At 64.8% G+C, this 50,867-nt stretch carries 46 protein-coding genes and 1 pseudogene (1 of these 47 running past the window's edge); 31 read left to right on the plus strand and 16 right to left on the minus strand.

What is annotated here, in order from left to right:
- The 6 genes and pseudogenes from GEV06_15700 to GEV06_15725 all read left to right on the plus strand — a co-directional run.
- A pseudogene (locus GEV06_15700) lies at window positions 1–1,085 on the plus strand (FAD-binding protein); it begins 37 nt to the left of the window's first position.
- A gap of 22 nt (window positions 1,086–1,107) precedes the next feature.
- Complete coding sequence (locus GEV06_15705) at window positions 1,108–2,382, plus strand: 4Fe-4S dicluster domain-containing protein (protein ID MPZ19339.1); 1,275 nt, start codon at window positions 1,108–1,110, stop codon at window positions 2,380–2,382.
- An 87-nt stretch (window positions 2,383–2,469) separates the two neighbouring features.
- Window positions 2,470–3,483, plus strand: coding sequence for an ADP-glyceromanno-heptose 6-epimerase (rfaD, locus tag GEV06_15710; GenBank protein ID MPZ19340.1), 1,014 nt, complete (start codon window positions 2,470–2,472; stop codon window positions 3,481–3,483).
- A 145-nt stretch (window positions 3,484–3,628) separates the two neighbouring features.
- Window positions 3,629–4,489 (plus strand): rhomboid family intramembrane serine protease, encoded by an 861-nt coding sequence (locus tag GEV06_15715; protein MPZ19341.1) that lies wholly within the window; start codon window positions 3,629–3,631, stop codon window positions 4,487–4,489.
- Window positions 4,467–4,664: a hypothetical protein gene (locus GEV06_15720; GenBank protein ID MPZ19342.1), complete on the plus strand. Its 198-nt coding sequence runs from the start codon at window positions 4,467–4,469 to the stop codon at window positions 4,662–4,664. Before GEV06_15715 ends, GEV06_15720 begins: the two co-directional genes overlap by 23 nt.
- 266 nt (window positions 4,665–4,930) lie before the next feature.
- Complete coding sequence (locus GEV06_15725) at window positions 4,931–6,397, plus strand: hypothetical protein (protein MPZ19343.1); 1,467 nt, start codon at window positions 4,931–4,933, stop codon at window positions 6,395–6,397.
- Between the two features lie 55 nt (window positions 6,398–6,452).
- Here GEV06_15725 and GEV06_15730 read toward each other — a convergent pair whose 3' ends face one another.
- Window positions 6,453–8,162 (minus strand): amidase, encoded by a 1,710-nt coding sequence (locus tag GEV06_15730; protein MPZ19344.1) that lies wholly within the window; start codon window positions 8,160–8,162, stop codon window positions 6,453–6,455.
- A gap of 89 nt (window positions 8,163–8,251) precedes the next feature.
- Between GEV06_15730 and GEV06_15735 the strand changes: the two genes are divergently transcribed.
- Together GEV06_15735 and GEV06_15740 are read left to right on the plus strand one after the other, a co-directional pair.
- Complete coding sequence (locus tag GEV06_15735) at window positions 8,252–9,967, plus strand: amidohydrolase family protein (GenBank protein ID MPZ19345.1); 1,716 nt, start codon at window positions 8,252–8,254, stop codon at window positions 9,965–9,967.
- Between the two features lie 88 nt (window positions 9,968–10,055).
- Window positions 10,056–11,537, plus strand: coding sequence for a M48 family metalloprotease (locus GEV06_15740; protein MPZ19346.1), 1,482 nt, complete (start codon window positions 10,056–10,058; stop codon window positions 11,535–11,537).
- Window positions 11,538–11,543: 6 nt separating this feature from the next.
- Here the strand turns inward: GEV06_15740 and GEV06_15745 are convergent, their stop codons facing one another.
- Both GEV06_15745 and GEV06_15750 read right to left on the minus strand, forming a co-directional pair.
- Window positions 11,544–12,950 carry a hypothetical protein gene (locus GEV06_15745; protein ID MPZ19347.1) on the minus strand — a complete coding sequence of 469 codons (1,407 nt, stop codon included), beginning with the start codon at window positions 12,948–12,950 and terminating at the stop codon, window positions 11,544–11,546.
- A 234-nt stretch (window positions 12,951–13,184) separates the two neighbouring features.
- Window positions 13,185–14,570: a SpoIIE family protein phosphatase gene (locus GEV06_15750; protein ID MPZ19348.1), complete on the minus strand. Its 1,386-nt coding sequence runs from the start codon at window positions 14,568–14,570 to the stop codon at window positions 13,185–13,187.
- A 256-nt stretch (window positions 14,571–14,826) separates the two neighbouring features.
- Between GEV06_15750 and GEV06_15755 the strand changes: the two genes are divergently transcribed.
- The 3 genes from GEV06_15755 to GEV06_15765 all read left to right on the plus strand — a co-directional run bounded on the left by GEV06_15755 (window position 14,827) and on the right by GEV06_15765 (window position 20,167).
- Entirely contained in the window at window positions 14,827–15,741 is a 915-nt protein-coding gene (locus GEV06_15755) for a glycerophosphodiester phosphodiesterase (protein ID MPZ19349.1), read from the plus strand.
- A 284-nt stretch (window positions 15,742–16,025) separates the two neighbouring features.
- Window positions 16,026–18,971, plus strand: a complete 2,946-nt coding sequence (locus GEV06_15760) for a TonB-dependent receptor plug domain-containing protein (protein MPZ19350.1) — start codon at window positions 16,026–16,028, stop codon at window positions 18,969–18,971.
- 329 nt (window positions 18,972–19,300) lie between these two features.
- Entirely contained in the window at window positions 19,301–20,167 is an 867-nt protein-coding gene (locus GEV06_15765; GenBank protein MPZ19351.1) for a hypothetical protein, read from the plus strand.
- 6 nt (window positions 20,168–20,173) lie between these two features.
- Here GEV06_15765 and GEV06_15770 read toward each other — a convergent pair whose 3' ends face one another.
- On the minus strand, window positions 20,174–20,689 hold the full coding sequence (locus GEV06_15770; protein MPZ19352.1) for a hypothetical protein: 516 nt from the start codon (window positions 20,687–20,689) through the stop codon (window positions 20,174–20,176).
- A 162-nt stretch (window positions 20,690–20,851) separates the two neighbouring features.
- Between GEV06_15770 and GEV06_15775 the strand changes: the two genes are divergently transcribed.
- The 4 genes from GEV06_15775 (at window position 20,852) to GEV06_15790 (ending at window position 26,819) form a co-directional block, all read left to right on the plus strand.
- Window positions 20,852–21,385: an HNH endonuclease gene (locus GEV06_15775; protein ID MPZ19353.1), complete on the plus strand. Its 534-nt coding sequence runs from the start codon at window positions 20,852–20,854 to the stop codon at window positions 21,383–21,385.
- Entirely contained in the window at window positions 21,382–22,380 is a 999-nt protein-coding gene (locus tag GEV06_15780) for a gluconolaconase (protein MPZ19354.1), read from the plus strand. Before GEV06_15775 ends, GEV06_15780 begins: the two co-directional genes overlap by 4 nt.
- A gap of 180 nt (window positions 22,381–22,560) precedes the next feature.
- A complete protein-coding gene (locus GEV06_15785; protein ID MPZ19355.1) occupies window positions 22,561–25,626 on the plus strand; it encodes an excinuclease ABC subunit UvrA in 3,066 nt (1,021 codons plus the stop codon).
- A 266-nt stretch (window positions 25,627–25,892) separates the two neighbouring features.
- Window positions 25,893–26,819 carry a UDP-3-O-acyl-N-acetylglucosamine deacetylase gene (locus GEV06_15790; protein MPZ19356.1) on the plus strand — a complete coding sequence of 309 codons (927 nt, stop codon included), beginning with the start codon at window positions 25,893–25,895 and terminating at the stop codon, window positions 26,817–26,819.
- Window positions 26,820–26,918: 99 nt separating this feature from the next.
- On the opposite strand, the gene GEV06_15795 is transcribed toward GEV06_15790, so the two are convergent.
- The 3 genes from GEV06_15795 to GEV06_15805 are packed head-to-tail and all read right to left on the minus strand — an operon-like array spanning window position 26,919 to window position 28,184.
- The gene (locus tag GEV06_15795; GenBank protein MPZ19357.1) at window positions 26,919–27,206 is read right to left on the minus strand and encodes a hypothetical protein; all 288 of its coding nucleotides are present in this window, start codon (window positions 27,204–27,206) and stop codon (window positions 26,919–26,921) included.
- Window positions 27,193–27,549, minus strand: coding sequence for an anti-sigma factor antagonist (locus tag GEV06_15800; GenBank protein ID MPZ19358.1), 357 nt, complete (start codon window positions 27,547–27,549; stop codon window positions 27,193–27,195). Before GEV06_15800 ends, GEV06_15795 begins: the two co-directional genes overlap by 14 nt.
- Window positions 27,546–28,184, minus strand: coding sequence for a sigma-70 family RNA polymerase sigma factor (locus tag GEV06_15805; GenBank protein ID MPZ19359.1), 639 nt, complete (start codon window positions 28,182–28,184; stop codon window positions 27,546–27,548). Before GEV06_15805 ends, GEV06_15800 begins: the two co-directional genes overlap by 4 nt.
- Before the next feature lie 158 nt (window positions 28,185–28,342).
- Here GEV06_15805 and lysA point away from each other — a divergent pair, with 158 nt between their 5' ends.
- Both lysA and tmk read left to right on the plus strand, forming a co-directional pair.
- Complete coding sequence (gene lysA / locus GEV06_15810) at window positions 28,343–29,626, plus strand: diaminopimelate decarboxylase (GenBank protein ID MPZ19360.1); 1,284 nt, start codon at window positions 28,343–28,345, stop codon at window positions 29,624–29,626.
- A gap of 75 nt (window positions 29,627–29,701) precedes the next feature.
- On the plus strand, window positions 29,702–30,367 hold the full coding sequence (gene tmk / locus GEV06_15815) for a dTMP kinase (GenBank protein ID MPZ19361.1): 666 nt from the start codon (window positions 29,702–29,704) through the stop codon (window positions 30,365–30,367).
- A gap of 20 nt (window positions 30,368–30,387) precedes the next feature.
- Here tmk and GEV06_15820 read toward each other — a convergent pair whose 3' ends face one another.
- Complete coding sequence (locus GEV06_15820; GenBank protein MPZ19362.1) at window positions 30,388–32,244, minus strand: sulfatase-like hydrolase/transferase; 1,857 nt, start codon at window positions 32,242–32,244, stop codon at window positions 30,388–30,390.
- Between the two features lie 41 nt (window positions 32,245–32,285).
- Here GEV06_15820 and GEV06_15825 point away from each other — a divergent pair, with 41 nt between their 5' ends.
- Window positions 32,286–33,248, plus strand: coding sequence for a family 43 glycosylhydrolase (locus GEV06_15825; GenBank protein ID MPZ19363.1), 963 nt, complete (start codon window positions 32,286–32,288; stop codon window positions 33,246–33,248).
- Between the two features lie 157 nt (window positions 33,249–33,405).
- Here the strand turns inward: GEV06_15825 and GEV06_15830 are convergent, their stop codons facing one another.
- The 8 genes from GEV06_15830 to GEV06_15865 all read right to left on the minus strand — a co-directional run bounded on the left by GEV06_15830 (window position 33,406) and on the right by GEV06_15865 (window position 38,388).
- Window positions 33,406–34,314 (minus strand): ComF family protein, encoded by a 909-nt coding sequence (locus tag GEV06_15830; GenBank protein MPZ19364.1) that lies wholly within the window; start codon window positions 34,312–34,314, stop codon window positions 33,406–33,408.
- Window positions 34,181–34,618, minus strand: a complete 438-nt coding sequence (gene rsfS, locus GEV06_15835; GenBank protein MPZ19365.1) for a ribosome silencing factor — start codon at window positions 34,616–34,618, stop codon at window positions 34,181–34,183. The genes GEV06_15830 and rsfS overlap by 134 nt, the downstream gene beginning before the upstream one ends.
- A complete protein-coding gene (gene nadD, locus GEV06_15840; protein ID MPZ19366.1) occupies window positions 34,605–35,291 on the minus strand; it encodes a nicotinate-nucleotide adenylyltransferase in 687 nt (228 codons plus the stop codon). The genes rsfS and nadD overlap by 14 nt, the downstream gene beginning before the upstream one ends.
- Before the next feature lie 19 nt (window positions 35,292–35,310).
- Window positions 35,311–36,381, minus strand: a complete 1,071-nt coding sequence (gene obgE, locus GEV06_15845; protein MPZ19367.1) for a GTPase ObgE — start codon at window positions 36,379–36,381, stop codon at window positions 35,311–35,313.
- Window positions 36,371–36,664: a 50S ribosomal protein L27 gene (gene rpmA / locus GEV06_15850; protein ID MPZ19368.1), complete on the minus strand. Its 294-nt coding sequence runs from the start codon at window positions 36,662–36,664 to the stop codon at window positions 36,371–36,373. Before rpmA ends, obgE begins: the two co-directional genes overlap by 11 nt.
- 33 nt (window positions 36,665–36,697) lie before the next feature.
- Window positions 36,698–37,030: a 50S ribosomal protein L21 gene (gene rplU, locus GEV06_15855; GenBank protein MPZ19369.1), complete on the minus strand. Its 333-nt coding sequence runs from the start codon at window positions 37,028–37,030 to the stop codon at window positions 36,698–36,700.
- A 172-nt stretch (window positions 37,031–37,202) separates the two neighbouring features.
- Complete coding sequence (locus GEV06_15860) at window positions 37,203–37,976, minus strand: hypothetical protein (protein ID MPZ19370.1); 774 nt, start codon at window positions 37,974–37,976, stop codon at window positions 37,203–37,205.
- Between the two features lie 52 nt (window positions 37,977–38,028).
- Window positions 38,029–38,388 carry a tetratricopeptide repeat protein gene (locus tag GEV06_15865; protein ID MPZ19371.1) on the minus strand — a complete coding sequence of 120 codons (360 nt, stop codon included), beginning with the start codon at window positions 38,386–38,388 and terminating at the stop codon, window positions 38,029–38,031.
- 89 nt (window positions 38,389–38,477) lie between these two features.
- On the opposite strand from GEV06_15865, the gene dprA reads away from it, so the two are divergent.
- The 13 genes from dprA (at window position 38,478) to GEV06_15930 (ending at window position 50,428) form a co-directional block, all read left to right on the plus strand.
- Entirely contained in the window at window positions 38,478–39,809 is a 1,332-nt protein-coding gene (dprA, locus tag GEV06_15870) for a DNA-protecting protein DprA (protein ID MPZ19372.1), read from the plus strand.
- Window positions 39,810–39,974: 165 nt separating this feature from the next.
- Window positions 39,975–42,641: a type I DNA topoisomerase gene (gene topA / locus GEV06_15875; protein ID MPZ19373.1), complete on the plus strand. Its 2,667-nt coding sequence runs from the start codon at window positions 39,975–39,977 to the stop codon at window positions 42,639–42,641.
- 171 nt (window positions 42,642–42,812) lie between these two features.
- Complete coding sequence (locus GEV06_15880; protein MPZ19374.1) at window positions 42,813–44,246, plus strand: methylenetetrahydrofolate--tRNA-(uracil(54)-C(5))-methyltransferase (FADH(2)-oxidizing) TrmFO; 1,434 nt, start codon at window positions 42,813–42,815, stop codon at window positions 44,244–44,246.
- A gap of 73 nt (window positions 44,247–44,319) precedes the next feature.
- Window positions 44,320–45,372 (plus strand): tyrosine recombinase, encoded by a 1,053-nt coding sequence (locus tag GEV06_15885; GenBank protein MPZ19375.1) that lies wholly within the window; start codon window positions 44,320–44,322, stop codon window positions 45,370–45,372.
- 45 nt (window positions 45,373–45,417) lie between these two features.
- Window positions 45,418–45,690: a type II toxin-antitoxin system prevent-host-death family antitoxin gene (locus tag GEV06_15890; GenBank protein ID MPZ19376.1), complete on the plus strand. Its 273-nt coding sequence runs from the start codon at window positions 45,418–45,420 to the stop codon at window positions 45,688–45,690.
- Between the two features lie 29 nt (window positions 45,691–45,719).
- Complete coding sequence (locus GEV06_15895; GenBank protein ID MPZ19377.1) at window positions 45,720–46,124, plus strand: PIN domain-containing protein; 405 nt, start codon at window positions 45,720–45,722, stop codon at window positions 46,122–46,124.
- A gap of 97 nt (window positions 46,125–46,221) precedes the next feature.
- A complete protein-coding gene (locus GEV06_15900; GenBank protein ID MPZ19378.1) occupies window positions 46,222–46,659 on the plus strand; it encodes an MOSC domain-containing protein in 438 nt (145 codons plus the stop codon).
- 281 nt (window positions 46,660–46,940) lie between these two features.
- Complete coding sequence (locus tag GEV06_15905; GenBank protein ID MPZ19379.1) at window positions 46,941–47,195, plus strand: hypothetical protein; 255 nt, start codon at window positions 46,941–46,943, stop codon at window positions 47,193–47,195.
- 205 nt (window positions 47,196–47,400) lie between these two features.
- On the plus strand, window positions 47,401–47,748 hold the full coding sequence (locus GEV06_15910) for a PadR family transcriptional regulator (protein ID MPZ19380.1): 348 nt from the start codon (window positions 47,401–47,403) through the stop codon (window positions 47,746–47,748).
- Window positions 47,749–47,767: 19 nt separating this feature from the next.
- Window positions 47,768–48,073, plus strand: a complete 306-nt coding sequence (locus GEV06_15915) for a hypothetical protein (protein ID MPZ19381.1) — start codon at window positions 47,768–47,770, stop codon at window positions 48,071–48,073.
- Window positions 47,983–49,122, plus strand: coding sequence for an FtsX-like permease family protein (locus tag GEV06_15920; protein ID MPZ19382.1), 1,140 nt, complete (start codon window positions 47,983–47,985; stop codon window positions 49,120–49,122). Before GEV06_15915 ends, GEV06_15920 begins: the two co-directional genes overlap by 91 nt.
- Before the next feature lie 71 nt (window positions 49,123–49,193).
- A complete protein-coding gene (locus tag GEV06_15925; protein ID MPZ19383.1) occupies window positions 49,194–49,937 on the plus strand; it encodes a TIGR04255 family protein in 744 nt (247 codons plus the stop codon).
- Window positions 49,938–50,071: 134 nt separating this feature from the next.
- Entirely contained in the window at window positions 50,072–50,428 is a 357-nt protein-coding gene (locus GEV06_15930; GenBank protein MPZ19384.1) for a hypothetical protein, read from the plus strand.
- Window positions 50,429–50,867: the final 439 nt, after the last annotated feature.

Genomic DNA, 50,867 nt, shown 5'->3' on the forward strand with positions numbered 1-50,867 from the left:
CGCTCTCGACGCCAGACGGCCAGACGGCAAGCGTCGACGTCTCGGCGCTGGCGGGCGTGCTCGAGTACCAGCCGCAGGAATGCACGTTCACCGCGGGTGCTGCCACGCCCGTCTCTGAGATCGAGGCGCTCCTCGCCCAGCATGGACAGTACATGCCGTTCGATCCGCCCTTCGGCAGGCGCGGCGCCACGTTGGGTGGGACGGTTGCGTCCGGCCTCAGTGGGCCGCTCCGCTATCGGTACGGTGGGGTCCGAGACTTTCTGCTCGGCGCGCGCTTTGTCGATGGCGAAGGGCAGATCGTCCGCAGTGGGGGCAAGGTGGTCAAGAACGCCGCCGGCTTCTACTTGCACCATCTCTTGATTGGCACCTGTGGCGTGCTCGGCATCCTGGTCGATCTCACGTTCAAGGTCTTCCCGGGACCGGAGGCATACGGCACGGTTGTGGCCTCCTACTCGACGTTGGCAGATGGCTTGATGGCTCTGGATGGACTTCGCCGCTCCCCGTTCGAGCCGGCGGCCGTCGAGCTCGTTCCATTGGGTGACGGCGGCAGCTCTTTGTACATTCGGCTCGCTGGCGCCGCCGAGGCGCTGCCTGCCCGCGCCGACCAGTTGGAGCGGCAGGTCAAGGGGGCCACAGAGCGATTGCACGGGGTCGTCGAGGAGAGCTTCTGGCGCGATGCCCGCGATCTCTCCTGGGTGGCGGCCGGCGTCGCACTCGTCAAGGTCCCGGTCACGCCCGGATGCATTGCGAGCCTTGATGAGACGCTGGCGAAGCACGACGCCGGGCGACGCTACGGCGCCGGTGGGGACGTTGCATGGATCGGATGGCCAGGCTCGCTGACCACGCTGCATACCGTGCTCGAGGCGTCCCGATTGTCCGGGCTCGTCATCGCGGATCGGACTGACGCGCGAGAGCCGCGAGGTGACGTGCTGCTCGGCATACGGTCGGGCGAGCCGTTCCTCGCGCGGGCGCGCCAAGCGTTGGATCCCAATGGACGCTTCACTGCTCGGCCCGGCCTTGCGCGCGGCACCGACGGACCCGGCGATAACGCTCCGCGGTCAGTCGAGTTGGATGCTGGGTCCTGACTTCGGATAACCTGGTCCGATTGTGCTGCACCGTATCGATGTAAGCCAGCTCGGTCCGCAGGGAGACGCCATGGCGCGCGCCGTGGCCACATGCGTCCACTGCGGGTTTTGTCTTCCAGCGTGCCCGACGTATCGCGTGCTCGGCGAGGAGATGGACTCGCCGCGCGGTCGCATCTTCCTGATGAAAGGCGTCCTCGAGGGCGATGTCGCGCTCAGCGAGGTCGTGCCGCACGTCGATCGCTGTCTGGGGTGCCTGGCCTGCGTGCCCGCCTGCCCATCGGGCGTCGCCTATGGAGACTTGCTGACGCCGTTTCGCGCGCACGTCGAGCCCGAGCGCGCGCGAAGCGTCAACGAGCGGCTTCGCCGGGCGCTCGTCCTGGGGACGCTCCCGTACGCGTGGCGCTTTCGGCAGGCCATGCGGCTGGGCCGGTTTGCTGGTTGGCTGCGCGCGATCGTGCCTCGTGGTCTGCGGCCGATGCTCGACATGGTCCCGGAACGGCTTCCACCCGCACAGCCGCTGCCGTCGATGCATCCAGCGCAGGGCACTCGCCGGGCGAGAGTGGCTCTGCTGGCGGGCTGTGCACAGCAGGTGCTGGCGCCCGAGATCGGGTGGGCGGCACTGCGCGTTCTGGCGCGGGCAGGCGTGGAGGTGGTCGTGCCGCCGAAGCAAGGCTGCTGCGGCGCGCTCGCCATGCACGTGGGAGAGGCGGACCAGGCGCGGCGCCTGGCACGGCGGAACTTGCGTGCGTTTCCGACCGACGTCGACGCGATCATCACCACCGCGGCGGGCTGCGGTTCAGGGATGCACGAGTACAGTCTCTTGTTCAAAGGCCTCGCCGAGGAGAGCGACGCCGAGCGGCTGGCCTCCCAGGTCACCGATGTGACAGTCTTCCTGGAACAGCTTGACCTTGGCGACCTTCCCCCGCTGCCCGCGCCTCTGCGGGTCGCCTATCATGATGCCTGCCATCTCGTGAACGCACAGGGCGTCAGCGCCGCTCCCCGCGCGCTGCTGGGCCGCATCCCCAATCTCACGCTGGTCAAGATGCCGGAGCCCGGTATGTGTTGTGGCTCGGCAGGGACGTACAACATCGACCAACCCGAGATCGCTCATGAGCTTGGTCAGCGCAAGGCAAAGGGGGCTCTCGCGGCGGATGCGCAAGCGGTCGCGACCGGCAATATCGGCTGCGTGATGCAGCTTCGCACGCATCTGGCCGCGCTGGGCGCGCGCCTGCCTGTCTATCACACAATCGAGATCGTGGATCGAGCTCTCACACAGGGGGTCAGGGGTCAGGATTAGTAAGGGCGGGGATCGGGGCAGGCATTCGGCCCAGGGCACGGGGCACGGGGCACGGGGCACGGAGCAAAGGGGAAGGCGAGAGAGGGCATGGTGATCGTGACCGGAGCTGCCGGGTTCATCGGCAGCAACCTTGTCAAGGCGCTGAACGCGCGGGGCGAGACCGACATCATCGCCGTCGATGATCCGGCTCGTGGACCAGCGCCAGTGAACCTGGCGGGCTGTCGGATCAGCGATTATCTCGACAAGGCGGAGTTCGTCGATCGCTTTGTCCGTGGTCGCGTCGCTGGTGTGCGGGTCCTGTTTCACGAAGGCGCATGCTCGGACACGATGGAGACCGACCGGCGCTATGTCATGGACAACAACCTGGGCTATAGTCGCCGGTTGCTCGAGGCATGCACGACTCAACGTATCCCGCTGATCTATGCTTCGTCTGCTGCCGTTTACGGCCGCTCCGACACGTTTGTCGAATCAGTGGAGCACGAGCGTCCGCTCAACCTGTACGGTGAGTCGAAGCACCTGTTCGATCAAGTGATCCGCGACGTATTGCGGGAGGCATCGGGAAGGCCTGCCAGCCAGATCGTCGGGCTGCGCTACTTCAACGTGTACGGACCTCGTGAAGCACACAAGGGCCGGATGGCATCCGTGGCGTTTCACAGCTTCAACCAGTTCCGGGCGGAGGGAAGGGTCAAGCTGTTTGCAGCCTACGGGGGATTCGGTCCTGGCCAACAGATGCGCGATTTCGTCTCGGTCGACGATGTGGTTGCCGTCAATCTGTATTTCCTGGATCGTCCAGGGCTGTCCGGCATCTTCAATGTGGGCACTGGTGTGGCGCGACCGTTCAACGACGTCGCGGCGACGGTGGTGAACGCGCTGCGACGCGCAGAGGGCGATCCGCCCATGTCACTCGACGCACTGGTACGGGATGGGCTGATTGAATACATTTCGTTTCCAGACGGCTTGCGCGGGACGTACCAGTGCTTCACGCAGGCAGACATCGGCAGGCTACGTGCGGCCGGATATACGGCGCCTTTCGCGGACGTCAAGCAGGGCGTAGGACGTTATTGCGAATGGCTCCTCCAGACGACAATGCATCCGGCGTGACACTGTGCGCCTTCCGCGCGCCCGACCTGAAGGTCGGGCCTACAAGGTCTGCGAATGTATGCCCGACAGATGTAAGCCCGACCTTTAGGTCGGGCAACGAGGGCACTCGCTCCGATATACTCGACACCGACACTGACCACTCCTCATGTTCAAGCGCCAAACTGCCGGATCGGTCGTCTGCATTTCCTGCGGCTCGCTCGTCGGCGTGAACGACGCCCGTTGCTATACCTGCGGTCAGAGAAATCCGGGGCTCTGGGGCTACGCACCGCTCGTCCGAAATCTCGGCCGCGACGTGGGCTTCACGTCGCTGGTGATTGGGGCTTCAGTCGCGCTCTACGTGATCAGCTTGCTGTTGTCGGGCCCGAACATCCGCATGGGCGGCATGATGTCGTTTCTCGCGCCGAGCCTCGAGGCGCTCTTCTTGCTTGGCGCGAGCGGTGCCATGCCGGTCGTGTATGGCGGCGCGTGGTGGACGGTGCTGAGCGCAGGCTGGCTGCACGGCGGCTTGATACACATCTTGTTCAACGTGCTGTGGATACGGCAGCTCGCGCCGGCCACGGGCGAAGCCTTCGGCCCTGGACGGATGATCATCATCTACGTGGTGGCTGGTGCCTGCGGGTTCTTCTTGAGCAGCATGGCAGGCTATTACCTGGCGGCCATGCCGCTGTTCTTGGCTGGATCGCAGTTCACGGTGGGCGCCTCCGCTTCCATCTTCGGTCTCCTCGGTGCGCTGATGTGCTACGGGCGCCGCACGGGCAGCTCGATGATTCACCGTGAGGCCAAGCTGTATGCCGTCATGCTGTTCATCTTCGGCTTGATCATGCCGGGTGTGGACAACTACGCACACGCCGGCGGCTTCGTCGGGGGCTACGTCATAGCCGAGATGCTGAAGCCGCTCGAACCGGAGCGGGTGACGCACGTGCTGGTCGCGCTTGGGCTGCTGGTGACCACCCTCCTCGCAATCCTCGCCTCGGTGATCACCGGTGTGCAGGTTCTCGGCAGGTAGGGCGCGTTCGGCGAACGCCCTGGATGTGATCAAGACGGCCGACCATGTCATCGACCTGGGGCCAGACGGTGGGCACGGCGGCGGCGAGGTCGTCGCGACCGGCACGCCGGAGGAGATCGCCGCCTGCCCCGCATCGCACACCGGGGCATTCCTGAAGGCGCACCTCGCCAGATAGCCCCCTGGCGACGCGGGTGGGCGCTCAGACAACGGATCCCAGGGCGGCCTTCATCACAGCCGCCGCCTGAGAAAAGGGACCGAGGACCATTTCGGCAGTGAAAGGTACCCGGCTCGGGAGCTTTTTTCGGCGCTCTTGTGCGCCCGCCCCCCAATGCTCTAGTATTACGGTCGTGGCCGTATACGGTCGTGGCCGTATACGGTCGTGGCCATATACGGTCGTGACCGTATACGGTCGTGACCGTAATAGTAGGGGAGGGTGCCCTCGTGGCCCAGCTCGACGGCCCAATCATGGACCGGGAGGAAGAGGTCCAGCGGCTTCGTGCGCTGCTCACCAGAAAAGAACCGCAGCTCGTGCTGATGTACGGCCGGCGTCGGGTGGGGAAGACGTACCTTCTGAGTCGAGCCTGGAATGGTGAGAGAATCTCGACTTTCTATTTCACGGCTTCCGAGACTACGCCCGCACAGAACCGCCAGGCCTTGCTCGACGCGTTCGCCAGTTGGTCTGGTGAGAACGTTCATGCAGAGGACTATCCAACGTGGCGGAGCGTATTCCGGCTCCTGCTCGATCATCGCGCTCGCGAACGTCTCGTCATCACTATCGACGAGTTCCAGTACCTGGGGGAGAGCTCGAGAGACCTCAAGGCGGTGGCCTCCGAGCTCAATGCGGCCTGGGAGATGCGGCGCCCGGCTCGACCGATGTTATTCATCATTGCGGGATCCGCGGTCAGGACGCTCGAGAGCCTGAACGCTGGCGGATCGCCGCTCTACGGTCGCGTTGCCTGGCAAGCGCGGCTTCGCCCCTTCAACTATTGGTACGCCGGGCAGCTCTCTGGCTTCACGGACCTCCGCGATCGGGCATGCGCATACGGCATCTTCGGCGGTGTCCCCCGCTATCTGGCCCCCGTCGATCCAAGCCGCTCGTTGGCGAAGAACGTGACGGACCTCGTGCTCGCGCCGTCGGGCGAGGTGCGCGAACTGGTCCAGACGGCACTCCTTCAGGAACAGGGCCTCCGTGAAATCCCGAAGTACGCCGCCATCCTTCGCGCGATCGGTGCCGGACGCACCGACTTCAACGAGATTGCCCAGGGTACCGGTCTCGCCGCAGACTCCTCGCTCCGCGAGAAGATAGACCGTCTCATCGCGCTCGACTACGTCCGGTCGGGCCGCAATCTTGGGGCTGGGCCCAGGGAGCCGTATCGCTATCGTGTCTCTGATCCTGCGATGCGCTTCTACTACGATCTCGTTGCGCCATTCGAGAGCATGCTCGCCACCCAGAGCCCGGCCGCCGTCTGGCGGCAGCGTATCGTCCGAACGCTGGACACATATATGGGACTGATCTTCGAAGCCATCGCGGAAGAAGCGTTCTACCGCCTCGCCGAGCCCCTTGGCCTTCCCCTCGTGCGGGAATGGGGACGCTGGGAGGGGCGTGACCGCGAGCGACAACCGCTGGAGGTGGACATCGCCAGCTCCCTTCTGGATGGGCGGGTCATGACCGGAGCGGTGAAGTGGAATCGGAAGCCCCTGGATGTGGAGGTGCACACGAAGCATCTCAACATGCTCGATCGTCTCGCGGAAGCGGGGATTGGTTGGGCGCGTGATGCGCGTAAACCGACTGCTCCTCTCTTGTACGTTGCTGCTGGTGGGTTCACGGACCGCTTCCGCCGTGCAGCCCAGGCCACGAGGGATGAAGTCTATCTCTGGACGCTCGACGACCTGTACCAGACTGCGTAGGGAGAAAAAGGAACCGGGTACCTTTTTGGGACGGAAAAGGTACCCGGTTCCTTTTCTAGGCTGGCGGCCGGCGACGCTTCGTGGCCTGCTCGAACGCGTAGGCGATCTCGATCAGCTGCGGCTCGCTGCAAGCCATGCCGGTGAAGCTCACACCAAACGGCGAGGGCTTGGCGTCGAAGCCGGTAGGAAACGATGGCGTGGGAGCGTTGGGCACCATGCCAAACGGGACGATGACCGTCGGATAGCCAGGCTTGGCGGCGATTGCGGCGCCACGCGATGCAGGAAAGAGCAGCGCGTCGAGGCGATGCGCTTTCATTGCCGCGTCGATACCGCGCGTACCCGTGAGCGCGAGGTCCTTGGCTCGATCCGATTCATAGCGTGCGCGGTCCTTCTCGACGTCCATCTCATCGGAGATGTCGAGCTGCGCCTGGCCGTATTTGATCGCCGCCCGTGACGAGTGCTCGAGGTTGAAGATCCGAAGCTCCGTAAGTGTCTTCACGGGCGCGTCGGTGCCGAGCGTTGCGAGCCACTTGTTAAAGTCGCGCTTCATGCCGTACTTGAAGACGGAGGAGCAGTTGGCGTCGTTCCCCTTGCGATCATCACCTGAGCACGTTCCCCACCTCAAGAAATTGCGCTTCGGATCCGGATCCACGATGCTCGGGATGTCGGTGGGATCGACGATGAGCGCGCCCTCACGCTTCAGCACCTCAATGGCGTCGGCCATCACTGCGGCTTGCTCCCGATTGAGCCCACCCCGGGCCTCCTTCGCGCCAGGCGGCGTGACCTCGTCATAGTAGAAGGCGCGCGGGATCCCGATCCGCGCGCCCTCGAGCCCTTCCCGCTTCAGATATGGCGTGTAGTCGCGGCCTGGTGGCGGACTGCAGCGCTTCGTGGCCGGATCGTTGGGATCGGGCGCCGCGCCCTCGAGCACGCCGAGTAGGACGGCGGCGTCGGTGACGGTCTTGGCCATCGGTCCTGCGGTGTCCTGGTCTGCCGTGATGGGGATGATGCCGTAGCGGCTGATGCGCCCAACGGTGGGCTTGATTCCCACGAGCATGGTTTGGTTCGACGGGCTCAAGATGGAGCCGGATGTCTCGGTGCCGACGTTGGCCGCCCAGAAGTTCGCGGCGGTGCCGATACCGGAGCTCGATCCTCCCGTGGAGAGCGCAGGGCGTCCGTCGCCGCTCTCCTCTCGTGGGTCACGGCGCGGGTCGTAGGGGTTCAGGCCGTAGCCGGCCAGCGCGCTATAGTTGGCAGGCATCCCGCTGGCCACCCAATTGGCGAGCTCCGTCAGCACAGTCTTCGCGATGATGATGGCGCCCGCATCCTCGAGATGTTTCGCGAGCGTGGCGTCGTAGGGCGGTGTGAAGCGTTCGAAGGCAACCGCGCCGCCGGTTGTGGGCATGCTTGTCGTGTGGATGATGTCTTTGAGCGCGATGGGAATGCCGTGCAGCGGGCCACGCACCTTCCCTTGGGCGCGCTCGCGATCCACCAGCTCCGCCTGCTCGAGGGCCTTGGGGTTCACCGCGATCGTGGCGTTCAGCGTGTCGTTGTAGAGCGCGATGCGCGTGAGGTACTGAATCACGAGCGCTTGCGCCGTCACACGGCCATCCTCCATCGCCTGACGCATCTCGGGGATGGTGGCTTCGACGACGCTGAACGGTTTCGCGTCGGCGGCGCCACTACGCTCCGTTTCTGACGCCGGTGAGCATGCGCCGATCGTCACGGCCACGAGTACTCCAAACAGGGTAGCTCGGAATCGCATCACTGATAGGCTCCACAGGGGCAGGGTGGGCGCAGTATACTCGGTCCCGCCCGGAGAAGCTCGACCAGGGGCACCCACGTGAGAAGAACATGTCCCACACACGGCTCCTAGGGCTCGTTGCGGCGTTGCTTGCGTCAGGATGCAGCGCCGCCTCGTCGAGCGCCGAAGCAGACCTGGTCCTCCGCAACGGCCGGATTGAAACGATGGACCCGGCAAGGCCAGAGGTGCAGGCGGTTGCGACGGCGGCAGACAAGATCGTCGCGGTCGGAACGAACGAGGAGGTCGCACGCTTTGTGGGCCCCGACACCGAGGTCGTCGACCTCGGGGGCCGATTGGCGATCCCGGGCTTCATCGAGAGCCATGGGCATTTCATGGGTCTCGGTCAGGCAAGAATGACCCTCGATCTCACGAAGGCGCGCACATGGAGCGACATCGTCACAATGGTGGCAGCAGCGGCGAGAGAGGCTTCGCCGGGTGAATGGATCACCGGGCGCGGCTGGCATCAGGAACGCTGGCGCGATGTTCCCGAGCCGAACGTCGATGGCGTGCCGCTGCACGGTGAGCTGTCGCGCGTGAGTCCCAACAACCCGGTCTTGTTGGGGCACGCCAGCGGGCACGCCGCGTTCGCCAATGCGATGGCGCTCCGGCTGGCGGGCATTACCGCGCGCACGAAGAATCCGCCAGGTGGAGAGATCGTGCGAGACCGTGATGGTCAGCCAACCGGACTCCTGCGCGAGACGGCGCAGCGCCCTGTGCGCGCGACCATGGCGAAGGTACAGGCGGCCCGCGATCGTTCCGTCATCGACGCGGAGCAGCGACGTCAGGTCGCGCTTGCCGGGGAGGAAGCGCTCGCCAAGGGCGTGACGTCGTTCCATGACGCAGGGGCCTCGTTCGACACCATCGACTTCTTCAAGAAGCTTGCAGACGAGGGCAAGCTGCCGGTCCGGCTCTACGTCATGGTCCGCCATGAGACCAACGACAGCATGGCGGAGAAGCTGCCGCGTTATCGCGTGATTGGCTACGGCAATCAGATGCTCACGGTCAGAGCCATCAAGCGGCAGATCGACGGCGCGTTGGGGCCGCACGGCGCATGGCTCCTCGAGCCGTACCTCGATATGCCAGACAGCACCGGGCTGACACTCGAGGATCCTGCCGACATTCGGCGCACGGCATCTCTCGCGGTCCAGCACGGATATCAGCTCAACACGCATGCGATTGGCGACAGAGCCAACCGCGAGGTCCTCAACATCTACGAAGAGGCGTTCCAGGCAAATCCAGAGAAGAAGGACTTGCGCTGGCGTATCGAGCACGCGCAGCACCTGGATCCTGCCGACATCCCGCGCTTCGCGCAGTTGGACGTCATCGCCGCCATGCAAGGTATCCATGCGACCTCCGACGGGCCCTGGGTGCTCGAACGTCTGGGACCGGAGCGCGCTCGATCAGGCGCCTATCAGTGGCGTGCGCTCCTCGATTCCGGCGTGGTCATTGCCAACGGCACGGACGTGCCCGTTGAGGACATCGATCCGATTGCCAGCGTCTACGCGTCGGTGACCCGTGAGTTGGAGGACGGCACGGCGTTCTATCCGGGACAGCGCATGACGCGCGAGGAGGCGCTTCGCTCCTACACGCTGCACGCCGCCCACGCCGCGTACGAGGAGGACATCAAGGGCTCGATCACCACCGGAAAGCTCGCCGACATCGTCGTGCTCTCCAAGGACATCATGCGCGTCCCGGCCGACGAGATCCGTTCCGCGCAGGTCGACCTGACGATTCTCGGCGGACGTGTTCGCTGGCGGAGAGAGTAAAAAGGAACCGGGTACCTTTTCGGGAGCGAAAAGGTACCCGGTTCCTTTTTCCGCTTACACTGGTTTCGAGGGGTATCCCGGAGGACGCATGTCTCCGATGCGAACAGTGCAGCACCAGATCAGAGAACGCGTATCGGTGCTCGTGGCGACTGCGATGCTGGCCTTGCTCGTGGCGTGCGCGACGAACCCGGTCACCGGTGAGCGCGAGTTCAACCTGATGAGCGAGGCCCAAGAGATCCAGATTGGCCAAGAGATGGACCCACAGGTCCAGCGCGAGTTCGGCATCTACGACGATGAGAGTCTGCAGAAGTACGTCGAGTCCATTGGCTTGCGCATGGCAAAGGCGTCGGAGCGACCGGATCTGCCGTGGCACTTCACGGTCGTGGACTCGCCCGCGATCAATGCGTTCGCCCTCCCTGGCGGCTACATCTACATCACCCGCGGCATCCTGGCCTACTTGAACGACGAGGCGGAGCTGGCCGGCGTGCTGGGGCACGAGATCGGCCACGTCACAGCGCGTCATGCCGCGCAGCAGTACACGCGGGCTACGGGCGCAGGCGCGGGCCTGACGCTCGCGAGCATCTTTCTGCCGGAGGTGCGCCCCTTTGGCCAGGCCGCGGAGGCCAGCCTTGGCCTGCTTTTCCTGAGACATGGCCGAGACGACGAGTTGCAGGCAGATCAACTCGGGGCGACGTACGCGTCACATGAAGGATGGGATCCGCAGGGCGTGCCTGGCATGCTGAACACGCTCGGCCGCGTTTCAGAGGAACAGGGCAAGGATGGCACACCCAACTGGCTCCTGACGCATCCTCAGCCGGAGGACCGCGTAGCAAGGATCCAGGACACGGTTCAGAAGCTCGGTGCCGAGGGTGGGGGACGCTGGACGACGGATCGCCAGGGCTTCCTGAAGCGCGTGGACGGCGTGATCTATGGTGACAATCCGCGCGAGGGCGTGGTGCGAGGAACGCAGTTCCTTCATCCTTCGCTGAGATTTCGCGTCACCTTCCCTGAAGGTTGGACCGTGCAGAACAGCCCGACACTGGTCGTGGCGCAGCCAAAGGGCGGGAACGCTGCGATGCAGCTCGATGTCATGGAGAAGGTGGCCGGACGCAACCTCGAGGAAGCCGTCGTGCAGGATATGCGCCGTGCAGGCTTCAAGCCGGTTGCTGGCGGATCCACCACGATCAACGGTCTATCCGCGGCACAGGGCACATTCCAGGGCCGGCTGCAGAACGTCGGGGACGCGGGTGTGCTGGCGACGTATATCCGCCACGCGAGCCGCGTATTCCGCGTGCTGGGCGTCGCACCGGCAAGCGCCTTCGAAACCGTGGGCGAGACGTTTCGCAAGACTGCGCGGTCCTTCGAGCCAATGAGCGAGGCCGACGCGGAGCGCATCCGTCCGAACGTCGTGCGTCTCCATACCGTGCGTTCCGGTGACACCTGGGAATCGATTGCCAAGGGGCCAGGCCATGGCATCGTCAACGCATCCACGCTCGCCGTCATGAACGGCACCAGTGCGAGCGAGGGGCCCCGAGCCGGCGAGGTCGTCAAGATTGTTGAAGAAGGATGAGCGGTATCACCACACGATCTCTGGCTTCGCGGTCTCGCTGCTCATGTGCATGGGCAACCGCCAGACGTGCGTGGCGTCACGGTCCGTGAAGTAGAGCGCGGACTCCGACGGCTCGAGAGGGTTGCCATCGGCCCACAACGCCCAGAACTGCGGGTGCGCGCGAAGCGGCCTGCGGGCGTAGGAGTGGTTCCGCTTGCCGTGAGTGAGGCGCTTGATCCGAGACCATGTGGCGCCTCGATCGCGCGACTCCCACAGCACGAGGTCGCCACCTGTTCCCCCCGGGTAGGCGCCTGGATCAGTTGGGGCCAAGAGCCGCCAGCGCCCACCCGGCTCGATGTACAACGACCCATGATCGTAGTTGTGATCGGAGGTCGTCACAGGCTGGATCTGCCAGGTCGCCGCCCGCCGATCCCACCGTGCCGTCTGCCACTCCCGCGGACCGCCAACCGGCCCGGGCCGATGATCGCGCGCGAGCAGGAATAAGATCACGGGCGAGCCATCCTGGTCCCCTTCCTGGTCCCATGTCACATCCTTCAAGTACACGAGCCGCTGTTCCGCCTGGTAGTCGTGCACCAGCGCGGGATTGTGCGCCGATCGCAACGGCAGATCGAGCGCCGCGCCGGCCGCCGTTCGCCAGGTCGAGCCCTCGTCTGCGGTCTCGGCGTAATACAAGTTCGTCCGGCGATTCAGCCCTGCCTCGCGGGCGTCGTCTGGATGCAGGTCGAACGCGGTTGCGACGCGGCGGCCGTTGCTCCAACTCACCTGATAGCTGCCCTCGCGCATGCGGGCGAAGAGCCGTGGCTTCGTCCAGCTCCGCGCGTCTGGGCTCGTCACGATGTGCAGGCTGCGGCCCCCGCTCTCGTAGCGCGTATGCAGCAACAGAAAGCCATCCGCGAGATGCCACGGCTGCGAGTACGAGAAGTAGGGCGCGGGCAAACGGTCGAACGCGTCGATCGAGTACGGCCGGCGGCTGCGATGGATGTAGGTCGGCCGCACCGGGCCGTGGGCGTTGGAGAAAACGTAGAGATAGCCTTCCTCGTCCATGGCCAACGTCGGGTTGTCATGTGCGTCGGTGGTGTTCTTGTCCAGCAGTCGCGTTGGACGCGGGACGCGGCCCGTGCGGTGATCGTAGTAGCTGACCATGTGCAGCAGCCGCTGGTCGTCGTCGGCCGCGCCGCCATAGACGAAGAACGTCTTCTCGGCTGCAGGAGCGTAGATGGCAATAGGCGCATGCTGTTGCGGGTAGGTCGCCATGCCACCGCTGTACTTGTAGCCATACTGATCACCCGTGGGTTGGTTCGCGTACCAGATGCCGCGGTATCCATCCTCCTTGACTGGCGGTGCCGTCTGTCCATCGGCGGTTCCCAGAATCGCGAGCATCGCCGCGGCAGTCGACCAGGCCGCACGCCTCAAAACTGCACTCCGAGCGACAGCTGAACGACACGCTCGCCGTCAACGCCAATGATCCGTCCAGCGAATGAGCCGCCGGCGCTCGTGATCACGCCGAAGTTCGCCCGGTCCAGGTCGGTCCGCGTCACAACCGCGACACTCCGTTCTCCAGGCGCAGGGGCGGGACGCCTTCGTGTGAGCCACGCATCATGATGCTAGTACGCCTGTGACGATACCATATTCAAGAAGCCGCGTTCCTCACCGTGCTTCCATGAACACGAACGTTACATCGTCGTCGAATCTGCCGGCGCCGCCGGTCCATTGCGTCAGCTCTCCGAGTGCTGCCGCCGCGAATTGCTCGGCGTCCGTGTGCTCGATGCGTGGCAGCCACTGGGCCACGCGCTCGCCGTCGAAGAACTGCCCGGCGCGATCGCGCGCTTCGGACACGCCATCCGAATAGAGGAGCAGACGATCCCCAGCCGCGAAGTGATCGACGGAAGCATTCGTGTACTGCGCGTCGGGGAACAAGCCGAGCATCAATCCATGCTCCGCTTGAACGTCCACCGTGGCGGCGCCGCGTCTGTGTAGCAGTGCCGGGGGGTGGCCTGCGTTGGCGATGGTGACGGCCCGGCGCTCCATGTCGACCACGGCGTAGACGGCCGTCACGTATGAATGTTCGAGATGCCGGCAGAGCACGTGATTCATGGAGGTGAGCACCTGCGCCGGATCGTCCGCCCGGTCCGCGTGCACGGAGAACGCAAGCTTGACCATGGATGCGACCAGCGCGGCGGGAATGCCGTGTCCCGAAACGTCGGCGACGAGGACGCCGAGACGGGACTCGCCAATCGTCACGACATCGTAAATGTCGCCGGCGACAGCGGCGGCGGGCACATACCTGGCGGCGACGTCGACGCCGGCAAGCGTCGGGAGCTGCCGCGGCAGGAGAGACAACTGGATGCGCCTTGCCGTTTCGAGCTCGCGCTGGACGCTGGCGAGCTCTGCCTGTTCACGAAACACCGATCGCGCAACCACGTATCCGATGCAGACGACGAAAACGAGCCACCCGATGTACTCGACGTTCGTGCCCGGCACCACGACTTGGCCCAGGTTCTGATTGACGATGAAGATGATGAATATCGCGCCTCCGGCCAATACGATTGGATCCGTCAGCAGAGTGCGCACCCCGCGGATTCGGTATGCATACCATACGTTTCCGATAGCGAGGGCCAACGCGATCAGTATGAGCGCACTGTTCAGCCTGGTTGCCGCAAAAGGCTGTTGCCACACGAGCTCCGTGACGATCGCGCCTACCGCGAAGGCCGTCATTATGAGTACGGCCCATCGAATCGAATCTCGCCAGCCGCGGCCGATGACGCTCTGCAGAAAAAGCGTGAACGGCACGTTGAGCGCGTACGTCACGACGGCGCTGACCCAGCTTTCGTGAACCTCCGTCATGCCAAGGGCTGCTCGAACCGGATCCTCGCCTACGAGCAGGCGCACCCCATAGAGTGCGCAGAACAGGCCGAATGTCAGGAGCGTTGTTGCGCCCCGCCAGAGCCACAGCGTGGCGGTGAACACCGACGCGGACCCGAGAGTAAGGATCGTCGCACCGATCAGAATCCCCGTGAGCTGCAAGCCGGTCATGCGGAGAGTATAGATGTGCCAGGCCGCCGGTGCGGGAGCCGTCGTAGAATGGTCCCGGCTGCGAATCGTACGGCTCTGTGGTTGGTAGGCCTGACCGCCTCCGCCACCGTCGGGTCCCGTCGGGACCCGACAAGCCAGTGCTGGCTGGCGGCCCGCATCTCGCGGGCCGCCGTGGCGGTCCGCCGAAGCTTTACGCGAAGGCGGAAGGCCTGCGCTACGGCTGTCAGCCGTAGTCGCGACTCAGACAACACATCCCATGACCAAGTCGCTTGCTATCTCGATGGTCCTTCTTGCCACCACGCTCACCGCGGCTCGTCCCGCGAAGGTGGTGATTGCACACCGTGGTGCTTCTGCGTACGCGCCCGAGAACACGCTCGCCGCCTTTCGTCTTGCGGCTGATCAGAAGGCGGACTACGTGGAGATCGACATCACCTTCACGCGCGACGGGCATCTCGTCGTCTTGCACGACGACACGCTCGAGCGCACGACCAACGTCGAGGACCTCTTTCCGGATCGCGGCCAGCCGGCCAACGCGGGCAGCGATGAGCGGCGCTGGCCGGTCAAGGACTTCACGCTCGAGGAGGTGCGGCGCCTCGATGCGGGCTCGTGGTTCGACCAGCGCTTTGCGGGCGAGCGCATTCCGACCTTCGAAGGAGCGGTTGATGCGGTGACGCCGCGCACGGGCCTTCTCATCGAGTTGAAGTCGCCCGACAAGCAGCGTGCCGCGGGCCGAGCGATGGAGCCGCTCGTGGCTGACGTGCTCCGCGCGCGCGATCTGGCCGGTGCGCCGCGCGACGAGGACCGCCCGCCGATCATCGTCCAGTCGTTCGACGAGGGTGGCGTGCGTGAGCTGGCGAAGTTGTTGCCAGACGTTCCGCGCGTGCTGCTCTTCTCGCCTCCAGCCGCGCCTCGCTGGACCAGCGCATCCGGCCTGAAAGAGGTCTCTGGCTTTGCGACCGGTATCGGTCCCAACAAGGACATCCTCGACAAAGACCCCGTGCTCGTGCGCCGCGCACACGAGCTCGGGCTGTTCGTGTTCGCATGGACGTACCGCGCCGAATCGACGGCCGAGCAGGAGACAGCTCGCGCCGCCATGCAGAGAGGGTTGACCATCCTGGGCCTCGACGGCGTCATCACGGACAACCCAGATCTCGGAAGATCTGGGGGGTAAGAGCAAAGGGGTCAAGGGGTCAAGGGGTCAAGGGACCAAGGGATCAAGGGACCAAGGGATCAAGGGGTCAAGGGATCAAGGGATCAAGGGAGGGTGGCTTCGGATCCCCGGTGCTGTTGCGGTTCTCGGCCTCTGACGTACGCGAAAGCCAAGCCCCGGACACTCGAGCAACCCTCTCTTCATCCCTTGATCCCTTGACCCCTTGACCCCTTGGTCCCTTGATCCCTTGACCCCTGTATGCTTGTGCATACCTGCCCGCCGTAGCCGGAACCGAGGAGAGGACCATGCTGCAGCCCCACAAGTGGTTCGTCTTCGCAGTACCGCTCTTCCTGTGTGCCGCGCTCATGTCTCCCGCGGCCGCCCAGTCGCAAGCCACCACGGGTGTCATCGAAGGCGTGGTCTCGGACGCCCAGGGAGGCCGTCTGGAGGGCGCCACTGTCGTCTTGCTGAACGCAGGCACCAACTTCACCCGTGAGCTCACGACCGACGCCGATGGCCGCTTCCGCGGCCTGCTCCTGCCGCTGGGGACGTATACGCTGACGGTCGCGCTCGATGGCTTCAGCACCTATGTGCAGGAAGCGGTCGAGCTTGCCGTCGGCCAGACACTCAACGTGCCGATCGTGCTGCAGTTGGCGTCCGTTCGGGAAGCCATCAAGGTGACCGGTGAGCCGCCGTTGATCGAGACGACCCGTGCCGAGCAGGCCACGCTCATCAACCAGCAGGCCGTGAGGAGCTTGCCGAACAACGGCCGAAACTTTCTCGCCTTCATGCAGCTCACGCCGGGCGTCACGATTGTCCAGGGGCCGGACGGTGACGAGATCAGCGTCAACGGCCAGAAGGGCATCAACAACAACATCTCGGTGGATGGGGCTGATTTCAACAACCCCTTCTTCGGCGAGCAGCGTGGCGGTCAGCGCCCAGCGTTTACGTTCAACCAGGATGCCATTCGCGAGATCGTCGTCGTCGCAGATGGCGCCGCACCGGAGTTTGGCAGGAGCGGTGGCGGCTTCGTGCAGGTCGTGACCAAGTCCGGCACCAACGATGTGACCGGATCGGCGCATCTCTTTGCCAAGCTCGACGAGATCGCCTCGGCCAACTCCGCCGGACAGGAGTTTCCGTTCGATCAGCAGCAGTTCGGGGCGACCGTAGGCGGTCCGCTGCAGCGCGACCGGCTGTTCTATTTCCTCGCCTATGACGAGCAGCGATTTCGCCAAACCAAGCAGCTCGATCCGGCGCGCATCGAGCCGCGTGTGGTCGATCTGTTCGCCGAGCTGGGGAGTCCCGACGAGAACGGTCCCATCGAGCGCACCAACGATGCCCGCGCACTGCTCGGCAAGGTCGATTATCAGCTCAACGCTGCGAACCTGCTGACCACGCGCTACGCCTATACGTGGAGCCGCCAGGAGAACGGAACGTTCGACGTGGACTCCTGGGGCCGCAGCGCGAACGGCCTCGAGCGCGACTTTTCGCATGCCGTCTCCGGTGCTCTCCAGTCGACGCTCTCAGGGTCGATGCTGAACGAGTTCCGGTTCCAGTTCGCGCGCGAGGATCGGCCCCGCCCGTATCCAGGGCCAACGGTCGCGGGCCAGTCCCGCCCGTTTCCGGACACCGCGTTCGACTTCGCGCGCGGCTATCGCTTTGGGATGCCGTTCTTCATTCCGGTCGAGTACTACGACACGCGCCTGCAGCTCACCAACAACCTCTCGTGGATTCTCGGCCGCCACACGATCAAAGCGGGCGGCGAGCTGACCCGCGTGAGCTCGGTGCAAACCTTCCTGGGCTTCGCGAATGGTCGGTACATCTTCACCAGCACGGACGGCTTTCTGAACTACGTCCGCTTCGGTCCGCGCTACGTCGAGTGCTCCGACGGGTCGACCAGCAGGGACGGATCCTGTCCCGCGGGCGCCGCCATCACGGGCCCATTGGACACCTACCTTCAACAGGCGGGCGTTGGGGGCCTGTCGGTCGAGGACGCGGGCACGCAGGACATCCCTCAGATCGAGCCATCCGTCTTCGTACAGGACACCTGGCAGCCCACCCGGACGCTCACCGTCCAGTACGGCCTGCGGTGGGAAGCGCAGCTCCAACCGGATCCAATCACCCCGCCGAGCGAGGTGTTCTACGCGCCGTTCATCGGCCAGCCTGGGTTTCCGTCTGACGGCACGATCCCCTCGGATACCGCGATGTGGCAGCCGCGGCTCGGGATCTCCTGGGACGTCCGCGGGAGTGGAAAGGAGGTGGTACGGGCGAACGCGGGCGTCTTCTACGCCCGTGTGCCGGGACTGTCGGTCGCCAGCTCGCGCTCCACCAACGGGAGCCGGGGGCAGACGCTGTTCCGTTCGAGCGCGCTCAACCAGTTCGGGATCACGCCGCCCACGTGGCCAGATCTCATTCCTGCATCGGAGATCTCCAATCCGGATCACCCGGACGTGTTCGTCTTCGACGAGGACTTCCAGAATCCGCGGACGTATTCGGCCACCATCGGCTACGAGCGTGAGCTGTTCACCAATCTGTCTGCCTTCGTCAGCTTCACGCACGCGAAGACCGTGCACGTCACGCGCTTCATCAATCGCAACGACCCGGTGTTGGGATCGCCGTGGAGCACGGGGCTGGGTGCCGACGACAGCAACGGCATCGCCGCGCTGACCACGGTCGAGAGCTCCGCCAAGTCGAAGTACGATGGGCTCACGGTTGGCATGACGAAGCGGTTCGCGAACGGCTATCAGTTTCAATGGAACTACACGCTGTCCCGCGACCTGTCGGACGATGACAATGAGCGCGACCCATTTTCGTTTCGCTACGCGCGCGCGGACAATCTCGCTGCCGAGTACAACTATTCGGACCGCGATCAGCGGCATCGCTTCAACGCATGGCTGTTGGCCGTCGTGGCCGGCGTCGAGATCAACACTCGTGTGTCGGCACGATCCGCGCAGCCGCAGTCGGTGGGCGACGTACCCGAAGATCGGATTCGAGCGGATGGGTCGATCATCAAGCGCAACACGGAGCGGAAGGACAACGAGTTCTTCACCTTGGATCTTCGCGTGACGCGCCCACTGCGGGTCGCTCGCGGCATCATGCTGGAGCCGATCTTCGAGGTCTTCAACCTCACCAACAGCCGCAACATCAGGCGCCCAGAAGTCACGAACCTCGTCTTCAACTTCGACGGAACGGTTCAGAGCGGCTTCGGCGATCCTCGGCAGATTCAGCTCGGCCTTCGAATGACCTTCTAAAGGTTCGAGGTTCAAGGCTTGGGGTTCAAGTGGGGGAGCGCTAGGGCACTAGACGGCTCTGGCCCGTTAAGAGGCACGGGAGCCTCGAGACGCCACATCAAAACCCGAAGCCCAAGCGTTGGACTCCATACCTTGCACCTCGAACCTCGAACCTCGAACCTCCCTGTTCGGTCTGGGCGCGGCGAGCGTTGTAGAAGAGGAAGAGCACACTTGTCTCTGGGAACGCCAGCACCGTGGCTGGCGTCCAATAGCTAAGCGAGTGTGCGAGCTCGATGGGAATTGGACTTGACTCCTGTCGAGCACGATGTACCCTTGGAGAGGATTAGGACATGGTAGCGTCGGCTGCGTGGTGGGGACCCCGCAGACCGAGCTCGAGCTTCCAGTCCGCCGGTTCAATGCTCAACTATACGGATTGTCTACGTCGCCTAATCGGCGATGTCGTTGTTCGTGTGCCGGCGCTCGGTCATATTGATGCCTCGCGCCTCTTGGTGTTTGCCCGTGTCGGGCGCACGGGCGCAGACGGCCCGATTGCGACCTGTCACTGCCTGACGTTGCCGGAGAGCGAGCCCGGCTATTACTTCTGGCAGGATGTCGAGACGGGGCGTGTGCTTCGCCGGTCTGTCTGGTTCGTCGCCAAGACACCGGCTGTCATCATCGGCGGGCACCCGGTCCAGTACATGCTGTCGTTCGCGTTGCCCCGCTTCTGCGATCAGCGGTTGAGCTGCTCTCGACGCAAGCAGGCGCTCTACGCGGACGCGCCCGATTGGCTCGCCAAGCTCGACACCATCGTGCACGAGCTCTATCACATCGACCCATCCGGCACGGGCCTCCGACTGATGAACAACGGCAGCGGATGCCGCTATCACTCGCCGGCGTTCCTCGACAACGTCGCGCAGCTCGTGCGAGCGTACCTCGCCTCGGGGCCGGACCCCGAGCTCTACCACTTTCTGCGTGGCGACTTCGACCAGCTCGCCGCACGTTACGGCACCATCGTCGGTACGACCTTCCGCACCTCTTACCCGCAGCGCTATCTCGAGGTGCTGCCTCAACAGCCTCTGGAGCCGCAAGTCGATGTGGTGCCGCTCAAGGCACCGGCGCGCCGCGCTCAATACACCGACGCGGATCTCGCCTTACGCAGATTCTCCGTTCTTGGCTGCCGCCGCGTGGCGGCGTCCGACGCGTCACGCGCCGCGTAAGCCCGCTCATCGCGCCGATGGCAGCCGTCGCGCACCAGCGAAGCGACCTGCCCAGTACATGGACGAGAGCTGTTCGATGCGCACGACTCCACTCGACGTGGGAGCGTGAACAAAGCTGCCGTTGCCGTTGGCGATGCCGACGTGTGAGATACGGCGGCCGTTCGTGCGGAAGAACACCAGGTCGCCGGCCGCAATCGCATCACGCTCGACGCTGAGGCTTTCCTTGAAGAGATCCCGCACCGTACGGGGGACCTCCGACCCGGTCTGGCCGAAGACGTAGTAGACGAGACCACTGCAATCGAAGCCGGCGGGCGTCGCGCCGCCGGACCGGTACGGCGTGCCAAGCAGAGTCCGCGCCCGCTCGAAGGCCGTGGCGCCGACGGCCGTGCCGCCCGGCGACGGGACCGGTGCGCTGGGCGCCCGGCGGGCGCCCGGAAATGGGCTGGGCTCGTACTCCTTACCCGCGCAGGCAGCGAGCAGGATGAGGAGCCCCACGATGGAGGTTAGCCGGCAGGTCCGCACGACAATCGTATCGGCCACATGATGATAATCGACAGAGGGCGAGGGGCCTAAAGGCCGCGCGTCTAGACCGCTCAACCCGTTGTTTGCAGGCGTGTTACGCCTGCCCACTGCTTGACAGCCGTAGGCTGGTCCGACGACACTATCAATGACGAGCAGGCATCTATGGAGCAAACGCTCCTTCTCAACGCGACCTATGAGCCCCTCAAGGTCGTCCACTGGCAAAAGGCGATCACCCTCTGGTTTCAGGGGAAGGTCGAGATCGTCGCCGTGTATGACCGCGAGGTCCGGTCGGTCAGCTTCAGCATCAAGCTGCCCTCGGTCATCCGCCTGCTGCGTCACATCCGTCTGAAACGCAAGTTCGACGAGGTGCCGTTCTCGCGCGCGAATATCTATGCGCGTGACGAGTACTCCTGCCAGTACTGTGGCCGGCGCTTCCTGCCTGTCGATCTCACCTTCGACCACGTCATCCCCGTCGCTCAAGGTGGTCGCAAGACGTGGGAGAACATCGTCACTTCTTGTGTGTCGTGCAACCGTGCGAAGGGGGGACGCACGCCGGCCCAGGCCGGTCTGCACCTCGTCCGCCCGCCTCGGCGGCCGACGCACGCGCCGGCCTTGCGCATTAGCATTGGGTTGCGTCAGACGCCGGACAGCTGGCGAGACTACCTCTACTGGCATGTGGAGCTCGACGATACGTGATCCGCCGTGTCACGCCGTCGATGGCCATCGAGGGGGGCCGCTTGCGGATCGAGGGCGAGCGGTTGCTCGCCGGCGGCGGGTTGCCGGCGGTCTCGATCGCGGGTCGCCTTGCACGCCTCGAGCGCGCGTCGCCGACAACCCTGATCGTGACAGTGCCGCCGGGTACCGCTAGCGGCGTGCAACCCATCACGCACGACGGCTACGCGAATCAGGCGGAGCTCGTGGAAATCGGGGCGCCGTTTGTCAGCGGTATTCACCAGGTCGACAATCCGGTATTCGATCGCCGCGGATGGCTGTACGTGACGTACAGCGGAAGTCGGGGCCAGTCAGCGCCGGTCTCGATATTTCGCGTGATGCGCGACGGCAGCCGCCAGCCCTTCGTGATCGGGATCACGAATCCGACGTCGCTCGCCGTGGACGGCGCCGGCCGCTTGCACGTCACGAGCCGCTTCGACGGCACCGTGTATCGGATCAACGAGGAGGGAGGCTTCACGGTGGCGGCGTCGGAGCTCGGCATTGCGTGCGGTCTCGCGTTCGACGAGCGCAACGTCATGTACGTCGGGGACCGGACGGGCACGATCTTCCGCATCGAGGAGGGTGGCCGGGCACGGATATTCGCGACGCTACCACCAAGCATTGCGGCGTTTCACCTCGCGGTCGCGCCCGATGGCACGCTCGCCGCCACGGGACCGACGCCCGGATCGCGCGATCCCGTGTACCGCATCGACCGTGACGGACATGTCGATGTCCTCTACGACGGCTTTGGCCGGCCGCAAGGTCTAGCCTTCGACTCGAGCGGCGTGCTCTACGTTACCGAGGCGCTCGCAGGCCGCAGCGGTATCTACCGGCTCCATGGCATCAATGGTGCCGGCGTCGCCGCCGAGCTGCTCCTCTCCGGTCCGAACCTCATCGGCATGGCATTCGACCCCCAAGGTGGCCTCGCCGTTTCGACCAACGATACGGTGTACCGGCTTACGGGCGGGGCCCAGGCCTAACGAGAAACCGGGACTGCCCGGGACTGCCCGGGACTGCCCAGGACTGCCCTCGTTTTCTCATCGTAAGAACGTGGAAACGAGGGCTGTCCCCGTTTCTCGTCAGCTACCGTGGTACAATTGTGCGTTTGAACCGTCGGCGATAGCCTCGACAGAGGGGCTGCGCCGACAGGCCATTCCTGCATGGACGACGAACGCATCGCCATCCGCGGCGCGCGGGTGCACAACCTGAAGAACATCGATGTCGATCTCCCGCGCGAGAGGCTCGTGGTTGTCACGGGCCTTTCCGGATCTGGGAAGTCTTCTCTCGCCTTCGACACGCTCTATGCCGAGGGCCAGCGGCGCTACGTCGAGTCGATGTCCGCCTATGCTCGCCAATTTCTCGAGCAGATGGAGAAGCCGGACGTCGATCTCGTTTCCGGCCTCTCGCCCGCGATTGCGATCGAGCAGAAGACTACGGCGTCCAATCCACGGTCGACGGTCGGGACCGTCACCGAGATCTACGACTATCTCAGGCTGCTCTTCGCGAACATTGGTGTTCCGCACTGCCCGCAGTGCGGCCGCGCCATCGCCACACAGTCCGCCGAAGAGATCGTGGATCTCATCATTGCCTACCCGCCCGAAGAACGCCTGAACGTGCTCGCACCGATCGTCCGTGGGCGCAAGGGTGAGTTCAAGAAGGAGCTCGCGGCCCTTCGGCAGCGCGGGTTCACCCGCGGCCGTATCGACGGGCGCCTGCGATCGCTGGAAGAGGAGATCAAGCTCGATCGGCGGCGCAATCACTCGATAGAGGTGCTGGTCGATCGTCTGGTGATCAAGGCCGGCATCGAGCGGCGACTTACCGAGTCGATCGAGCTCGCCCTCACCCTGGGTGACGGCCTCGTGATCATCAATACGCTGGAGGGGGGCGATCGACTCCACTCGCGCAAGATGGCCTGTGTCGATTGCGGCATCAGCGTGCCAGAGATGACGCCGCGCGCCTTTTCGTTCAACTCACCGCACGGCGCATGCCCGGCGTGTCAAGGCCTCGGTTTGGTGCACGACTTCGACCCGGCGCGCGTCGTTCCAGATGACCGCAAATCGCTCGCAGAGGGCGCCATCGCGCCGTGGGTGCACGGAGACCGGGCGTTCGTGACGCAGGCCCTGACACGGCTGCGGGAGGTCTTTGGGATCGATCCGGACGTCCCGTTTCGGAGCTTGCCGAAGAAGGCGCGGGATGTGCTCTTCTGGGGCGCTCAGACACACGCCTCCGCGCTTCGCGCTACGGCGGACAAGTCCGCTGCTTCCGCGCTGCGCGCCACGGCGGGCAAGTCGGCGTACAAAACAGGACGCCGAGCGCGGGGCGAGGCTGCGGCGAAGTCTTCGCAAACGCGGACAGACCCGTTCGGGCACGCCTTCGAAGGCCTGGTGCCCAACCTTCGTCGCCGTTACGAGCAGGGCTCCTGGGCCGAGCGTGAGCGACTCGAGATCTACCGGGCCCTTGCGACCTGTCCGGTATGCCAGGGCGGGCGGCTGCGGGCCGAGAGTCGTGCAGTCCGCGTCAAGGACTACACGTTGCCGGAGATCACCGCACAACCGATCGCGCGTGCGCTGGAGCTGGTCGAGCGGCTGACATTGACGGAGCGCGAGACGCTCGTTGCCGGCCGCATCCTGCGCGAGATTCGTGAGCGTGTGCGGTTTCTCGTCGACGTCGGTGTGGGCTATCTGACGCTCAGCCGGTCGGCCGCAACGCTCTCTGGCGGTGAGGGGCAGCGGATTCGGCTCGCAACCCAGATTGGCGCGAGCCTGACCGGTGTGCTGTACGTGCTCGACGAGCCCTCGATCGGTCTGCATCACCGTGACAACCATCGGCTGCTGCAAACGCTCGTGAGGCTGCGCGACCTGGGGAACACGGTCGTTGTCGTGGAGCATGACGAGGAAACCATCCGGACGGCCGACTGGGTGATCGATCTCGGGCCTGGCGCCGGCGAGCACGGCGGTTACTTGATCTTCCAGGGGCGTCCCGAGGCGCTGACAAATGGCGCTGCGGACGTGCGCGCAGTGAGCCCGGCAGACTCGCTTGCGGTGAGCAACGTCGAACCGCGTGTGACGAGCGAGGGTGAATCGGGTGCTGCGCGCACCATGGCATCTCCTGGGATGAGCGTAGTCGAATCCCTCACTGGCCAGTATCTGCGCGGCGATCGCGTGATTCCCGCGCGGGCCGTTCGGCGGCGGCCCGGCAAGGCAGCCTTGCGCGTCGTTGGCGCGCGCGCCCATAACCTCAAGAATATCGACGTCGCCTTTCCGCTTGGTCTCTTCCTGGCGGTGACGGGAGTGAGCGGCTCGGGCAAGTCAACCCTCGTCAACGACATTCTCTACAAGGCGCTTGCGCGCGAGCTTTATCGCGCGGCGGATGAACCGGGCCCACATCGTGCGATCGAGGGGCTCGACCTCATCGACAAAGTCATTCAGATCGACCAATCCCCGATCGGTCGGACGCCGCGATCGAACCCAGCGACCTACATCGGACTCTTCACGTTCATTCGGGACCTCTTTGCGATGTTGCCGGAGGCGCGTGCGCGCGGCTACCGGCCGGGTCGCTTCTCGTTCAACGTCAAGGGCGGCCGGTGTGAAGCCTGTCAAGGCGATGGAGTCATGGCCATCGAGATGCACTTCTTGCCGAATGTCTATGTGACCTGCGAGCAGTGCAAGGGACGACGCTACAACAAAGAGACGCTCGAGGTGAAGTACCGAGGAAAGTCGATTGCCGATATCCTCGACCTGACCGTCGATCAAGCAGTACCGCTGCTGGAGAGCTTCCCGCCGATTGCCACCAAGCTACGCACATTGCAGCAGGTTGGGCTCGGCTACATCGAGCTGGGGCAGTCGGCGACAACGTTGAGCGGAGGCGAGGCGCAACGGGTCAAGCTCGCCAAGGAGCTGTCGCGCCGCAGCACGGGACGAACCGTCTACATGCTCGACGAGCCCACGACCGGTCTGCATTTCGAGGATATTCGGAAGCTGCTGGAAGTGCTGCACCAACTGGTCGACCAGGGAAACACGGTCCTCATCATCGAGCACAATCTCGATGTCGTCCGCTCGGCGGACCACATCATCGACCTCGGTCCGGAGGGTGGCGATGGCGGCGGGCGCGTCGTGGCCGAGGGCACGCCCGAGCAGGTGATACGGGCTCGTGGGTCGCACACGGGTCGGTGTCTTGCCGATCTCGAAGGTCACCGCCAAAAGCTCGGCCGTACTGGCACTGCCTGAGGAGAAGGGAGAGTCTCGGACTCACGTACATCTTGGCGTGCTGTGGTAATTCCGACACAGTGATCCGCCTCTAGAGCGTGGTCCAACTGCAACAGGCTTTTGGAGCCGACTTAGGCTTTCTTGGATCGTTCCAGCCCGAAGATGTGAAGAATCAGTAGGTTATATCGGGTTGCCTTGTGCCCGTGATGTTAGGCATCTGTCTTGCTTAAGGGGCATCCGATATTTTGCGGCTTGCCGCCTTTTGTCCTTTTTTGTGACGAGGGGAGATGAATCCTCAGCGGACTGTTCGTCGAGCCATTCCTTGTGCCGGTATTGGATTGCATTCAGGTAATCGGGTCACATTGACTCTCCGGCCGGCACCCGCCAATCACGGCATTCGATTCAAGCGCACGGATCTCGGCGGACTCGAGATTCGCGCGACGGTGGCGAATGTCGCCACCATGCACTACGCAACGGGCCTGGCTCGGGACGAGGGGAGTGTTGACACGGTTGAGCACTTGCTTGCGGCGCTGGTCAGTCAAGGCATTGACAACGTCAGCGTCGAGCTCAACACTCCCGAGGTCCCGATCATGGACGGTAGTGCGGCGCCGTTCGTCTATCTCATCCATGAAGCAGGCCTCAAGAACTCAGGGGCTTCTCGCAAGTATTTGAAGGTGCTGCGGCCAATTTCCCTCGGTCGCGGCGACAAACAAATCGTGGTCTATCCCGCCGACGACTTCCGGGTGACTTACACGATCAGCTTCGATCATCCGCTGCTGCGGCACCAGGCGCGGTCGATCCGGGTGACAGCAGAGTCGTTTGCCGAGGATATCGCGCCCGCGCGGACGTTCGGCTTCCTCAAAGAGGTCGAGATGCTGCGGCAGCGAGGCCTCGCGCTCGGGGGCTCGCTGGACAATGCGGTCGTCCTTGGTGAAACGGGCGTCCTGAACAACACGCTGCGCTTCGCCGACGAGTTCGTCCGGCACAAGATCCTTGACGTGATTGGCGACCTCGCACTGGTGGGGTACCCGATCGTCGGCCACGTGGTGGCGCAGCGCGGAGGGCACGCGCTCCACACCGCCTTTGCCACCAAGATCCTCGCCGAGCGCGACGCGTGGTGCTTGATCGAGGCGCCAGCCGGCGGGCCGGTCGAATCCGTCGTGCCACAGCCAGCGGCCATCGGCCTGCCGGTGCCCGCCAAGGCCAATGCATGACGAAGGTAGGGCCGCCTCGCCGAGGCGGCCGTTTCGCGCCTCGCCGTGACGGCGCGGGAGGCTGACGCGCGCTACCATTCCTATCACCCTCTCACCCCGTCACGAGGTCCTCGAGTCACCCTCCTGCTGCGCGAGACGCCGCATGAAGGCGCCCAGGCGCTCGTTTTCGTAGGTCACTGTGTTCAGGAACAAGCTCTCGACCAGATAGCGGCGCTGGTCGTCTGGGTCCATTTGTCCGACCAGATGCGTGACCTCGCGCATCATGTCCTCGAATGTGCGCTCGAGCTCGTGGCGGAGCGTCACCTCTTGAAACAGCGTTTCGAGGATCGCCAACAAGTCGCCATCGAGGTCGATTTCGACGTCCGATGTCGTCTTAATTTTGCGCATGCGGACCCCCGAAGCTCTTGACGGCGCTCGCCTCATCCGTGTGGAGTGGGATGAAGTTCTGCGCACCGGTCATTGTCAGCATCGTCTCCACACGCCGCTGCACACCGCAGAGCCGCAACGCACCTCCGGCAGCCGTGATCTGCCGGTACAGATCCATCAAGCAACCGATCGTGGCGCTGTCGATGTAGTCGACCGTGGAGAAGTCGATGAGCACTTTCCGGGCACCGTCGTCCACGAGCGTGGTCACGGCGGCGGAGAAGTCTGCGAGCACCGGATACATCATCCGCGTCTCGCCGACCCGCACAATAGAGATGCCCTCTCGATCCTCAGTGGTGAGGTTCATTCGCGTGCTCCTGTCTCACGAGCGTTTGCCGCCGCCGCCGCGCGTGCCGCGGCGTCGGCCTGCAACCGCTTGATCTGTCGCGTCAGCTCCGATCGTCCACGGTTGATGCGCGATTTTACCGTGCCTTCCGGGAGGTCCAGACGCGCCGCGATCTCTTGATACGACAGCTCCTGGATGTCGCGCAACAGCACGGCCGAGCGCAGCGTTGGCGCAAGCCGGTCGAGCGCGCGCCGCAGCAGCGCTCGCTGGTCGTCGTGCTCGAGCTGCGCGTACGGGCCGGCATCCGATGTGGCGGCCGGCATGGTGGAGGCATCGATCTCGCGTGCAATCGTTTCCCGCTCCTTGCGCACGCTCCGGTAGTGATCGATGCAAAGGTTCCGGGAGACGCTGATGAGCCAGGTCTGGAAGTTCGCGCGCCGGTCGAAGGTTCCCAGCGAGCGGAAGATCTTCAGAAAGATGTCCTGCGTGAGGTCTTCCGCCTCGTCATGTTTTCCCACGAACTTGTACGCGACGTTGAAGACTTTCCGCCAGTGCTGGCGCACGATCGCTTCCCACGCCACCTGGTTGCCTTGCAGGCAGCGCTCGATCAGCGCGTTGACAGCCGCCGCGTCAGACGTGGAGAAATCGGGTGACATGGGCACAGGCGCGCTGAGCGCAAGGGAGGCGGCGGGATGATATCACAGTGGAGCTCGGCGCCCCCAGGCGGCTCGACCGAGGACGGGGCACCCCCGGGGCCCCAGCACGCTGCGCCCCAGCACGCTGCGCCCCGCCACCCTGATAAGATCCAACGAGCATGGCTGAGGCAGTGACATCACCAAACGCGGCCGCTTCCAGCGCCACGGTCGGCTTTACGTATGAAAACGACGTGCTCCGCTGTGACGGTCTGCCGATCGACGACATCGCGAACGAGGTGACAACCCCTTGCTATCTCTACAGTGCCGGCACTATTGGCCTGCGGTATCGGCTGTTCGCCGCCGCGCTCGCTGACACGCCGCACGCTCTTCATTATGCGTTGAAGGCGAACTCCACGCTGGCGCTCGTCGAGCTGCTGAGATCGTTGGGCGTCCGGGCGGACGCCAACTCGGTGGGCGAGATCGAGGTGGCGCTCAGGGCGGGGTTCGCGCCCCGCGACATCGTGTTCACTGGCGTCGGGAAGTCGCGGCACGAGCTCGCACGTGCGGTCGGCCTCGATGTGCAGGCTATCAACGCCGAGTCTGCGGGCGAGCTCGCGCGCATCGACGAGCTCGCCCAGGCGCAAGGGCGCAGCGCCCGCGTCGCGCTGCGTGTCAATCCTGATGTCGATCCCGAGACGCACCCGCACATCTCGACGGGCCAGAGACACAACAAGTTCGGGGTCCCGATCGCTGACGTGCCGGCGCTCGTCCGCACCATGCATGCGCGCGCAGGCCTGCACGTCGTTGGACTACACGTGCACCTCGGCTCCCAAATGACGAGCCTCGAGCCCATCTCGCGCGCTGTCGCGGCGATCGTGCCGATCGCCCGTGCGCTCAAGGCGGACAATGTGCCGCTGGATCATCTGGATCTCGGTGGTGGGCTGGGCATCTCGTACGATGAAGCGCCAGTGCCGGACTTCCAGGCTTACGCGGCGATCCTCGAAGCGGCTGCCCGTGATACCGGTCTTTCCCTGGTTCTCGAGCCGGGCCGCGCGCTCATTGGTCCAGCAGGCGCGCTGGTTGCCCGCGTCGTGGATGTCAAGCCGCACCACGCGGGCCACTTCGTGGTCCTCGATGCCGGGATGACCGAGCTCTTGCGCCCGGCGCTCTATGGCGCGTTTCACCGCATCGTTCCCGTCGAGCGTCGAGACTCGCCAGTCGCCACCTGCGACATCGTCGGACCGGTGTGCGAAAGCAGCGACATCCTCGGGCTGGCTCGACGGATCCCTTTGCCGCAGGTGGACGATCTCGTCGCCATTCTCGATGCCGGAGCCTATGGCTCCGCCATGGCTTCGAACTACAATCGCCGCCCGTTCCCGGTAGAGGTGCTGGTCCAGGATGGCGCGTGGCGCATCATCCGGCGCCGACAAAGCGTCGATGACATGCTCGCCAGCGAGATCTAAGGTTGGGTAGGGCCGCCTCGCCGAGGCGGCCGTTACCTCTCCTGACGGCGCGTTCGGCGAACGCGCCCTACCTTTGTGTTCGGCGAACGGCGCCCATCGTGTCGTCACTGTGGAGGAGACGTGCTCATTGCCGTTGAGGGGGTCGATCAGAGCGGCAAGCAGACGCAGGTAGAGGCGCTCGCGCAGCATTTGCGTGAGCGACACCAGCGCGTCGAGACGCTGGAATTCCCCGTCTACACCACGCCCATTGGGCAGGAGATCCGCGCCGCGCTCGCGAGTGAGCGGAGCTTCCCGCCCGACGTTCTCCAGCTCCTCTTTGTTGCGAATCGTGGAGAGCTACGGCCGCAGATCGAGGCTTGGTTGGCCGATGGCGCTCACGTCATCTGTGATCGCTACGTCGCCTCATCTGTCGCCTACGGAGAAGCACAAGGCCTCGATCCGAGATGGCTGCGAGACATTCAGCGCTTTCTTCCGCGGCCAGGCCTGACAGTGCTGCTCGACATCACGCCGTCCGTTGCAGCCCTTCGCAAGCAGCGGGGACGCGATCGATTCGAAGCGGACCTCGCCTTGCTCGAGCGCGTGCGCGAAAGTTATCTCCGCCAAGCTCGTGAGGGAAAGTGGATCACCGTCGACGCCTCGCAGAAGAAGGAGGAGGTCGCCCTGGCCGTTCGCGCTGCCCTCGCCCCCCCTGGATCCCTGGATCCCTGGATCCCTGGATCCCTGGATCCCCTGATCCCTTGATCCCTTGATCCCTTGCCCCCTTACCCCTTGCCGTCGACTATCGCCTCCACCAAGCGCTGCAAGTAGAAATTCTCACGCTGGTGAATCGATGGGTGCGTGGTCGGGAGCTTTTCGACGGTTTCTTTGACCTCCGCCGGCAAGGCCTCGACGTGGCACAGAGAATTCAAGGCGAGAACACTTTCATAGAAGCCAGACCGCGTCACGTCGGCCGTTTCGACGAGCACATCGATTGCACGGCGTTGCGAGACCTCGGATCCGTACCGCGCCAACACTTCGGCGGCCATGATTCGTGGACCCGGCGCCTCGTCCTCGAGTAGGTCGGTGAGCTCGTCGGCAGCAGCCGACACGGCGTCACCTTCGCGAATGAGCATGCCCATCGCGGCCCAATACCGCACCGCCGGATCAGCATCCGTCAGCCCTTGTCGAATCACATCGAGCGGCACGCGTGCATCCGATGCCTGCATGGCCATCGTCCGCACCCGGTCCAGATCGTAGCGGCGCTCGTCGTGGCCCATCTCGTAGGGCGTGCTCGAGGCTGCGCGGCGGCGCATTTCGTACTCCGGCAGGAAGCCGACATCGCGAATCGTTGCAGCATGCCCGTCCAGTGCGCGCCGCAGGCGCTCTAGCACCGTGCGATGAGTGCTCGACGCGGCGAGGTTGTGCACTTCATCCGGATCGGCTGTCAAGTCGTACAGCTCTTCGGGCGGCTTCGTTTCCCAGAAGAAGGTGCGCGGCGGCTCGAGCTTCCCCTCGTCGTACAAGCGCTTCCAGACCTGTGTCGTAGGCGTCTCGAACATGTACGAGAGATACTGTCCGTAGATGCGATGCGGTAGGTAGTTTCGGATGTAGATGTAGCGCTGATCTCGAACGGAGCGGACCATGTCATATCGCTCATCCATGCGTCCCCGAACACCGAACGCGAATGCCGGCGCTGGCTGGTCCAACCGTCCAAAGAAGGCGTGCCCTTGCATCCACGCAGGCACCTCGAGACCCACGACGCTGAGCATCGTGGGTGCGAGATCGACGAAGCCCACGAGGCGTGTGCTGGTGCCGCCAGCCTCGTAGCCGTCTGGGGCGAGGTGACGAAACTTCGGCGGCACGTAGGCGAGGAGCGGGACGCGCAGCCCCGAGTTGTACGGCCACCGCTTCAGGCGCGGCAACCCTGCGCCGTGATCGCCGAAATAGATGACGATGGTGTCGTCGGCCAGGCCGTCGGCCTCTAGCTCCGCCAGGCGCTCACCAACCACACGGTCCATCTCGGTCATCTTGTCGTGATACTGCGCCCAGTCCTCGCGTACTTCGCGCGTGTCTGGATGATAGGCGGGCAGGGGGGCCTTGGCGGGATCATGCACCCACGTGTGCGGACGGCTGCGGATCTGGCTCTCGTGCGTGAGGGTGATGTTGAACACCGCGAAGAACGGCTTGCCCTGCGGCCGGTTGCGCCAATGCGCGGTCTTCGACGAGTCGTCCCAGACCTTGCCGGTCTTCTCGATGTTGTAATCCTCCTTCACGTTGTTCGACGTGTAGTAGCCGGCCTGACGCAAGAGCTCGGGAAACATGCGCATCGACGCCGGCAGGCGCACCATGCTTCGCATGTGCTCCGATCCGGTGGAGGAGGGATACATCCCCGTGATAATTGCCGTACGCGCTGGCGCGCAGACGGGCGCAGTCGACCAGGCGTTCAGATAGCGCAGCCCACGTGACGCGAGCCGGTCGAGATTCGGCGTGGTGGCGTACGTGTCGCCGTACGCACCGAGATTCGGACCGTTGTCCTCGCTCGTAATCCAGAGGATATTTGGGCGGGCAGCTTGCTGCGCGAGGGCCGGAGGAGCGGCAATCGCCACGAGGAGACAGGCGGCCGCCATCAGACGAGCGATCGTGATGCGGAGCATGGTGCGGTGAGAGTAGCATACAGCCCATGCGACTCGCATCCGTCTCCCTCATCGTCCTCGCAACTGTGGCCGCTGGTCGGGGAGCGCCGGAGGGGCCTGCCTATCGCAACCCCGTCATTCCCGGTGATCATCCAGACCCGTCGGTGATTCGTGTCGAAGACACCTATTGGTTGACGCACACGTCGGGCAAGCAGGTGCCGACCTTCCCGCTGTACTCATCGGACGATCTAGTCAACTGGACGCGCGTTGGCTACGTGTTCGAGACACCGCCCGCGTGGACGTCTGGCAGCTACTGGGCGCCGGAGATCGCCGAGCACCGCGGCCGCTACTTCATTTACTACACGGCACGGAAGCAGAAAGGCCCCCTTTGCGTGGGGGTGGCGACGGCGCCAGAGCCCGCCGGGCCGTACGTCGATCACGGGCCGCTCGTGTGCCAAGAGCTGGGATCGATCGACGCCGCACCGGCAACGGACGAACAGGGCAGGCGGTATCTCATCTGGAAGGAGGACGGCAACAGCCAGAAGAAGCCCACGCCGCTTTGGGCACAGCCGCTCTCTGCGGATGGCACGCGACTAGAGGGGGAGCCGACAGAGATCTTGCGCAACGAAGCGCCGTGGGAGGGACACCTCGTCGAGGGGCCGTACATACTCCGTCGCGACGGGTGGTTCTATCTCTTTTATTCGGCGCGCGGCTGTTGCGGCGAGCGATGTGATTACCGGCTCGGCGTTGCCCGATCTCGGAAGCTGCTCGGACCCTGGGAGCGCAACGCCGCCAATCCCATTCTGCCGGCCAACGACCTGTGGCGCTGTCCTGGCCATGGCTCCATTGTTTCCGATGCGCGCGGGCGTACCTATCTCCTCTATCACGCCTACAAGCCGAACGAATTCAAGACCGGTCGACAAGCCCTGCTCGACGAGGTGGTCTGGGGTGACGATGGCTGGCCGACGATTAACGAAGGGCAGGGCCCGAGTGACAAGGTGACAAGGTGACAAGGTGACAAGGTGACAAGGTGACGGGGTCGTTTGAGCGTCTGTAGCGCGGGGCCTTCAGGCCCCGCGGCGCAGGGAGTGACAAGGCTCCAACGATGTTAAACCCCTCACCCGGTCACCCCCTTCACCTGGTCCACCCTGTCACCTGGTCACCCTGTCACCTGGTCACCCTGTCACCCCTATCACCCTTGCTCAGCAACGCGCGGGCGACGGTCAACGCCCTCACCTCGCGCGCACCAGCCTGCAGCAGCACCCGTGCGCATGCCTCGAGCGTCGCACCCGTCGTACACACATCGTCGACGAGCACCACGACATGGTCTCGGACAACGCGAGAGGCGAGTGTGTCCATGGGTGACCTGCGTGCAAATCCCAGGAGAGACGTCTTGCGCCGCAGGTCAAACGCCCCGCGCAGGTTTCGCCGTCGCTGCTCGGCGGAGAGACCCGTCTGCGAGCGAGTCGCAACGACTCGTGCAAGAACATCCATGTGTGGCAATGGGAGTGTCGACGCCAGGTCCGCGGCTTGATTGAAGCCCCGTTCTCTCAGCCGCGCCGCGTGCAACGGCACCGGCACGACGAGGTGGGCGCCCTCGAGAACGTCGGCGCTGTGTGCCTGGAGCAACGGCCCGAGCCGCGTCGCGAGAGTCCGGCGGCTGTCGTACTTGAAGGCGTGCAGTATCCGGCGGAGGGTGCCCTCGTACGGGCCGAGCGTGCGCAGGCGCGCGATGTGTGTGAAGAATCTGCCGGCATGACATGGACCACAGAGGCGGGCGCGCAACACCGGCAGTCCGCACGATTCGCAGACCGGCGGCGTGAAGACTGCCAGCCGGCACCAACATCGGGGACACACGAGGTCGGAGCTGGGGTGGTCGAGCAGCTCCTCGCAGACGACGCAGCGCGGCGCGAGGAGGACGGCAAGCAGGCCGTCGATCGCCTCACGACAGGCTGGCGGAACGCCCGGCGGCCATTCGGGAGGGCCGTTCGCTGGCGTCGCCCATGTCGAGGCGGACGGCGCTGCCCCAGAGGCGCTCGAGCCCATAGAATGTCCGTGTCTCCGCTGTGAAGACATGGACAATGAGATCGAAGCAGTCAATGAGGACCCACTCTGCGCGGTCATAGCCTTCGATGTGAGACGGCCGCACGCCGTGCTGGCGCAGCCGCTCTTCGATTGAATCCACGATCGCCTTGACCTGCCGTGCACTGGTGCCGGAGCAGAGCACGAAATAGTCGGCAAACGCGCCAGCGTGTCGCAGGTCGAGGACCGTCACATCGGTGGCCTTCTTGTCGAGGGCCGCTTCGACACAAGCACCGACTGGATCCGGGAAATCGGGCTGAGCGCCCTTCTTCGTGCTGCTCACCTTAGTCTTGGTCATGCAAGTCGCCTGCCGAATGCGAAGGGGAGCGATACAGGTCGTGCTGAAGGATGTGCGACGCAACCAGGGGAGGGACCAGACCGTCCAGCGGCTCACCACGCGCGGCGCGCGTCCGGACGTCGGTCGAGGAGACAGCGGCAGTGGGGACGTCGACGAGCCAAATACGGCAGCGTTCGCCCGCCGCCCCGACAGATATGTCGCGGCGTGTCCCCCCGACCACGACGCGGTCGGCGGCTTCCGGAAGGGCGTCGGCGAGCGTGCTCGCCGCGACGCCGGGACGTGCCACTGCCACGAAGTGACACGCGTCGAGGAGGGCTGGATAGCGATGCCAGGTGGCCAATTTCAAGATCGCGTCTACGCCCGTGATGAAGAAAATCTCTGATCCATTGTAGCCCAGCGTGTAAAGCTGCTGCAGCGTGTCCCAGGTGTAGGAGGTTCCCTCCCGGTGTAACTCGATATCCGAGACGCGGAAGTGAGGACGACCATTGACGGCAAGCGCGGCCATGGCGAATCGGTGCCAGGCTGGCGCGACTGGCAGCTCACGCAGCGGCGGGACGCGCGCCGGCATCATCCAGACCTCATCCAGGCCGAGGCTGACGCGTGCTGCCTCTGCCGCGTCGAGGTGTCCGCAGTGAATTGGATCGAACGTGCCACCCAAGATGCCCAACAACATCGCAATCAGGAATCAGCAATCAGGAATCGGGAATCGGCGAAGTCGAGCGCGGTGTCGAGCCGGTGGCCATGTAACGCCACATTGCTTCCAACAGGTCGGGGAGGCCTTCGCCGGTGACACCCGAGACCGGATAGCAGTCGAGACCAAGCGCGGCGGCTTTGTCCCGGAGAGCGGTGAGCCTGGCCGCGTCCTGCAGCAAGTCGATCTTCGACGCCGCGACGATCTGCGGCCGCGCGCTCAGCGGCACGTGTGCCGGGTCGACCGTCTCCGCGTTCGGCACGTAGCGAGCGAGCTCCCGTCGAATCACGTCGAGGTCCTGTGGCGGCTCGCGCCCTGATGTTTCAGAGACGTCGACCACATGAACGAGCACCTTCGTCCGCTCGACGTGACCCAGGAACCGATCGCCCAGACCGTGGCCCTCGTGCGCGCCCTCCATGAGACCCGGCACATCGGCAACGACGAAGCTGCGGTCGTTCGACATCGAGACGACGCCCAGGTTGGGGGTGAGGGTGGTGAACGGGTAATCGCCAATCTTCGGCCGCGCCGCCGAGATGCGCGCGATGAGCGTGGACTTGCCGACATTGGGGAAGCCAACGAGGCCAACATCGGCAAGCAGCTTGAGACGCAGGTGCAGGCGGACCGCCTCACCAGGCTCGCCAGGCTCGGCACGGCGCGGGGCCCGGTTGGTCGACGTGGCAAACCGCGCGTTACCACGACCCCCGCGTCCTCCCCGCGCGACGCACACGCGCGTCCCGACCTGGGTGAGATCGGCGACCTGCCGCAGACCGTCGGGCGTCTGCACGTAGGCGACGGTGCCAACGGGCACCTCGAGGACGAGAGCGCGGCCGCTGCGTCCAGTGCGGTTGGAACCCTCGCCGTGAGCCCCACGCTCGGCGTCGAACGCCGGGTGGAACCGATAGCTCACCAGGGTGTTCAGATGGAGGCTGGCTTCGAGCTGGACCGAGCCGCCAGCGCCCCCATCGCCACCGTTGGGACCGCCGCGCGGCACGTACTTCTCCCGGCGAAAGCTGACGCACCCGCGCCCGCCATCGCCGGCCGAAACGGAGATCTCGACTTCGTCAACGAACATCAGGCTCTGAAGCCTGATCCGAATCAGTCGTGGCCGGCAACACACTGATGACCCGGCCGTGCGCACCATGGTCCTCGAAGCGAACCACGCCGGTCATCTTGGCAAAGAGCGTGTCATCTTTGCCGAGCCCGACGTTCAGCCCCGGCCGAAACCGACGTCCGCGCTGCCGCACGAGGATCGACCCGCCAGAGACGACATTGCCGTCGAATCGCTTGACGCCCAGCCGCTGCGCAGCACTGTCGCGTCCATTACGAGAGCTTCCTTGTCCTTTTTTGTGTGCCATTGCTCGTCCTTGGATCCGCCGCCCTGCGTGCCGTTACTGGTCCGTCACGATCTCTCGAATCGCGACACGCGTCAGGGTGGCGCGGTGCCCAGTCGTTCTGCGGTAGCCCTTGCGTCGCTTCATCTTGAAGACGCGGATCTTCGGCCCCCTGACTTCGTTCTCGACGGTGCCTACCACGCGCACATTGGCGACGAACGGGCGGCCGACGACCACCTCACCCTTCGCGTCACTGCCGTCGGGGCCTACGAGGAGCACGCGCTCGAAGTGCACCTCCTGCCCCGGCTCCGCGGCCAACCGATCGACGGTCACCACGGTCCCTGGGACGACTCTCACCTGCCGGCCGCCGCTCTGAATGACTGCAAACACGGACGTTACCCTCCGCAGGGGCACACTTTCACCCCAAACCGAAACCAAAAGTATAGCACAGGCCCCGCGGGCCGGCGGAGGTCGCCAGGCCTAAAAGAGCCTGTGAAGAATTCCTCGTAGCGCAGGCCTTTAGGCCTGCCAACGCCGCAATGGGCAGGCCTAAAGGCCTGCGCTACTTCAGGAGAATCCTGACGCCGCGGATTCTCTGCTCGCTCAGGGCGTTGAGGAAGGAGGGGAGAATCGCGTCCATCATCTCGAAGTACGAGGACAGCGCGGGCACGTTCTGTTGCGGCATGTACAGCCGTTCTTCACGGTGGGCTTCGGTGTAGATCACCGTGCCGGTCCTGCCATCGATGAAGACGAACTTCGGACGCAGAATGTAGCCTTTGCGCTCCATGTACACGCGCACCGGCCTGACCACGCGCCGACCAAGTTGATCGAAGTACTCGCGCTCCTGAACGACCGGGCCCGACCTTTGGTACGGCACGAAGTAGAGCGTGCCGGTCACGATGAGCGGCTGTTGAAACTCCTCGCCGATCTTCTTCCAATAATTGACGTCGGCAAAGATCGGCTCGTAGGTGGCAAGCTGCTTCTCATTGTGAATGGCCGGCGCCGACTGGCCGTCCGATGACACAGCAGGCGCGCCTCCGTTGCCCGTGGTTGCCGGCGGTGGCTCGGGTGCGCCGCTCGGCGCCGGCTCGGGAGGATCCTCGGTGGCCGCTTCGGTATTCCCTGGAGCCGCTGCCGGCTCCTGACCGCGCTCGAGGAGCGGTAACACATCGGCGTCGATCACGCGAAGGTCCGACTTGGTTCGCAGCTGGCTTCGCAGCAGTCGCACTGTTTCGAGGTTCGAATCGACGTCTTCGGAGCCGCCCGCGACGAAGCCCGCCACGAAGACGCGTTGGAAGGGCGAGACGTCGAGCTTTGGCCGGATCGGTGTTTCCACCGGGATCTCGTAGGCAGACGTACACGCCGCACTCACGAGAAGGACGAGCACGCTAGCGAGTCGAGCTGCTGTGCGCGCGGTCATTGATCTCTCTGAACAGATCGTAGTTCTGCTCAATCTGGACGTTCGTCGGCTCGAGCTCGAGCGCCCGCTCGTACGCTTGCCGCGCTTTGCCGAAGGCGCCTGCGTGCTCATACGCCACAGCGAGGTTGTTGTAAGCCGCGGCATAGGTGGGATCGATTTGGACGGCCCGCTCCCAGCGATAGAGCGCCTCCTTCCAGAGGCCCTTCTGGGCCATCAGGATCCCGAACTCTACCTGCGCCCTCGCATCGTCGCGCGGCTCGGCCCGAGCCGGCGCTGGTACCAGGAGCGCCGCAAGCACCAGTGCCGAGAACATGGAACGCATGCCCATGAAACCAGCAACCACTATAGCGAGCCGGTGCGAGGCCGCGCAAGGAGTTTTCCCCTTATACTGAAGGGCCAGGAGGTCAGGTCCCTCGGGTGATTCCGGGTGCCTGGCCTCTTCTTTTTTCGCTTTTCGTATACGCCGCCGGCTCGAGAGACCTTCAGGTCGAGCCCGTGCTACCTACGGAGCAGGTGGCACGCAGCGTCCAATGTACGAGCCCAGTGTACGAGCCCGGTGTACGTAGCGAGGGGTCTTCAGACCCCTCGGTCTTGGCCCCTCACCGGCCCGACCCTTGGTCGGGCAAGGGCCCGGAGGGAACCGTGCCCAACGACCTCGTGGATTCGGTTGCGTTGTCGCTCGCGGGACGCCGTCAGCCCGCCTTGCTGGCACGCTGGTTAGCGGAGCAGGGCCCCGGCCCGGGGACAGAGGAGGCACGTGTCTCTTTGCCAAGTGCCTCTTTCGAAGTACGAAAGCAGGGCTCCGCTCCCTCGTTTTTGCTGCGCGGCGCGCCGGGGCGACCCTGGCCCGAATGGCGAGCGGAGGCAGTGCGGACACTGGATCTGGCGCGGCAGGCGGGCCTGGTGCCGGTGACGCGAGCCGACGCTGCCTATCCGCCTCGGCTAGCGACGATCGTCGATCCTCCTGTTGTGCTCTGGGTCCGCGGCGATCCAGCGGCGCTGGCGCTACCGATGGTTGCGGTGGTAGGGTCGCGCGCGGCGACGCCGTACGCGCTCGAGGTGGCGGCCGTGCTGGCCCGAGACCTCGCCGCCGAAGGTCTCGCCGTCGTGAGCGGTCTGGCTCGAGGCGTGGATGCGGCGGCGCACCGGGCGGCGCTGGAAGCCGGCCGGACGGTTGCCGTGCTCGGGTGTGGCGCTGATGTGACGTATCCTGCGGAGCACAAGGCGCTCGCCCAGCGGATCGTGCGGACCGGCGCTCTGGTCAGCGAGCTCCCGCCGGGCACGCCGCCGCGGGCGCATCACTTTCCCCTCCGAAACCGCATCCTCAGCGGTCTGGCGCTTGCCGTTGTCGTGGTCGAGGCGTCGAATCGGAGCGGGTCGCTGATTACGGCACGCCTCGCGCTCGAACAGGGACGCGATGTCTTGGCGGTGCCGGGCAACGTGCTCGCTGAGCACAACCGGGGCGCCCATGCGCTCCTCCGTGATGGCGCACGGTTGGTCGAGAGCGTCGATGACGTGTTGGACGAAATCGGTTGGCGCTCACAGGCCCGCGGTGGCGGCTCGATGGCGCGCACGGCGAGCGACTGGTTGCTCGCCGTCATGACACCGGGCGACGCGTGCGACGTCGATGCGCTCGTTGCGCGCACCGGCCGTGAGAGCGCGGCGGTGCTCGAACGACTCCTCGCGCTGGAGCTCGACGGCGTCGTCTCTCGCAGCGCCGGCCGGTTCACGCGCCGGGTGACAGGGTGAGGGGGTGACTGGGTGAGGGGGTGATTTGGGAAGCGCGGGTTGAACGCCACGCCCACGTACGTTCGGGCAACCGCATTCACCCTTGTCACCTTGTCACCCCGTCACCTTGTCACGTTGTTGCTCCGGAGCCCCGTGCTAACGTAGAGATGCTGGTAGTGGAGGGTCATGGCAAAACCGCTCGTCATCGTTGAGTCGCCCGCGAAGGCACGCACACTGCGTCGATTTCTCGGCGATCAGTACCGCATCGAGGCCAGCTACGGCCACGTGCGAGATCTGCCGGAGCGCGCCAGCGATGTGCCGGCCGCCATCAAGAAGAAGCCCTGGGGTCGTCTGGCCGTGGACGTCGATGGTGATTTCACTCCTTACTACGTCATCTCGCCTGACAAGCGGAAGCGCATCCAGGAGCTGAAGAGTGCACTGAAGGATGCGTCCGAGGTCATCTTGGCGACCGACCCGGACCGCGAGGGCGAGTCGATCAGTTGGCACCTCAGGGAAATCTTGAAGCCGCGCGTGCCGGTTCGCCGCATTGTCTTTCACGAGATTACCGAAGAGGCCGTGCGGGAAGCGCTCGAGAAGGCGCACGGTGTCGACGAGCACCTGGTGCGCGCACAAGAGAGCCGTCGAATCCTCGATCGTCTCTTTGGTTACACGCTGTCGCCAGTGTTGTGGAAGAAAGTGCAGACTGGCCTCAGTGCCGGTCGTGTCCAGAGCATCGCCGTCCGCCTCATCGTGGAGCGCGAAGAAGAGCGGCGCGCGTTTCAGAGGGCGTCGTATTGGAATCTCGAGGCGGACCTTTCGGGCGAAGGCCGTCGGTTTACGGCAACGCTCGGGCGGATCGGCGACCGCCGTGTCGCGACCGGTCGGGACTTCGACGCGTCAGGGACCTTGACGTCGAGCGACGTGCAGCGGCTCGATGAGGCCGAGGCGCGTCAGCTCAAGGAACGGCTCGAGAGCGGGCTGCCGTGGCGTGTCACGGCCGTCGACGCGAAGCCGGCGATTCAGCGACCCGCGCCTCCCTTCACAACCTCGACGTTGCAGCAAGAAGCGAATAGGAAGCTCGGGTTCTCCGCCGACCGGACGATGTCGGCGGCCCAGCGATTGCACGACGAAGGAGTCATCTCGTATCACCGCACGGACTCGACGACCCTCAGCGAGAAAGCGCTGCGCGAGGCGGCACGCGCCATTCGCGACCGGTACGGTGACGCGTATTACGACAAGCCGCGGCAATATCAGACGCGCGTACGGAATGCCCAAGAAGCGCACGAGGCGATCCGTCCAACCGACTTCACGCGCCTTCCGCAGCAGGTCGTGGGAGATATGGACGGGGACGCGGCGCGCGTGTACGAGCTGGTCTGGCAGCGCGCGGTGGCGTCTCAAATGGCCGACGCGCGGCTCGTGCGCACGACGCTGGAGATCACGGCGCAGGATGATCGTGGCGTTCCGAGCGTGTTCTCCTCGAGCGGCAAGGCGATCGAGTTTGCGGGCTTCCTACGCGCCTACGTCGAGGGCAGCGACGATCCGGCAGCGGAGCTCGGCGACCGCGAAACGTTGTTGCCGACCTGTCGCGTGGGTGATCTCGTTGAACGGGCTGGGCAGGATCGAGGCGGGCTCGAGCTCGGTGCGCTGGAGGCGCGCAGCCATGAGACGCAGCCGCCCGCGCGCTACACCGAAGCTTCCCTGGTCAAGCGGTTGGAGGAGGAAGGGATCGGCCGTCCTTCGACCTACGCGCCGACGATCGACACGATCATTCGGCGCGGCTACGTCTTTCGGCAGCACAAGGCGCTGGTGCCGAGCTTCACGGCATTCGCGGTGACGCAGCTCCTCAAGCGACACTTCGACGACTACGTCGACGTTGGATTCACCGCCGAGATGGAGGAGGACCTCGACCAGATCTCGAATGGTCAGCGCGACTGGCTCGAGTTCGTCCGTGCCTTCTATCGTGGGGACGGCAAGCATCGAGGCCTCGAACAGCGCGTGCAGGATGACGACAGCATCAGCTATCCGGCCGTCGATTTGGGCGTCGATCCCGAGAGTGGCGAGGCGGTGCGGGTGCGCATCGGCCGGTACGGCCCATTTGTGCAGCTCGGTGAGGGTGGCCCCGGCCGGACAGCCTCGATCCCGGACGATGTCGAGCCAGCAGACTACGGCGTGGAGAAGGCGCTCGCCTTGGTCAAGGAGCGAGCGCAGGGGCCGCGTCAGCTCGGGACCGAGCCGTCGACTGACCTGCCCATTTACGTGATGAGCGGCCGCTTTGGTGCGTATGTCCAATTGGGTGAGGCGCCGGAGAAAGGATCGAAGGCGCCAAAGCCAAAGCGGACGTCGCTGCTGCCGGGCATGACCCCGGACACGCTCACCCGCGAGGAGGCGCTGAAGCTCCTCTCACTGCCTCGCGAGCTGGGGCCGCATCCCGCTGATGGCGAGTTGATTGTCGCCGGGTGGGGACGGTTTGGACCGTACGTGAAGCACGGCAGCGACTTCCGCTCACTCGATCCGGGTGACGACGTGTTCGCGATCGATCTGGCGCACGCGCTGGAGCTCTTCGAGCGAGAGAAGCGAGGTCGTCGGCGGCAGGCGGCCAAGACGGTGCTGCGTGAGGTGGGCTCGCATCCGGAGAGTGGCGCGACGATTCAAATGCTCGCCGGCCGCTATGGTCCATACGTCAGCGATGGCGCCGTCAACGCCTCGCTTCCCAAGGGCGCGGATCCGCAGACGACGACGCTGGACGAGGCCGTTGCGCTGCTCGCGGCGCGCGCCGCGAGCGGGCCATCGCGCACGCGCATGGCGCGACGCACCACGGCGCGCGGCGCCTCGAAAAAACGGAAGAGCGCGTAGAACGGTTCTTAGTCCTTGGTTCTTAGTCCTTGGTTCCTGGTGCGTCGGCGGACGATAGGGGTCTCTGTCGGGATGGCGGGGCGATTGCGCGAATCCGGAATCAGAACAGCAGGAGCCAGGCACTGAGCACAGCGGACCAAGGACCAAGAACCAAGAACCAAGGACCAGTCGATGATTCGCATTGTCGGGGGCGGTTTGGCGGGATGCGAAGCGGCGTGGCAGGCGGCATCGCGCGGTGTGCCGGTCACGTTGTACGAGATGCGCCCTGCGAGGCCGACCCGCGTTCACAAGACGGGCGAGCTTGCCGAGCTCGTGTGCAGCAACTCGTTCCGCGGCGACAAGCTGGACAACGCCGTCGGCCTGTTGAAAGAGGAGATGCGACGGCTCGGCTCGCTCATCATGCGCTGCGCCGATGCCAGCCGCGTACCCGCCGGCGCCGCTCTCGCCGTGGACCGTGAGCGGTTCTCGCGCGCCGTGACGGAAGCGGTCACGAGCCATCCTGGCATCGCGATCGAGCGATCTGAGTGCGCCGGGATTCCTGAGCCGCGTGACGGGTCGCCGGTCATCCTCGCGACTGGTCCACTCACGTCGGACTCGCTGTCCGAGGCGATACGCACCTTCGTTGGCGCTGATCACCTCTATTTCTACGACGCGATCAGCCCGATTGTCTTGGCCGACACGATCCGCAACGACAAGGTGTTCCGCGCGTCTCGCTGGGGACGAGACTCTCCTGATTCACCAGTACGTAGCGCGGGCCTTCGCCTCGCCGAAGGCGCGGCTTCGGCCGCGCCAAAGGCGGGCGAAGAAACAGCGCGCGCCTGTAGCGTCGAAGCGGCCGACGGTGATTACCTGAACTGTCCGCTGGATGCGGAGGAATACGCCCGCTTCTATGACGCGCTGATCCACGCGGAGTCTGCCACGGTGCACGACTTCGACAAGGAACGCTTCTTCGAGGGCTGTCTCCCAATCGAGGTGATGGCGCATCGCGGCTACCATACCCTGCGATTCGGCCCGATGAAGCCCGTTGGCCTGGTCGACCCACGCACGGAGGCACAGCCCTACGCCGTGGTGCAACTCCGCCAGGACAACCTGGCCGGCGATCACTACAGCCTCGTTGGCTTCCAAACGCAGCTCAAGTGGGGCGAGCAAGCGCGTGTGCTGCGGCTGATTCCAGGGCTCGAGGAGGCGGAGTTCGTGCGCTTTGGCATGGTGCACCGCAACACGTACATCAACGCGCCAACCGTGCTGCGCGAGACATGGCAAACAGACGCGCGCGCAGACCTCTTGTTCGCGGGACAGGTCTCCGGTGTCGAAGGGTACGTGGAATCGGCCGCATCCGGCCTGATTGCTGGGATCAATGCCGCGCGCCTCGCGCAAGGGGACGATCCGCTGGCACCGCCCCGAACGACGGCGATCGGCGCGCTCGGCTATTACGTGTCACACGCCGACGCTTCGCGCTATCAACCCACGAACATCACGTTCGGGATTATCGCTCCGCTGGATCGGAAACTGCGTGGCCGCCAGGCCAAGAAGCTCGCCCTGGCCGAGCGTGCGCTGAGCGATCTTGCGTCATGGATGGAGCCGGTGAGCGTCGCGCACGTCTAGACCTTCCGTCTTCGCGCTTCGGCGGACGAGTGACGTCGCGCGCACAGCGCACCCAGGGCCTGCAGCCGACACCATGGGCGTCCACACTCCTCGATCGCCTGAGACGCTGCAGGAACACGTCAAGGCATTCGTCGAGTTCCTCGCCCTGAACCGGCACGCATCTCCACATACGCTTCGCAATTACGAGAGTGACCTGCGTCAATTCACGTCGTATCTCGCGATAGCGACCGGTTCCAAGCCAGGCAAGGTCCTTCCCGGCATCATCGATCACACGACCATTCGCGGGTTCCTTGCCGAGTTGCACGCTCGAGGCAACACCCGCGCATCGGCGGCTCGCAAGGCGTCGGCGATCCGGAGCTTCGTCCGCCATCTCCGGCGCGAAGGCGCCTTTGACGGCAATCCGGGGACGCTCGTCACCAGCCCCATCCTCGAGCAGAAGCTTCCCGCCCATCTGGCGGTCGACGAGATGGAGGCGCTGCTCTCGACGCCCGATGCCTCAACCCCGCTCGGCTGTCGGGACCGCGCCATGCTCGAGCTCTTCTACGCGTCGGGCCTCCGACTCAGCGAGCTGGTCGGCCTCGACCTCGACGACGTCAATCTCGGGGGCCGGATGCTGCGGGTCATGGGAAAGGGGCGGAAGGAACGACTCGTGCCGTTCCACGCGACCGCGGCGGCGGCGCTCGGCCACTGGCTGCGCGAGCGGGAGCGCATTCTCATGAGCGAAGCTGCCTCAACGGCACGTGCGCGGACAGCCGATCGCGAATCGGCGCGTGTGTCGCGCGGCCTGCCGCCGCGCCGCGACCTGTGGTCCGCCGGACGACGATGGCGCGCGCGCGGTCTGCGAGCGGAGGAGCCCCTCTTTCTGAACTACCGCGGCGAGCGGCTCGGCCCGCGCAGCGTGCACCGGATCGTCGCGCGGTATGTCGCCCTGTGCAGCTCCCGGTTTGGGATCAGTCCTCACGCGCTCCGGCATTCGTTTGCCACGCATCTCCTAGAGGCCGGCGCAGATCTCCGCGTGATTCAGGAGCTGCTCGGCCACGTGCGGCTCTCCACCACGCAGCGCTATACCCACGTCGATCTCGCGCGGTTGATGGAGGTGTATCGCAAGGCACATCCGAAGGCGTGAGGAAGATCCGCGGAGGTTGCAATTATGACCAATATGAACTAACTTATGGTCATTATGGTCACGAATAGGAGCATGGCACAATGGCAGGTGCACGAGGCGAAGGCTCGGTTCGGCGAGGTGATGGAGCGGGCGTCCAAGGAAGGGCCGCAGACGATCACGCGACATGGAGCGGCGCGAGTGGTGATGCTCTCGATCGAAGACTATCGGGCGCTGGTGGCGCACAAGCCGGACTTCAACGCATATCTGCTCGGCGGTCCCAAGGTGGACGACTTCGCGACCGAGCGCGACCGCGATATGGGTCGCAAGATCGTGCTCTGAACGGGCGTGGCCGCTATTTGCTGGACACGATGGTCTTGTCCGAGACGCGCAAGCGCCGCGCGAATGAGCGTGTGATGGCGTTTCTTGCGGCAGCCGAGGCATCGAGTCTGTTCATCAGCGCGCTGACAGTGGGCGAGCTCCGCAAAGGTGTCGACATGAAGCGCCGCACCGATCCTGACGCGGCCGCTCAGATTGGCAACTGGGTCGACGGTCTCGAATTGACGTTTGCGGACCGCATTCTCCCGATCGACGCGCCGGCGGCGCGGCGATGGGGAGAGCTCTCGGCTGATCGAAGTCGTCCCGTGATTGAGACGTTGATCGCTGCCACGGCGCTCGTGCATGATTGCACGCTGGTGACGCGCAACACGAGCGACGTCGAGGATCTGGGTGTGCCGCTTCTCGATCCGTGGCAGGTCGTCATCCATGGCACGTAGCGCAGGCCTATAGACCTGCCGACAGCTTCAGCACGTAGCAGAGGGGCTCGAGTCCCTCGCTCAGCGCAAGATTTCTTCCGATCACCGATTCCTTGCGATGCCTTCGCTCGAGCACATCTGGATCAAGCGTGTCCGCCTCGGCCCGATGGATTCCGCGACGAGCTGCCGCCTCATCGCGGGCCGCGGCATCGTTGGCAACGCCAACCAGGGTGGCAAGCGGCAAGTGACCATCCTCTCGCAGGCAGCGTGGGAGACGGTCGTTGAACAGCTTGGACACGCCGTCGGCCCGGCAATGCGCCGCGCGAATCTCTTCGTCTCCGGCGTGGATCTCGAGAGCTCCCGTGGCCGGATCCTGCGCGTCGGATCCTGCCGTCTCCTCGTCCACGGCGAGACGCGTCCCTGTGAGCGCATGGAACAGGCGCATCCAGGGCTCCGTGCGGCGCTCCAACCGAGCTGGCGCGGCGGCGTGTTTGCCGAGGTCCTGGACGATGGCAAGATCAGCGTTGGCGACTCCGTCGAGTGGGATCAGGGATGAGGCGAGTCAATGGCCTCGGAAACCGACATCACGCGCTATCTAATACTCGACCGCGGGGCCTTCGAGGTTGGGCTGCCGGCGGACTGGGAAGTGCAGCGCCAGCCTGACCGGGAGATTGGAGCGATCATCGTCAAGGATGCGGCCGACTCAATCCAGCTCGATGTTGCCTGCTGGCCCACGGGGCTCCCTGAGCACCAGACCGTCGAGGGGTTCCTGATGGCGGTGATGGCCGACGGTGGGCTGAGCTCATTCGCGGTCCCGAGACGGGGACGCGGGGGGACTTGCGCTACGCCTGGGTCGAGGATGTTTACGAGACCGCCGACGACGATCGAGGCGGAGAGGTGCGGAAGGCTCACTGTCGTTGGTGCTTGTGCACCAACGGCCGCGTCACGGGACAGGTGCGCTACTTCTATTGGGACGACGACACCTCCTGGGCGCTGCGAGCCTGGCAGGCCGTCATCGAGACCGCCCAATTGGGATCTGGAGTCCCGCTCGCCTCACCGTTCCACCACTGGTCGATGAAGACCCCCGACTAAAGCAATAAGGTTCATTCAGGCCCCTCGCTACGTGCTACCTGCTCCGTACGTAGCGCGCAGGCCACGCGTGCGAGAGGCCAAGATGGTAGGGCGCGCTCGCCGAGCGCGCCGGGCAGCGAGCCCCCTCGCTGCGGACTGTGGTCAGATCGCGGAAGAGCTATATCTATTTGACACTCTAATAGAATCGTGTATATAGTTCGTTCGGATGCCTAATAAAGAACGCACCAAGACCGACGTCCTGCAGGGCACGCTCGATCTCATGATCCTGCAGACACTCGACACGCTCGGGCCGCTGCACGGCTATACGATTGCGGCACGCCTGGAGCAGGTCTCCCGCGGCGCCCTGCAGCTGAATATGGGCACGCTTTATCCCGGGCTCATGCGCCTGGAGCAACGCGGCTTCGTGCGCGCGAAGTGGGGCGTCACGGAGAACAACCGGAAGGCGCGGTTCTATGAGCTCACGGCGGCGGGCCGACGGCAGCTCACGACCGAGAAGGCCCAGTGGGATCGCATGGCTGCCATCATGCAGGCGCTTCTGCGCGGTCAGGAATAGTGCGGGGGGATCGATGTGGATGCTCCGTGAATGGGCGAGTCGAATCTGGGGCACGCTTTCCCGGCGCCGCAGAGATCGTGACCTCAAAGAGGAGCTACAGCTCCATATGGAGCTCACCACGGCGGCGGCGCGGCGGCGCGGCGGCTCGCCCGACGATGCACGACGGGCGGCCCGGCGGCGGGCCGGCAGCATCCCGCAGGCGATGGACGCTCTGCGCGACCAGCGCGGGCTGCCTTGGTTGGAAGACCTCTCGACCGATCTTCGCTACGCCGCCCGCACGTTGCGGAAAGCTCCCGGCTTGGCGTTCGGACGGACGATGTCCTGACCTTTGAGGTGCACCTGCCGGCGGCGCGCTACGACCCCGAGAATCGTGCGCGCTTCCACGAGGAGTTGGTCCGCCGTCTCGGGCGTTTGCCTGGCGTCCAGAAAGTGGGCGCCGTTTCGAAGCTGCCTGCGACAGGTTACTACCACGACTGGGGCGCGCAGGCAGTTACCGGTCCGCGCGCCGGCACGGAAGACGAGTCGACGGGAGCTCAGAACCGCGTGGTTGCGGGCGACTACTTCGGGGCGCTCTCCATCCCCGTCCTGCAGGGGCGAACCTTCGACGCTCGCGACGATGCCGATGCGCCCCAACGGATCGTGGTCAGCCGGGCACTCGCTGAGCGCCTGTTTCCGGAAACGGATCCCGTCGGGCAGCGTATCCTGATCGCCATCGACGATACCCAGGCGGAGGTCATCGGCGTCGTTGGCGACGTGGCGATTGACCCCGAAGGAACGGTTACGCGCGACGTGTTTCATCCGCACCGGCAGTTCGCCGTCGCCGCCAACCGGAACTGGGCTCTGACGTACACGGTGGCCGCCGCGGTGGCGCCAGAGACGCTCGTCCCGGCCGCTCGGCGCGAGCTCGCCGCGCTCGATCCGCGGCTTGTGCTGTATCAACCGGCGAGCCTAGCCGCGTCCGTGGGCCGCGGCACGGCCCAGCGACGCTTTACGACCGTCGTGCTCGCCAGCTTCGCCGCGGCGGCGCTGGCACTCGCTGCCCTCGGCCTTTTCGGCGTGCTTTCCTACTCGGTCAGGCAGCGAAGGCGGGAGCTCGGCGTGCGCATGGCGCTCGGCGCACGCAGGGTCGACGTGCGACGGCTCGTCCTTCGCGACGGCGCCGCGCTCACGGTCTCCGGCATCGTGATAGGACTGGTCGTGTCCGTCGCGTTGACCTGGCTGCTCGCGAGCCTCCTCTTCGAAGTCAGCCCGCTCGATCCGGTCGCCTTCGCCGCCGCAGCACTCATCCTTGGCGCGAGCGCGCTTTTGGCCTGCTGGATCCCCGCCCGCCGCGCGGCGGCCGTGGATCCGATGGACGGGCTGCGCGAAGAGTAGACGACGTCTGCGCCACGGTCCGTCTGGTGTGAGCGGGACGCGAGTCCCGCTCGGATACAATTGTCGGCACGATGGTAGCTCCGCAGCAACTGGCGAGACCCCCGATCACCGAGGCTTTGGTCGACTTCCGAATCATTGCGGACCAGGCTATCCATCTTGAGCGGCTGCAGCCTCTGCGCGCCGAGCTGAGCGACTCCTTCCCAAAAGTGGACGAGAAGAAGGGGTTTCAAGCAGAGTTCCGCGTCGAAGCCGGCAACCTGCTGCCACCTGTTGCGCGCGATCTCGGCTTTCAGGGTGTCTGGCTGACCAGCACCGACGGAAATCGCATCGTGCAGTTCCGCGTCGACGGATTCACGTTCAATAACGTAGGCGCTTACATCGGCGGCGAGACCCTTCTGGATGAAGCGCTGCGTCTTTGGACGCGTTTTGCACACATCGTGCGCCCGGCGGCCGTGACGAGACTGGCGCTGCGATATCTGAACCGCCTGGACCTGCCGCTCAGGGACGGAGAGCAGCTCGATAGATTCCTGACCGCCGCTCCAGAGCTCCCAGAAGGAGCGCCGCAGAGACTGAGTAGCTTCCTCAGTCGAGTCGTCGCCCACGATGAAACAGATGCCAATGTAGTGGTCACTCAGAAGCTCGACACGACCGGGAAGTTCCCTGTCCCAATCGTCATCGATGTTGATGCGTTTTTTGCAAAAGAATTGGATCCGAATGCGCAAAGCCTGCGAGGCATGCTTGAGATTCTGAGAGCTCTGAAGAACCGCGTGTTCTTCTCCCTGCTGACGCAAGAAGCTGTTAATCTCTATATATGAGTATCGCCATTTCAGGGTCCGCGATGGGACTGTACTCGCCTGCCCAGGATCATGCAGTCGGTTCGGTAGGAACGGAGCTGCGCGAATCCATTCGGATAGCCATGGCGCCTCCAAGAGCTACCCGGAGAGCTGAGATGCTGGAAAGGATCGGCTACGCTCTCCAAAAGGGCAGAGAAGTCGAGCGCACTCTGGTCGGCATCGAGCCGTTCGGCCAGATGATCGACTTACTCGCGATTCTCCCCCCGGAAATTCCGCTTCCGGAAATCGTGGTTGAATCCGAGAATCAGATCGGCCTTGACTGGGATGAAGGAAGCCGACGCGTCCTGACCCTTACCGTCGACGACACCCAATACGTGGGGTTCGCCGCCCTGATCGGGCATGAGCCGCTGTACGGGAGAGTGCCCCTTGCTGGACAGATTCCGGAGACTGTGGCGTATCTTTTCCGGCGGCTCTACCCTTCGTCGATCCTGTCGGAACCGATTCTCCGTTAGCCATCGCTCGGCGGAAGCCCTCCAACCTGTGCAAGCGGCGGTCTCAGTAGTCATTTCGGAGACGGAGCCGCTTACGCGTTATGTCACCGACCAAGACCACCTGAGGCCGCAGACGGCACACGTGCACTGGCGTGCGTTCAGGCCGAAGCCGGTGGACAACAATCTCTCTATTGCGCGGATCCGCGACCTTTCAACGGCCGATGTGTGGAGCCTGGGAGATGCGCTGGCTGGAATCCCAAGTGGTCGCACGATCTTCGGGCGCGCGGACTTCCAGTTGACCGATGTGAGGGCAGCGAGGGTCAACGGATTCGTGCTAGACGCTGTCCCGGATGAGCCTCCACCCCGTCACGCCGCGATTGTCGGCTGGCCCGAATCGAACGACGGCGCGCGGAAGGTCTTGGCGATGAGTCTCGCGGCTGAGTCGAGACAGGTCATTAGG

This window comes from Luteitalea sp. (genome assembly GCA_009377605.1).
Classification (GTDB): Bacteria; Acidobacteriota; Vicinamibacteria; order Vicinamibacterales; family Vicinamibacteraceae; genus WHTT01.

Coding starts and splice junctions, on each gene's coding strand:
- GEV06_15925 (MPZ19383.1), top strand. CDS start 49,194: ATGGTAGCTCCGCAGCAACTGGCGAGACCCCCGATCACCGAGGCTTTG.
- obgE (MPZ19367.1), bottom strand. CDS start 36,381: ATGTTCGTTGACGAAGTCGAGATCTCCGTTTCGGCCGGCGATGGCGGG.
- GEV06_15785 (MPZ19355.1), top strand. CDS start 22,561: ATGGACGACGAACGCATCGCCATCCGCGGCGCGCGGGTGCACAACCTG.
- GEV06_15900 (MPZ19378.1), top strand. CDS start 46,222: ATGCCTTCGCTCGAGCACATCTGGATCAAGCGTGTCCGCCTCGGCCCG.
- GEV06_15800 (MPZ19358.1), bottom strand. CDS start 27,549: ATGAACCTCACCACTGAGGATCGAGAGGGCATCTCTATTGTGCGGGTC.
- GEV06_15830 (MPZ19364.1), bottom strand. CDS start 34,314: ATGTCTTCACAGCGGAGACACGGACATTCTATGGGCTCGAGCGCCTCT.
- GEV06_15750 (MPZ19348.1), bottom strand. CDS start 14,570: ATGACCGGCTTGCAGCTCACGGGGATTCTGATCGGTGCGACGATCCTT.
- GEV06_15790 (MPZ19356.1), top strand. CDS start 25,893: ATGAATCCTCAGCGGACTGTTCGTCGAGCCATTCCTTGTGCCGGTATT.
- GEV06_15915 (MPZ19381.1), top strand. CDS start 47,768: ATGCTCCGTGAATGGGCGAGTCGAATCTGGGGCACGCTTTCCCGGCGC.
- lysA (MPZ19360.1), top strand. CDS start 28,343: ATGGCTGAGGCAGTGACATCACCAAACGCGGCCGCTTCCAGCGCCACG.
- GEV06_15910 (MPZ19380.1), top strand. CDS start 47,401: ATGCCTAATAAAGAACGCACCAAGACCGACGTCCTGCAGGGCACGCTC.
- GEV06_15865 (MPZ19371.1), bottom strand. CDS start 38,388: ATGGGCATGCGTTCCATGTTCTCGGCACTGGTGCTTGCGGCGCTCCTG.
- GEV06_15760 (MPZ19350.1), top strand. CDS start 16,026: ATGCTGCAGCCCCACAAGTGGTTCGTCTTCGCAGTACCGCTCTTCCTG.
- GEV06_15895 (MPZ19377.1), top strand. CDS start 45,720: ATGGTCTTGTCCGAGACGCGCAAGCGCCGCGCGAATGAGCGTGTGATG.
- GEV06_15755 (MPZ19349.1), top strand. CDS start 14,827: ATGACCAAGTCGCTTGCTATCTCGATGGTCCTTCTTGCCACCACGCTC.
- GEV06_15775 (MPZ19353.1), top strand. CDS start 20,852: ATGGAGCAAACGCTCCTTCTCAACGCGACCTATGAGCCCCTCAAGGTC.
- rpmA (MPZ19368.1), bottom strand. CDS start 36,664: ATGGCACACAAAAAAGGACAAGGAAGCTCTCGTAATGGACGCGACAGT.
- GEV06_15890 (MPZ19376.1), top strand. CDS start 45,418: ATGGTCATTATGGTCACGAATAGGAGCATGGCACAATGGCAGGTGCAC.
- GEV06_15825 (MPZ19363.1), top strand. CDS start 32,286: ATGCGACTCGCATCCGTCTCCCTCATCGTCCTCGCAACTGTGGCCGCT.
- nadD (MPZ19366.1), bottom strand. CDS start 35,291: ATGTTGTTGGGCATCTTGGGTGGCACGTTCGATCCAATTCACTGCGGA.
- GEV06_15930 (MPZ19384.1), top strand. CDS start 50,072: ATGCTGGAAAGGATCGGCTACGCTCTCCAAAAGGGCAGAGAAGTCGAG.
- GEV06_15740 (MPZ19346.1), top strand. CDS start 10,056: ATGTCTCCGATGCGAACAGTGCAGCACCAGATCAGAGAACGCGTATCG.
- rsfS (MPZ19365.1), bottom strand. CDS start 34,618: ATGACCAAGACTAAGGTGAGCAGCACGAAGAAGGGCGCTCAGCCCGAT.
- GEV06_15735 (MPZ19345.1), top strand. CDS start 8,252: ATGTCCCACACACGGCTCCTAGGGCTCGTTGCGGCGTTGCTTGCGTCA.
- GEV06_15715 (MPZ19341.1), top strand. CDS start 3,629: ATGTTCAAGCGCCAAACTGCCGGATCGGTCGTCTGCATTTCCTGCGGC.
- GEV06_15885 (MPZ19375.1), top strand. CDS start 44,320: ATGGGCGTCCACACTCCTCGATCGCCTGAGACGCTGCAGGAACACGTC.
- GEV06_15765 (MPZ19351.1), top strand. CDS start 19,301: ATGGTAGCGTCGGCTGCGTGGTGGGGACCCCGCAGACCGAGCTCGAGC.
- GEV06_15795 (MPZ19357.1), bottom strand. CDS start 27,206: ATGCGCAAAATTAAGACGACATCGGACGTCGAAATCGACCTCGATGGC.
- GEV06_15730 (MPZ19344.1), bottom strand. CDS start 8,162: ATGCGATTCCGAGCTACCCTGTTTGGAGTACTCGTGGCCGTGACGATC.
- rfaD (MPZ19340.1), top strand. CDS start 2,470: ATGGTGATCGTGACCGGAGCTGCCGGGTTCATCGGCAGCAACCTTGTC.
- GEV06_15880 (MPZ19374.1), top strand. CDS start 42,813: ATGATTCGCATTGTCGGGGGCGGTTTGGCGGGATGCGAAGCGGCGTGG.
- GEV06_15805 (MPZ19359.1), bottom strand. CDS start 28,184: ATGTCACCCGATTTCTCCACGTCTGACGCGGCGGCTGTCAACGCGCTG.
- topA (MPZ19373.1), top strand. CDS start 39,975: ATGGCAAAACCGCTCGTCATCGTTGAGTCGCCCGCGAAGGCACGCACA.